The organism is Achromobacter sp. KK8 (assembly GCF_054188005.1).
Genome location: NZ_CM135178.1, coordinates 5,164,253 through 5,218,332, shown reverse-complemented (window position 1 = coordinate 5,218,332; position 54,080 = coordinate 5,164,253). Strand labels below are relative to the sequence as shown.

The 54,080-nt window shown below is 67.0% G+C and carries 56 protein-coding genes (2 of these 56 running past the window's edge); 20 read left to right on the top strand and 36 right to left on the bottom strand.

The features are described from left to right. The 13 genes from ACVN9Z_RS24140 to ACVN9Z_RS24080 all read right to left on the bottom strand — a co-directional run. Positions 1-250, bottom strand: partial view of a CMD domain protein gene (locus ACVN9Z_RS24140; RefSeq protein ID WP_458212734.1) — the 5' portion only. Its footprint begins 920 nt before the window's first position; only the first 250 of its 1,170 coding nucleotides appear in the window; the start codon lies at positions 248-250; its stop codon lies beyond the left edge, outside the window. 24 nt (positions 251-274) lie between these two features. After that, entirely contained in the window at positions 275-1,633 is a 1,359-nt protein-coding gene (locus ACVN9Z_RS24135) for an acyl-CoA thioester hydrolase/BAAT C-terminal domain-containing protein (RefSeq protein WP_458212733.1), read from the bottom strand. 10 nt (positions 1,634-1,643) lie between these two features. Further along, positions 1,644-3,215 (bottom strand): ABC transporter substrate-binding protein, encoded by a 1,572-nt coding sequence (locus ACVN9Z_RS24130; RefSeq protein ID WP_006387057.1) that lies wholly within the window; start codon positions 3,213-3,215, stop codon positions 1,644-1,646. Positions 3,216-3,246: 31 nt separating this feature from the next. Further along, a complete protein-coding gene (locus ACVN9Z_RS24125; protein ID WP_006387058.1) occupies positions 3,247-4,281 on the bottom strand; it encodes an ABC transporter ATP-binding protein in 1,035 nt (344 codons plus the stop codon). Continuing rightward, positions 4,278-5,300, bottom strand: a complete 1,023-nt coding sequence (locus ACVN9Z_RS24120; protein WP_241076487.1) for an ABC transporter ATP-binding protein — start codon at positions 5,298-5,300, stop codon at positions 4,278-4,280. The genes ACVN9Z_RS24125 and ACVN9Z_RS24120 overlap by 4 nt, the downstream gene beginning before the upstream one ends. Next, positions 5,297-6,199, bottom strand: coding sequence for an ABC transporter permease (locus ACVN9Z_RS24115; RefSeq protein WP_024069310.1), 903 nt, complete (start codon positions 6,197-6,199; stop codon positions 5,297-5,299). The genes ACVN9Z_RS24120 and ACVN9Z_RS24115 overlap by 4 nt, the downstream gene beginning before the upstream one ends. Before the next feature lie 29 nt (positions 6,200-6,228). After that, positions 6,229-7,203: an ABC transporter permease gene (locus tag ACVN9Z_RS24110; protein WP_458212732.1), complete on the bottom strand. Its 975-nt coding sequence runs from the start codon at positions 7,201-7,203 to the stop codon at positions 6,229-6,231. Next, positions 7,200-8,675, bottom strand: coding sequence for a flavin-containing monooxygenase (locus tag ACVN9Z_RS24105; protein WP_241077024.1), 1,476 nt, complete (start codon positions 8,673-8,675; stop codon positions 7,200-7,202). Before ACVN9Z_RS24105 ends, ACVN9Z_RS24110 begins: the two co-directional genes overlap by 4 nt. Further along, positions 8,672-9,637, bottom strand: coding sequence for a LysR family transcriptional regulator (locus ACVN9Z_RS24100; protein WP_006387063.1), 966 nt, complete (start codon positions 9,635-9,637; stop codon positions 8,672-8,674). Before ACVN9Z_RS24100 ends, ACVN9Z_RS24105 begins: the two co-directional genes overlap by 4 nt. A gap of 288 nt (positions 9,638-9,925) precedes the next feature. Then, the gene (locus ACVN9Z_RS24095; protein ID WP_045953203.1) at positions 9,926-10,279 is read right to left on the bottom strand and encodes a hypothetical protein; all 354 of its coding nucleotides are present in this window, start codon (positions 10,277-10,279) and stop codon (positions 9,926-9,928) included. A gap of 154 nt (positions 10,280-10,433) precedes the next feature. Continuing rightward, positions 10,434-11,159 (bottom strand): anti-sigma factor, encoded by a 726-nt coding sequence (locus ACVN9Z_RS24090; protein WP_020928174.1) that lies wholly within the window; start codon positions 11,157-11,159, stop codon positions 10,434-10,436. Continuing rightward, positions 11,156-11,725, bottom strand: coding sequence for a sigma-70 family RNA polymerase sigma factor (locus ACVN9Z_RS24085; protein ID WP_026382920.1), 570 nt, complete (start codon positions 11,723-11,725; stop codon positions 11,156-11,158). The genes ACVN9Z_RS24090 and ACVN9Z_RS24085 overlap by 4 nt, the downstream gene beginning before the upstream one ends. Before the next feature lie 90 nt (positions 11,726-11,815). Next, the gene (locus ACVN9Z_RS24080; protein WP_006387066.1) at positions 11,816-12,364 is read right to left on the bottom strand and encodes a DUF3455 domain-containing protein; all 549 of its coding nucleotides are present in this window, start codon (positions 12,362-12,364) and stop codon (positions 11,816-11,818) included. A gap of 180 nt (positions 12,365-12,544) precedes the next feature. On the opposite strand from ACVN9Z_RS24080, the gene ACVN9Z_RS24075 reads away from it, so the two are divergent. Then, a complete protein-coding gene (locus tag ACVN9Z_RS24075; RefSeq protein WP_458212731.1) occupies positions 12,545-13,243 on the top strand; it encodes a hypothetical protein in 699 nt (232 codons plus the stop codon). 15 nt (positions 13,244-13,258) lie between these two features. Here the strand turns inward: ACVN9Z_RS24075 and ACVN9Z_RS24070 are convergent, their stop codons facing one another. From ACVN9Z_RS24070 to ACVN9Z_RS24060, 3 genes are all read right to left on the bottom strand, one after another. Next, entirely contained in the window at positions 13,259-13,585 is a 327-nt protein-coding gene (locus ACVN9Z_RS24070; protein WP_026382917.1) for a hypothetical protein, read from the bottom strand. Between the two features lie 98 nt (positions 13,586-13,683). After that, positions 13,684-15,207, bottom strand: a complete 1,524-nt coding sequence (locus tag ACVN9Z_RS24065; protein ID WP_458212730.1) for an amidase — start codon at positions 15,205-15,207, stop codon at positions 13,684-13,686. Between the two features lie 14 nt (positions 15,208-15,221). Further along, positions 15,222-16,208 carry a Bug family tripartite tricarboxylate transporter substrate binding protein gene (locus ACVN9Z_RS24060; protein WP_024069245.1) on the bottom strand — a complete coding sequence of 329 codons (987 nt, stop codon included), beginning with the start codon at positions 16,206-16,208 and terminating at the stop codon, positions 15,222-15,224. Positions 16,209-16,345: 137 nt separating this feature from the next. On the opposite strand from ACVN9Z_RS24060, the gene ACVN9Z_RS24055 reads away from it, so the two are divergent. Beyond that, positions 16,346-17,281, top strand: coding sequence for a LysR family transcriptional regulator (locus ACVN9Z_RS24055; RefSeq protein WP_006387071.1), 936 nt, complete (start codon positions 16,346-16,348; stop codon positions 17,279-17,281). Here ACVN9Z_RS24055 and ACVN9Z_RS24050 read toward each other — a convergent pair. Continuing rightward, complete coding sequence (locus ACVN9Z_RS24050; protein WP_020928166.1) at positions 17,278-17,565, bottom strand: hypothetical protein; 288 nt, start codon at positions 17,563-17,565, stop codon at positions 17,278-17,280. The two genes, ACVN9Z_RS24055 and ACVN9Z_RS24050, sit on opposite strands and share 4 nt — an antisense overlap. Positions 17,566-17,644: 79 nt before the next feature. Next, on the bottom strand, positions 17,645-17,854 hold the full coding sequence (locus ACVN9Z_RS24045) for a DUF7661 family protein (protein ID WP_047991082.1): 210 nt from the start codon (positions 17,852-17,854) through the stop codon (positions 17,645-17,647). 84 nt (positions 17,855-17,938) lie between these two features. Between ACVN9Z_RS24045 and ACVN9Z_RS24040 the strand changes: the two genes are divergently transcribed. Continuing rightward, a complete protein-coding gene (locus tag ACVN9Z_RS24040; RefSeq protein WP_020928164.1) occupies positions 17,939-18,178 on the top strand; it encodes a hypothetical protein in 240 nt (79 codons plus the stop codon). A 260-nt stretch (positions 18,179-18,438) separates the two neighbouring features. Here the strand turns inward: ACVN9Z_RS24040 and ACVN9Z_RS24035 are convergent, their stop codons facing one another. Both ACVN9Z_RS24035 and ACVN9Z_RS24030 read right to left on the bottom strand, forming a co-directional pair. After that, positions 18,439-19,404: a 2-hydroxyacid dehydrogenase gene (locus ACVN9Z_RS24035; protein ID WP_058664690.1), complete on the bottom strand. Its 966-nt coding sequence runs from the start codon at positions 19,402-19,404 to the stop codon at positions 18,439-18,441. Between the two features lie 188 nt (positions 19,405-19,592). Next, positions 19,593-20,588, bottom strand: coding sequence for a tripartite tricarboxylate transporter substrate binding protein (locus ACVN9Z_RS24030; protein ID WP_047991079.1), 996 nt, complete (start codon positions 20,586-20,588; stop codon positions 19,593-19,595). Between the two features lie 173 nt (positions 20,589-20,761). Here ACVN9Z_RS24030 and ACVN9Z_RS24025 point away from each other — a divergent pair, with 173 nt between their 5' ends. Next, entirely contained in the window at positions 20,762-21,652 is an 891-nt protein-coding gene (locus ACVN9Z_RS24025; protein WP_458212729.1) for a LysR family transcriptional regulator, read from the top strand. Positions 21,653-21,734: 82 nt separating this feature from the next. Here the strand turns inward: ACVN9Z_RS24025 and ACVN9Z_RS24020 are convergent, their stop codons facing one another. From ACVN9Z_RS24020 to ACVN9Z_RS24005, 4 genes are all read right to left on the bottom strand, one after another. Further along, a complete protein-coding gene (locus ACVN9Z_RS24020) occupies positions 21,735-22,319 on the bottom strand; it encodes a hypothetical protein (protein ID WP_006387079.1) in 585 nt (194 codons plus the stop codon). Continuing rightward, positions 22,316-23,620, bottom strand: a complete 1,305-nt coding sequence (locus tag ACVN9Z_RS24015; RefSeq protein WP_458212728.1) for a YcxB family protein — start codon at positions 23,618-23,620, stop codon at positions 22,316-22,318. Before ACVN9Z_RS24015 ends, ACVN9Z_RS24020 begins: the two co-directional genes overlap by 4 nt. A gap of 141 nt (positions 23,621-23,761) precedes the next feature. Next, positions 23,762-24,151, bottom strand: a complete 390-nt coding sequence (locus tag ACVN9Z_RS24010; protein WP_437257571.1) for a DCC1-like thiol-disulfide oxidoreductase family protein — start codon at positions 24,149-24,151, stop codon at positions 23,762-23,764. Between the two features lie 249 nt (positions 24,152-24,400). Continuing rightward, complete coding sequence (locus tag ACVN9Z_RS24005; RefSeq protein ID WP_054502298.1) at positions 24,401-25,021, bottom strand: DUF2239 family protein; 621 nt, start codon at positions 25,019-25,021, stop codon at positions 24,401-24,403. Between the two features lie 208 nt (positions 25,022-25,229). Here ACVN9Z_RS24005 and guaB point away from each other — a divergent pair, with 208 nt between their 5' ends. Together guaB and guaA are read left to right on the top strand one after the other, a co-directional pair. Further along, the gene (gene guaB, locus ACVN9Z_RS24000) at positions 25,230-26,690 is read left to right on the top strand and encodes an IMP dehydrogenase (protein ID WP_006387084.1); all 1,461 of its coding nucleotides are present in this window, start codon (positions 25,230-25,232) and stop codon (positions 26,688-26,690) included. 120 nt (positions 26,691-26,810) lie between these two features. After that, the gene (gene guaA, locus ACVN9Z_RS23995; RefSeq protein ID WP_024069238.1) at positions 26,811-28,403 is read left to right on the top strand and encodes a glutamine-hydrolyzing GMP synthase; all 1,593 of its coding nucleotides are present in this window, start codon (positions 26,811-26,813) and stop codon (positions 28,401-28,403) included. Between the two features lie 89 nt (positions 28,404-28,492). Here guaA and ACVN9Z_RS23990 read toward each other — a convergent pair whose 3' ends face one another. From ACVN9Z_RS23990 to ACVN9Z_RS23980, 3 genes are read right to left on the bottom strand one after another with little or no spacing between them, the layout of a single operon-like run. Continuing rightward, a complete protein-coding gene (locus ACVN9Z_RS23990; RefSeq protein ID WP_458212727.1) occupies positions 28,493-30,622 on the bottom strand; it encodes a TonB-dependent receptor in 2,130 nt (709 codons plus the stop codon). After that, complete coding sequence (locus ACVN9Z_RS23985) at positions 30,619-31,866, bottom strand: MFS transporter (protein ID WP_458212726.1); 1,248 nt, start codon at positions 31,864-31,866, stop codon at positions 30,619-30,621. The genes ACVN9Z_RS23990 and ACVN9Z_RS23985 overlap by 4 nt, the downstream gene beginning before the upstream one ends. Beyond that, positions 31,863-33,785: an IucA/IucC family protein gene (locus ACVN9Z_RS23980; protein WP_458212725.1), complete on the bottom strand. Its 1,923-nt coding sequence runs from the start codon at positions 33,783-33,785 to the stop codon at positions 31,863-31,865. The genes ACVN9Z_RS23985 and ACVN9Z_RS23980 overlap by 4 nt, the downstream gene beginning before the upstream one ends. A gap of 319 nt (positions 33,786-34,104) precedes the next feature. Between ACVN9Z_RS23980 and ACVN9Z_RS23975 the strand changes: the two genes are divergently transcribed. After that, positions 34,105-34,713, top strand: coding sequence for a pentapeptide repeat-containing protein (locus ACVN9Z_RS23975; RefSeq protein ID WP_458212724.1), 609 nt, complete (start codon positions 34,105-34,107; stop codon positions 34,711-34,713). 100 nt (positions 34,714-34,813) lie between these two features. Here ACVN9Z_RS23975 and ACVN9Z_RS23970 read toward each other — a convergent pair whose 3' ends face one another. The 5 genes from ACVN9Z_RS23970 to msuE all read right to left on the bottom strand — a co-directional run bounded on the left by ACVN9Z_RS23970 (position 34,814) and on the right by msuE (position 39,225). Then, positions 34,814-35,530: a hypothetical protein gene (locus ACVN9Z_RS23970; RefSeq protein ID WP_458212723.1), complete on the bottom strand. Its 717-nt coding sequence runs from the start codon at positions 35,528-35,530 to the stop codon at positions 34,814-34,816. 51 nt (positions 35,531-35,581) lie between these two features. After that, positions 35,582-35,971: a hypothetical protein gene (locus ACVN9Z_RS23965; protein WP_458212722.1), complete on the bottom strand. Its 390-nt coding sequence runs from the start codon at positions 35,969-35,971 to the stop codon at positions 35,582-35,584. A 448-nt stretch (positions 35,972-36,419) separates the two neighbouring features. Next, a complete protein-coding gene (locus tag ACVN9Z_RS23960; RefSeq protein WP_054507354.1) occupies positions 36,420-37,448 on the bottom strand; it encodes a methionine synthase in 1,029 nt (342 codons plus the stop codon). A 39-nt stretch (positions 37,449-37,487) separates the two neighbouring features. Next, positions 37,488-38,471: a DUF1852 domain-containing protein gene (locus ACVN9Z_RS23955; RefSeq protein ID WP_006387099.1), complete on the bottom strand. Its 984-nt coding sequence runs from the start codon at positions 38,469-38,471 to the stop codon at positions 37,488-37,490. Between the two features lie 172 nt (positions 38,472-38,643). Beyond that, complete coding sequence (gene msuE / locus ACVN9Z_RS23950; RefSeq protein ID WP_006387100.1) at positions 38,644-39,225, bottom strand: FMN reductase; 582 nt, start codon at positions 39,223-39,225, stop codon at positions 38,644-38,646. 125 nt (positions 39,226-39,350) lie between these two features. Here msuE and ACVN9Z_RS23945 point away from each other — a divergent pair, with 125 nt between their 5' ends. Beyond that, on the top strand, positions 39,351-40,268 hold the full coding sequence (locus ACVN9Z_RS23945) for a LysR family transcriptional regulator (protein WP_026382901.1): 918 nt from the start codon (positions 39,351-39,353) through the stop codon (positions 40,266-40,268). A 56-nt stretch (positions 40,269-40,324) separates the two neighbouring features. Continuing rightward, entirely contained in the window at positions 40,325-41,221 is an 897-nt protein-coding gene (locus ACVN9Z_RS23940; RefSeq protein ID WP_458212721.1) for a methylenetetrahydrofolate reductase, read from the top strand. Positions 41,222-41,387: 166 nt separating this feature from the next. On the opposite strand, the gene ACVN9Z_RS23935 is transcribed toward ACVN9Z_RS23940, so the two are convergent. Beyond that, positions 41,388-42,350, bottom strand: coding sequence for a zinc-dependent alcohol dehydrogenase family protein (locus tag ACVN9Z_RS23935; RefSeq protein ID WP_054444002.1), 963 nt, complete (start codon positions 42,348-42,350; stop codon positions 41,388-41,390). Between the two features lie 160 nt (positions 42,351-42,510). Beyond that, positions 42,511-42,813 carry an ArsR/SmtB family transcription factor gene (locus ACVN9Z_RS23930; RefSeq protein ID WP_026382898.1) on the bottom strand — a complete coding sequence of 101 codons (303 nt, stop codon included), beginning with the start codon at positions 42,811-42,813 and terminating at the stop codon, positions 42,511-42,513. A gap of 146 nt (positions 42,814-42,959) precedes the next feature. Here ACVN9Z_RS23930 and ACVN9Z_RS23925 point away from each other — a divergent pair, with 146 nt between their 5' ends. The 6 genes from ACVN9Z_RS23925 (at position 42,960) to ACVN9Z_RS23900 (ending at position 47,478) form a co-directional block, all read left to right on the top strand. Then, the gene (locus tag ACVN9Z_RS23925; RefSeq protein WP_148319487.1) at positions 42,960-43,340 is read left to right on the top strand and encodes an ArsR/SmtB family transcription factor; all 381 of its coding nucleotides are present in this window, start codon (positions 42,960-42,962) and stop codon (positions 43,338-43,340) included. After that, on the top strand, positions 43,337-43,816 hold the full coding sequence (locus ACVN9Z_RS23920) for an SRPBCC family protein (protein WP_006387106.1): 480 nt from the start codon (positions 43,337-43,339) through the stop codon (positions 43,814-43,816). Before ACVN9Z_RS23925 ends, ACVN9Z_RS23920 begins: the two co-directional genes overlap by 4 nt. After that, positions 43,813-44,472: a glutathione S-transferase family protein gene (locus tag ACVN9Z_RS23915; protein WP_006387107.1), complete on the top strand. Its 660-nt coding sequence runs from the start codon at positions 43,813-43,815 to the stop codon at positions 44,470-44,472. The genes ACVN9Z_RS23920 and ACVN9Z_RS23915 overlap by 4 nt, the downstream gene beginning before the upstream one ends. Positions 44,473-44,582: 110 nt before the next feature. Then, a complete protein-coding gene (locus ACVN9Z_RS23910; RefSeq protein WP_458212720.1) occupies positions 44,583-45,176 on the top strand; it encodes a hypothetical protein in 594 nt (197 codons plus the stop codon). Between the two features lie 3 nt (positions 45,177-45,179). Further along, entirely contained in the window at positions 45,180-46,193 is a 1,014-nt protein-coding gene (locus ACVN9Z_RS23905) for a hypothetical protein (RefSeq protein ID WP_458212719.1), read from the top strand. Positions 46,194-46,269: 76 nt separating this feature from the next. Next, a complete protein-coding gene (locus ACVN9Z_RS23900) occupies positions 46,270-47,478 on the top strand; it encodes a hypothetical protein (RefSeq protein WP_458212718.1) in 1,209 nt (402 codons plus the stop codon). A 4-nt stretch (positions 47,479-47,482) separates the two neighbouring features. Here ACVN9Z_RS23900 and ACVN9Z_RS23895 read toward each other — a convergent pair whose 3' ends face one another. Further along, a complete protein-coding gene (locus ACVN9Z_RS23895; RefSeq protein ID WP_198918221.1) occupies positions 47,483-48,421 on the bottom strand; it encodes an AraC family transcriptional regulator in 939 nt (312 codons plus the stop codon). A 168-nt stretch (positions 48,422-48,589) separates the two neighbouring features. On the opposite strand from ACVN9Z_RS23895, the gene ACVN9Z_RS23890 reads away from it, so the two are divergent. Further along, positions 48,590-49,453: an SDR family oxidoreductase gene (locus ACVN9Z_RS23890; protein WP_327762724.1), complete on the top strand. Its 864-nt coding sequence runs from the start codon at positions 48,590-48,592 to the stop codon at positions 49,451-49,453. Between the two features lie 195 nt (positions 49,454-49,648). Here ACVN9Z_RS23890 and ACVN9Z_RS23885 read toward each other — a convergent pair whose 3' ends face one another. Further along, positions 49,649-50,482 (bottom strand): AraC family transcriptional regulator, encoded by an 834-nt coding sequence (locus ACVN9Z_RS23885; RefSeq protein ID WP_327762726.1) that lies wholly within the window; start codon positions 50,480-50,482, stop codon positions 49,649-49,651. 144 nt (positions 50,483-50,626) lie between these two features. On the opposite strand from ACVN9Z_RS23885, the gene ACVN9Z_RS23880 reads away from it, so the two are divergent. The 4 genes from ACVN9Z_RS23880 to ACVN9Z_RS23865 form a co-directional block, all read left to right on the top strand. Further along, entirely contained in the window at positions 50,627-51,331 is a 705-nt protein-coding gene (locus tag ACVN9Z_RS23880; RefSeq protein ID WP_172999476.1) for an O-methyltransferase, read from the top strand. Further along, a complete protein-coding gene (locus ACVN9Z_RS23875) occupies positions 51,328-52,062 on the top strand; it encodes a siderophore-interacting protein (RefSeq protein ID WP_053497882.1) in 735 nt (244 codons plus the stop codon). Before ACVN9Z_RS23880 ends, ACVN9Z_RS23875 begins: the two co-directional genes overlap by 4 nt. A gap of 165 nt (positions 52,063-52,227) precedes the next feature. Further along, positions 52,228-52,743, top strand: coding sequence for a PaaI family thioesterase (locus ACVN9Z_RS23870; protein ID WP_006387115.1), 516 nt, complete (start codon positions 52,228-52,230; stop codon positions 52,741-52,743). Positions 52,744-52,879: 136 nt separating this feature from the next. Continuing rightward, positions 52,880-54,080, top strand: partial view of an ATP-binding protein gene (locus ACVN9Z_RS23865; RefSeq protein ID WP_070541975.1) — the 5' portion only. 140 nt of this gene lie beyond the right edge of the window; the window shows 1,201 of its 1,341 coding nt (coding positions 1-1,201); it begins with the start codon at positions 52,880-52,882; the stop codon falls past the right edge of the window.

Sequence of the window (54,080 nt, the reverse complement as noted above, 5' to 3'; positions counted from 1 at the left end):
GTTGGCGGTAGTGCGCGGCCAGCGCCGGCGACGGCGTCAGGCGCGCGGCGTACAGCGCGACCAGCAGGCGCTCGGCCAGCGTCAGGCCGGGCAGGGCCGGGTCGAACAGGGCGTCGTAGCTGCCCTGGGTGGCGGCGGCGACCTTGTCGCGCTGGTGGCGCACGGCGTAGGTGGCGCTGTCGGCCTTCAGGCCGACGAGCTGGTCCACCAGGTCGCGGGCGGCGTCATAGACGATGGGTGCTTGTGCCATTGAGAAAGTCTCCTTGGATGTCGTTCAGCCGGCGTTGCCGGGCGTGGCGGCCGCGCCGGCTTCGGCGCGGTTCGCGGACGGCGCGGCCTGGCCGCGCGCCTTGACCGCGGCGTCCAGGAACTTCAGCACGCCTTCCCACGATTGCTCGTCGGCGCGCGCGTTGTCCTTGGGGTTGCCGCCGCTGGTGCTGATCTTGCCCGACACGGGGTGGGCGTAGACCAGTTGCGTGGTGGGCACGTAGGGGAACAGGATCGAGTGGCCGCCGTTCTCGTAGTCCAGCCATTGGACCGGATACGGATGCTTCACCTCGGCCAGCTTGTCGCGCACCATCTTCGAGTACAGGCTGGACGGCCATGAGCCGTCGTCGGTGGCCGACAGCAGCATCACCGGGCCCTGGATGTCCTCGACCTTGATGCGGGCGCGGGCCACGGCGTCGGGGTCCTGCAGCGCGGTGAGGATGGCCTTTTCGTGGCGATGCGGCGCGGGGCCTTCGTCGAACGGCGCCCAGGTGGCGGTGCGGTTGTTTTCCCAGACGTGCGGCAGGGGCTTGCCGCCCAGCAGCCAGGTCGGGCCTTCGCGGCCGATCTTGGGATCGCAGGCGTTCTGGCCGCTGTGGACCACGGCGCCGGGCACGTAGGCCACGACCGCCGATACTTCCGTGGGGAAGGTGGCGCCCAGCAGCAGCACCAGTTCGCCGCCGCGCGACTGGCCGCTGATGGCGACGAAGTCGTGCCTGGGCTGGACCTTCTTGCGCAGCCAGCGCAGGCCGGTCTGGAAGTACTCCAGCGGCGTGTTGGAGATGTAGTCCGACAGGCCCGGCGCCTTGAAGTAGGCCAGGGCGAAGGCGGCGTAGCCGCGCGACGCATACAGCGCGGCGCGCGGTTCGTTGATGCCGCCGCCCGAGCCGTTCAAGATCAGGACGGCGGGATGCGAGCCGGGCGTGGCGCCGGGCGGCAGGTAGAGCGTGCCGACCAGGCCTTCCTCGCGCACGTCCTGGCGGGTGACGCCTTCGGCCGCCAGGCGCTGGGTGAAGCGCGCCACGCTCTGGGCGCCGGCCACGCGCGCCACTACTTCGGTGACCAGCGGCTCGCTGACCGGGTGGTTGAAGTGCTCGCGGCTGGGCGAGTCCACGGGCGATTGCGACCACACCAGGCCCATGGGCGAGAGGCCGCTATAGTCGCCCGAGACGGGCGCGTCGCGCGTCAGGTCGACCACGCCGTCCTCGCCCGCGACGAAGGCGGCGTGGCTTTGCCACAGCACGCCGTTGCGGCGGGTGAGGGCGGTGATCTCCACCGTCTGGCCGGGCGCGACGTGCTCCACCCGGATCTGGCGGGGCACGTCGATGAGCGCGTCGGCGGGTTGGATGCTCAGGGTAGGAACCATGATGCGCGCCTTACTTGGCCGAGTCCTTGGTGACCATCATGGCGGCGGTGCGGTCGCTGGTCATGGGGGTGACCTTCAGGCCCTTCTTGGCGGCCCAGATGTTCTTGTAGTGGTACAGCGGGATGATGCCGACGTCGTCGGACACCAGCTTGACCGAGTCGCGCAGGATGGCTTCACGCTTGGCCACGTCGAATTCCGAGGTGGACTGGTCCAGCGCGGCGTCGACCTTGGGGTTGCTGTAGTGGCCCCAGTTGGAGGCGCCCAGGCCCTTCTTGGCATCGACGGTGGCCAGGATGTTGACCAGCGCGTAGCTGGCTTCGCCCGTGCCGTTGCCCCAGGCCAGCATGCTGACCGCGAATTCGTTCTTGTTGGCGCGGCCCGAGTACACGGCCCATGGCACCACTTCCACTTGCGTCTTGACGCCGATGCGGGTCCAGAACTGCGCCACCGCCTGGGCCGTTTCCGGGCCTTGCGGGTAGCGGTCGTTGGGCACGTGCATGGTCAGCTTGAAGCCGTCAGGGAAACCGGCTTCGGCCAGCAGCTTCTTGGCCTTTTCGACGTCGTTGGGGATGTCCTTGACGTCGGGGTTGTAGCCGAAGGTGCCCTTGGGCATCCACTGGTTGGCTTCGGTGGCGGCGCCCTGCAGGATGCGGTCGGCGATGGCCTTGCGGTTGATCGCCAGGTTCAGCGCCTGGCGCACGCGCACGTCCAGTAGCGGGTTCTTGTCCAGCGGCTTGCCGTTGTTGTCGGTGATGTACTGATTCGGCGCGGGGTTGAAGCTGGGCTGCAGGATCATGACGCGCAGGCCGTCGTACGGGTAGACCGAGATGTTGGCGGCCTTCTGCAGCTTGGCCAGGTCGGACACCGACACCTTGTCGATCACGTCGACGTCGCCGGCCAGCAGCGCGGCGGTGCGGGCGGCGGCGTTGTTGATGTAGCGGTAGTTGACCTTGTCCCAGGTGGCCTTCTCGCCCCAGTAGCCGTCGTTGCGTTCCATGATGACGCGGTCGCCGGGGGTGTAGGACACGAACTTGTAGGGGCCGGTGCCGACCATGGCCTTGCCCGAGTTATAGTCCTCGGTGGTGGACTTCTCGCCGACGTGCTTGCTGACCACGTGCACCGACGCCAGGTTCAGCGGCAGGTCGGGGTTGGGGGCCTTGGTCTTGACGATCAGGGTCAGCGGGTCCTTGGCGGTCATCGTGTCGATGGTGCGCAGGTAGCCGGCGTAGGTGGCGACGCTGCCGGGCACGGCGCGGGCGCGGGTGTACGAGTAGATCAGGTCGTCGGCGGTGAACGGCGTGCCGTCCTGCCACTTGACGCCTTCGCGCAGCTTGAATTCCCAGGTGGTGCTGTCCAGCGGCTTCCAGCTCACGGCCAGGCCGGGCTGAAGCTTGTTCCACTTGTTCTCGATCAGCAGGTCCCAGAAGTGCAGGGCCACCGAGCGGTCGCCGGCGTGGTTGTTCAGTTGCGGGTCGAGCGAGGACAGCGGATCGGCAAAGCCGATCGACAGGTTGTCGGCCGAGGCCGCGGCGGACGCGCCCAGGATGGCGGCGGTCAGGGTCGAGAGAATCAGGCGTTTCATGTTCGGGGTCCTTGGTGAGGGGGAACTTCTTTCAGGCCATGTCGTTCAGGTGACAGGCGCTCAGGTGGTTGATGGCGATTCCCTTCAGGGTGGGAACCTCGGTTTTGCAGCGCGCCATCGCATGCGGACAGCGCGGGTGGAAGTGGCAGCCGCCGGGCGGATTGAGCGGGCTGGGAATCTCTCCCTTGATGGCGGTGAAGGTCTTGTGGCGCGATTTCAGGTTGGGGATCTCGGCCAGCAGCGCCTGGGTGTACGGATGGTTGGGGCGGCGAAAGACCTCGTCCACCGGCGCCGTCTCGACCACGCGGCCCAGGTACATGATGACCACGCGGTCCGACAGGTGCTCGACCACGCCCAGGTCATGGCTGATGAACAGGTACGTCAGGTTGAGCTGTTCGCGCAGGTCCATGAACAGATTCAGGATCTGCGCCTGGATCGACACGTCCAGCGCGGCCACGGCCTCGTCGCACACCAGCATCGACGGCTGCACCGCCAGGGCGCGGGCGATGCCGATGCGCTGGCGCTGGCCGCCGCTGAACTGGTGCGGATAGCGCTGGCGCAGGGCCGGGTCGAGGCCGGCGCGTTGCAGTTGCGCGCTGACGTAGTCGTCGAAGTCGCCGTTGCCGACCAGGCCGTGGATGCGCGCCGCCTCGCCGACGATCTCGTCCACGCGCAGGCGCGGGTTCAGGCTCGCGTACGGGTCCTGGAAGATCATCTGCACCTTCAGGCGCGCGGCGTGGGCCTGGGCCGGCGTCATGTCGGCCGGGCGCTGGCCGTTGATCAGCACCTCGCCGCCGGACGGCGTCAGCAGGCCGGCCGCGATGCGGCCCAGGGTGGACTTGCCGCAGCCGGACTCGCCGACCAGGCCGACCACTTCGCCGGGGCGCACCAGCAGGTCCACACGATCGACGGCGCGGGTGATGGCGGGCGGCTTGGACAGGCCCAGGCGCTGCAAGGCGCGGCCGGCGGCGCCGACGGGGCGTTCGCCAAAGCGCTTGCTGACTTGGCGCAGGTCGATGAGCGGGGTGGCGCCGTCGCGGGTATCCGGAATCGTCGTCTGGCTCATGCCGTCACCTCGCCCCGTTGGCGCGACGGATGAAAGCAGCGCACCTGGTGGCCGGGCAGCACGTCGGAGATGGCGGGCTGCTGGCCGCATTGCGCCGTGGCGCGCGCGCAGCGCGCCGCGAAGGCACAGCCGGCGGGCAGGGTGAGCAGGTTGGGTGTCATGCCGGGAATCTGGCGCAGGCGTTGGCCGCGCTGGTTGTTGCTGGGCAGGCTGTCGATCAGGCCCACCGTGTAGGGATGCTGCGGACGGTCGAGCACGTCGTCGACCTTGCCGTGTTCGACAATGCGGCCGGCGTACATCACCGCCACGTCGTCGGCCAGGCCCGCCACCACCGACAGGTCGTGGGTGATCCAGATGAGGCTGGTGCCGTGCTGCTGCGCCAGCTTCTGCACTTCGGACAGGATCTGCGCCTGGATGGTGACGTCCAGCGCCGTGGTCGGCTCGTCGGCGATGATGAGGTCGGGCCGGTGCAGCATGGCGATGGCGATCGCCACGCGCTGGCGCATGCCGCCGGACAACTGGTGCGGATACGCCAGCAGCCGTTCTTCCGGGCTGGGAATGCCCATCATGCCGAGCGTGTCGCGGGCCAGCTCGCGTGCCTGCGCCTTGCTCATGCTGTTGTGGGCGCGCACCGTTTCGATCATCTGCACGTCGACCCGCAGCACCGGGTTCAACGTCATCATCGGATCCTGGAAGATCATGGCGATGCGGTTGCCCTGCAGCTTGCGCAGCTCGCGCGGGGCCAGCTGGGTAAGGTCGCGGCCCTGGAACAGCACCTGGCCGCCGACCACGCGGCCGGGGGCGTCCACCAGGCCCATGATCGAAAAGCCGGTGACGGATTTGCCCGAGCCGGACTCGCCGACCAGGCCCAGGATCTTGCCGCGTTCGAGCGTGAACGACACGTCGTCCACGGCGGGCAGGGTGCCGGCGCGAGTGAAGAAGTGGGTGCGCAGGTTGCGCACTTCCAGGGTCGGCGCGTTGGCGGCGGCCGGCGCCGCGACGGGACGGGCGGCGCTCATTTGTGGGTCCTCGGGTTCAGCACGTCGCGCAGGCGGTCGCCCACCAGGTTGATGGCGACGATGGTGATCAGCAGCGCGATGCCGGGGTAGAAACTGATCCAGTATTCGCCGGACAGCATGTATTGGAAGCCGTTGGAGATCAGCAGCCCCAGTGACGGCTCGGTCACGGGCACGCCCAGGCCCAGGAAGCTCAGCGTGGCTTCGAGCGTGATGGCGCGCGCGATCTGCAGGGTGCCGATGACGATCAGCGGCGGCAGGCAGTTGGGCAGGATGTGCTTGAGCATGATCCGCCAGTTGGGGATGTCCAGGCAGCGCGCCGCCTCGACGTATTCGCGGCGGCGCTCGACCAGGGCCTGGCCGCGCGCGGTGCGGGCGTAGTAGGCCCATTCCAGGATCACCAGCGTCAGCACCACGTTGCCCACGCCCTTGCCCAGGTAGGCCAGGATCATCATGGCCACCAGGATCGACGGGAACGACAGGATCAGGTCCACCAGCCGCATGATCAGCGCGTCGACCTTGCCGCCGGCATACGCCGCCAGCAGGCCCAGCAGCGTGCCGATAATGCCGGCAATCAGCGCCGAGCCCACGCCCACCATCAGGCTGATGCGCAGGCCGTACAGGATGCCCGACAGCAGGTCGCGGCCCTGGCCGTCGGTGCCGAGCCAATAGTGGAAGGTGTTCAGGCCGTTCATCGTGCCCGGCGCCAGGCGCGCGTCCAGCACGTCGATCTGCAGCAGGTCGTAGGGGTTCTGCGGCGAGATCCACGGCGCCAGGATGGCGGCCAGGATCAGCAGGGTGGCGATCACCAGCCCGAACACCGCCGTCTTGGACGACAGGAATTCCAGCAGGTTGCGGCGCCAGGGCGATTCGCGCTTCAGCGCGGGGGCGGCGGTTTGCATGGCATTTGCCTGGGGAGTGTTCGGAGCGCTCATGCCGAGGCCTCCAGCCGCACCCGCGGGTCCAGCACTTTGTACAGGATGTCGACGATCAGGTTGAGCGTCACGAACAGGCACACCACCACGATCAGGTAGGCCACGATCACCGGGCGGTCCAGCGCGTTCAGGCTGTCCAGGATCAGCTTGCCGGCGCCGGGCCAGGCGAAGATGCTTTCGGTGATGACGGCGAAGGCGATGGTCGAGCCCAGCTCCAGGCCCAGCACCGTCACCAGCGGGATCATGGTGTTGCGCAGCACGTGCACACAGACCACCCGGAACGGCGACAGGCCCTTGGCGCGGGCGAACTTGACGAAGTCCAGCGGTATCACGTCGCGCACGCCGGCGCGGGTCAGGCGGATCACCAGCGAGATCTTGAACAGCGACAGGTTCAGCGCCGGCAGGATCAGGTGGCGCCAGCCGTCGGCCGTCAGCCACGACCACTGGAAGCCCAGGAATTCCACCGTCTGGCCGCGGCCGCTGGCCGGCAGCCAGCCCAGCGACACGCTGAAGGTCATGATCAGCATCAGCGCGACCCAGAAGGTCGGCAGCGAAAAGCCGACGATGCTGCCCGCCATCACCAGCTTGGAGAAACGGCTGTCGGGATACAGCCCGGCCAACAGGCCCAGCGGCAGCCCGATGATCACCGCCAGCAGCAGCGCGGCGATGGCCAGTTCCAGGGTCGCCGGCAGGCGCTGGATCACCAGTTCCACGGCGGGGATGTTGTAGACGAAGCTGTTGCCCAGGTTGCTGTGCAGCGCCCCGTTCAGAAAGCCCAGGTACTGTTGCCACAAGGGCTTGTCCAGCCCCAGTTCGGCGATGATGCGGGCGCGGTCGACCTGGTCGACGTCCTGGCCGATCAGGATGTCGACGGGGTTGCCGATGGCGTGCAGCCCGACGAAGACGATCAACGTCATCAGGAACACGACCACCGCGGCTTGTGCCACGCGGCGGAGCAGCCAAGCGGTCATTGCGCGGTCTCCGCCTGCCGGGCCGCGCCGGGCGCCGGGGCCGGCGTCCATTCGTCGCCGAACACTTCCGGTTCCGAGAACGCTTCCATGTTGGCGTAGTGCGTGGCCACGTCCTCGCGGTAGAAGAGGCCCGCGATGCCTTGCGCCAGGCGCTTGGCGCCTTCGCTGATCGCGGGGATGTCGCCCGACACGGTGCCGTGCGTCAGCGCGGCCGGGTACGAGAAGCAGTGCACCCGGTCCAGGCCCGGACAGGCGCCGGGGGTCTTCTCCTGCAATTCGAAGGCCGCGCCCAGGTCGGGCGAATCATGCAGCTCCTGGTCTTCCTCGCCGGCGGGCGGGGTGTAGCGGTCGCCCCAGGCGCGCACGTGCGGCGCCAGCGCGGCGAATTCCGGCCGCACGGTCCAGTCGATGCGAAAGCCGGTCGAGAACACCAGAAAGTCCAGCGTGAAGACGCCCTTGGGCGTGGTGACGCGGATTTCGTCATTGACCAGCGCCAGGTCCTGCACGCCGCAGCCCAGGTTGAAGCGGGCGTTCGGGTGGCGCGACACGCGCAGCGTGCTGCCGCGCGGCGGCGGCACCTGGGCGGCGTTGATGTAGTGGCGGATCTTCCACTTCCACTCATCGGGCAGGTTCAGGTGGCCGTGGGTCAGGCCGGGGTTGCCGGCGCCCTTGCCCTTGTTGATGCGCGGAATGTCGTCGCGGCGGATCAGCAGGTCGACGCTGGCCGCGCCCGCTTCCAGCGCGGTGGCGGCGCTGTCCATGGCTGACGCGCCCGCGCCCACCACGCCGACGCGCTTGCCGGCCAGGGTGGCGTAGTCCAGCACGTCCGACGAATGCGCCCAGCGGTCGCGCGGCAGCTTGCGCGCGAAGTCCGGCACGTAGGCGCCGCCCAGGCCGTCGCGGCCGGTGGCCAGCACCACGCGGCGCGCCAGCACGGTTTGGCGGCCAGTGGGCGATTCGATGTCCAGTTGCACCAGCCGGTCGGCGCGCGGCAGCACGGCCAGCACGCGGTGCTGGTTGCGCACGTCCAGGTTCAGCACACGGCGGTACCAGCGCAGGTAGTCCATCCATTGCAGGCGCGGGATCTTGTCCAGCGCGTCCCAGGCCTCGGCGCCGAACTGCGCCTCGAACCAGGCGCGGAAGGTCAGCGCGGGCAGGCCCAGCGCCGGACCCGTCAGTTGCTTGGGCGAGCGCAGGGTTTCCATGCGCGCGGTGGTGGCCCACGGCCCTTCATAGCCTTCGGGCGACTGATCGAAGATCGGCGCGACGATGCCCAGGTGCGTCAGCGAGGCCGCCGCGGCCAGGCCGGCCATGCCGCCGCCGATGATGGCCACGTCCAGCACCGGCTGGCCGTCGACCAGGCGCGGCGTGACCCAGGGCTTGGCGGGGATTTCCAGCCAGGACAAATCCTGGCGCAGGCGCGCTTCCAGTGCGGCCAGGCCTTGCGGGGCGGGAGCGAGGGGTTGGTTCATGCGGGCGTATCCGTAAGAGGGGTTTCATCGCCGTAGATCGACTGCAGCAGCGCGCCGTGCTGGCAGGCGTCGTGCAGCACGAAGCCGGGCAGCAGTTGCGCGGCGGCCTGCGCCAGCGCATCGGCCATGGCCTGGCAGGCCGGCGTCAGCGGCTGCGACTGCGAAGTGATGACCCCGAAGAAAAAGGGGATGTCCAGGTCGATCGGGCGGATCGCCACGCCCGCCATCGGCGCGCCGTAGGCGGTAATGGGTTCCAGCACCGACACGCCCAGGCCCGCGCGCACGGCGGCCAGGGCGTTGACGGACGAATTGGTTTCGATGGCGCCAGCGGCATGGCCCAGCGCCGCGTCCAGCCGGCGGCGCAGGCGGTAGGGATTGGCCATGGTGATGACGCGGCGCCCCGCCAGCTCGGCCACCGGCACCACCTCATGGCGCGCGGCCGGATCGTTTTCGGGCAGCGCCACCACACAGGGCGCCTGGCCGATCCAGTGCACGGTCAACCCGCGATGCTCCAGCGGCAGGCTGGTCGCGCCCAGTTGCGCCGCGCCGCTCAGCACGGCGTGTACCACGCGCTCGGGCGAGGCGCTGCGTAGCTGGACGCGGGTATTGCCGGCCTGGGCCTCGATGCGCTTGAGCGCGTCCGGCACCAGCCCGGCGGCCAACGCCGAGGTGGCCGCCAACAGCAGCGGCTGGGCCTGGCCCCGGGCGATCTCCTCGGCCCGGTCGCGGATCTGCCGCAGGCTGGACAGGGCGCGCTCGACGTCGTCATAGAGCAGGAAACCCTGCTCTGTCGGCGTCACGCGCGGCCCGCTGCGGGCGAACAGGGCATAGCCGATCTCGGCTTCCAATTCCTGCAACAGGCGGCTGATGGCCGGTTGCGACCGGCCAAGCAAGCGCCCGGCAGCGGTGACGCTGCCGGTGGACATGACGGCCGCGAAGGCCTCGAGTTGACGAAGTTCCATTGTCTTGCTTTATGCCAAGGACGAATTCTTACGTATCGAGTATGCGCTGTACAAATAATTAAAGGGCATAAGCAAATTCCCTAATCGGGATTTCCTTATGCCCTTTCATTACTTCGCGTTATTTCAATGACTTGCGGGATTACCCTTGGGCCAGCCGTCGCAAGCGGGGGGACTTTTGGGGGATTTCTCGTTGGTGTCTCGCCCGCATACTGATCCGACATGCTGCCGGCGCCATGGATAAAGCCTTCGGGGAAACGGAGCTGGCACGCAGGGCTCGAACCGTTTTTCTCAGCGCTTGAACACGTCTGCTTTGCCCAACGGCGCATTGGCCTCTGTGGGGGCAGGCAGCAGCTCGAAGTTTCGACCAAAGGCATGAACGCCGCAGCTGTCGACGGTGCTCGCGGGGTCCCACTGTCCGTTCCTGGTCACAATGATCGCTTCACCCATGAGTGCGACTCGGAGGGCGAAGACCCAGAACGTGAATTCTGATTGCCTGATCATCCCGCATTGGACCTGGCCCATGGTGACGGACTGCGGCGGTGGTATCAGGCCAAGCGTCCATTTCAGGGCGATGCCAACGGGCCAGAGGCGCGCACGAACGCTTGTGGGTTTGAAGTACAGGAGCTTGACGCGGGTTGCCATGGCATACCCCTCTATCCGGTGTAACGCACGGTCAGCCTATCAAAGCGCATAGCCACTAAATACACAGGAAAAACCTGAAACTGCACCGCGGATTCGAGGGTCAAGCGCGGTCCGTTCCGCAAGAGGTCAGCCCGCCGGCACGATAGCGCCGGGGTTACATCACCTTGACCGCTCGGCCGATGAACTGGATCGGGCCGGTCGGTTTGCCGATGGGCGAGCCGGTGGCCGGCTCCAGCGTCAATTCAAACAATTGGTTGGGTTCCAGCGGGGGCAGCTTGTCCAGCGGGATGCGCACGGGTTCGCCCGGCTTGACCAGGCCCAGCGACACCGGGCCGGCCCAGCTGTCGGCCTTGGTCCAGAACTCCAGCGCGCGATCGGCCGGAACCTGCACCGCCGCGATCGGCACCAGTTGCACCTCGCGCTGGCCGGCCTGGGCCTGCACGACCCAGCCAGGCGTCTGCGACTGCGGGGCGACCAGTACCACCATGTATTGCACCGGGCCGGGCGTTTGCGCGGGACGCAAGGCCAGGGCGCTGCCCAGGACCAGCGCGGCGGCCACGCCGCTGGCGGCCGCGCCGCGCCAGAAGAACAGGCTGTCCCACCAGGCCGGACGCCGCGGCCGGCCGGCCTGGCGGGCAGCGTGTTGGCGATCCAGCGTTGTCTCGATGCGCGGCCACAGCCCGGGCGACGGCTCGACCGGCGCGACCAGATCCGTCAGCGGCAGCAGGCGCTCTTCCCAGCGGCCGACGGCGGCGCGTAGCGCGGCATCGTGCGGCAGCCGGGCCTCGACGTCGCGACGGCGCGCGCCGGACAAGGTGCCCAGCACGTATTCGCCCGCCAATTCGTCCAGGCCGTCGGGGGTGTCAGGCAGGGCGCTCATGCCAGGCATTCCTTCAGCGCTTTCAGGCTGCGCTTGATCCAGGCTTTGACGGTGCCCAGCGGCGCGCCCAGGCGCTGCGCGATTTCGCTGTGCGACAGGCCTTCGACGTAGGCATGCAGCACGCAGTTGCGGCGCACGGGTTCCAGTTGTTCCAGGCAGGGGCCGATACGGCCGGCGCTGTCGCGCCAGTCGAAGGCATCGCGCGTGTCATGCCAGGCGTCGATCGCGTCGCGAGCATCCAGCGCGGCGGCGGTATCGTCGTCCACCGCGGTTTCGTGGCGCTCGTCCCGCACGGCGTTCAGCGCCAGGTTGCGGGCCACGCGATAGAGCCAGCCGCGGGCCGAGCCGCGCGCGGCGTCGAAGCTGTCGGCCCGGTTCCAGATATTGACGAAGGCGTCGTGCACGATGTCCTCGGCCCGGGCGCGGTCGCGCACGATGCGCTGGGCCACGCCCAGCAACCGTGGCCCTTCTTGGCGATACAGGGCTTCCAGCGCCGAACGGCGCCCCGCGGCGCACTGCGCGAGGGCCGCTTCGTAATCGAAATCCGGAACAGGTCGGTTCGGCATGCAGGCGGGGGCAGTGGCAGTGGGCGTGGACCCGGGCGGCGGCGGATGCAGGGATGTTACCGGACTCTCGCCGCCGCGGCCCGCCGCGTGTCAGTCCGCCTTCCAGAAGAGGTAGTCGGCCTGGTACGACACCTGGCTGCGCTGGCCGGCCGTGGTGCACGGCGTCTGGGGCGCCACGCCACCCTTGAGCGCCGTGCGCTGGATGTAGGCGACGCCAGTCAGGGCGCCGGCGCCCACGGCGGGATTGGCCTTGACCAGTTGATAGGGCAGGTTGCCCGCGCCGGCCGGCGCCACGGCGACTTGCGTGCCGGTCAGCTTGGAGCCGTCCGCGGCCTCCCAGGTGGCGGGCGGGCCGTAGTAGGTGCCGACCTGCTTGCCCTGGCGGTCCTTCAGGACCGCCTTCGGGCCGGCGAACACCCATTCCAGCTGGTCCTTGGCGTCGGTCTTGGCGCGGCATTCATAGGTGATGTCGCCGGTCCCGACGGTTTCCCAGGCCACTTTGTGGCCGGCGGGTACCTGGACGGAGGCGGGCAGGGCGTCTTGCGATGCCGCCATGGCCGGGGCGGCTTGCAGCAGGCCGCAAGCGGCCAGCAGGGCGGCGGCGAAATGGCCGGTGGCGGGGGCGAGGCGAGTGGTCATGAGCGATCTCCTGCGGAAGAGGAATCTGCGGATACGGCGCACGGAATGTGCCCCGTTGCAGGTACTACACGCGGGAGCCGTTATTGGATGCAGGCCGAGGAGATTGTTTTCTTTTTTTGACCCGAATGGCATTGCCTGGCGGCGCTATATAGAATTGAGTCCGATTAACGCCGCTTGCCCATGCCAACACCTACACCAACACTGAACGCGGGGCGCGCCACGCCGCTGGCCGCCGGCCGGCGCGGCGCCACGAGTAACCGCGCGCGCCTGTTGCGCCCGCTGGCGGCGTTGCTGTGCCTGGGCTTGAGCGCTTGCATCAATGGCCGGCCGATGCAGCCCCCGCCGCCGCTCCACGCCCTGTGGGCCAAGCCCGGCGTCGATCAGCAAGGCGTGCGTGACGCGCTGCTCGACTGCGGCTTTCCCAGCGCCAGCCATGTCGATGGCACGACCATCACCAACAACGACTATGCGCGGGGTGAGCAGTGCATGCTCGGCAAGGGCTTCGCCTACCAGGAGCGCCACACCTACTGCGACACCCATCCCCATCTGGCGGCCTGCCCGGCAACCGACGGCGCCGCGGCGGCGTCACGGCAACGCCCGCCCGCCTATGAACAATGGACCCGGCCGGACGCCGACGCGCAGCGCGTGCAGCAAGCCATGCGGGCGTGCGGCTACGCCTCGGTGATCGAGCCGGGCGACGACATGCTGCTCAACGACATCGCCGCCGCGCAGCTGTGCATGCTCGATCAGGGCTTCCGGCTGACGCTGCCGGCCAACGCGCTGCTGTGCAGGAATCCGCCCATCCTGGCGGCCTGCCGCGGCCGCGTGATCGACACCGCCCATTGCTGCGCGCCGCCCCGGGCCGCCGGCCAGCGCTGACGCGGCGGCCCGGCGTCAGTCCGTGCCGGGAAACGCCTCCACCCACTTGACGGTCACATCGGGGAACGCGTCCACGAACTGGACCGTGAAGTCGGGAAAGGCATCGACGATCTTCCATTCGCCGCATCCGTCGGCGAAGGCGCTGACTTTCTTCACCCGGATATCGGCGAAGGCGTCGACCACCTTGACTTTGATGTCGGGAAAGGCGTTGACGATCTTGACCTTGCCGTGCAGCGGGATGCCTTTGTAGGCGCAGCGGCCCTTGTCGATATCACCGGCCTGGGCGGTGAAAGCGGCGCCCAGCATGGCGCAGGCGAGAAGGGCGTGAGGCAGGGCGCGCATGGACGGCATCTGTTCAGGGCCGGGCATGGCCGGCGGGCGAGGGGATTATGCCCGAGTCCTGCCGTTGCGCCGTGCGCGTCCGATGCGTGCGGCTGCGCCTACACCGCGGAGACGCTGGCCTCGGTTGTTCCCAGCGCACCGCCCGGCGGCGCCGTCACGATCGACGTCAACGCCGGCTCCGCCGCCTTCAACCCCGCCAGATCCGGCCGCGGCCGCCGCAGTTCCTCATTACCCGCAAACGCCGACTCCATCCCCTGCGCCGCCGCCAGCACCTCGCGATCGCCCCGGAACCGTCCCACGATCTGCAACCCGAACGGCATCCCCTGGTGATCCCGCCCGCAAGGCAGCGTCAGCGCCGGGTGCGTGGTCAGCGTGATCACATACGTCAGCGCCAGCCAGCGGTAATAGTTCTCCTGGCGCTTGCCGTTGATGGCCTCGGCATACAGCTGCGTCCACGGGAACGGCGACACAGGCGTGGTGGGCGACAGGATCAGGTCGTAGTCGTCGAAGGCGCGTTGGAAGCGCTTGATCAGCCGGGTCTGCTCGGCCTGCGCCCAGGCGCAATCCTTCAGGCTCATGGCCGCGCCCATCTCGAAATTGGCGCGAGTGTTGGGGCCCAGGCTGGCCGGGTCTTTCTCGTAGGCGTCGCGCATGCCCGCCACGAAGGCTTCGGCGCGCAGCACGTCGAAGCAGCGGTGGGCCTCGCCGAAGTCGATCTCGATGGGATCGCAGGCCGCGAACAGATGGCGCATGGCGGCGATCTTGGCGCGGAAGGTGGCGCGGATGCCATCGTCCACGTCGCACAGCCCGAAGTCTTCGGTATAGGCCACGCGCAGGCGGCCCAGGTCGGCGCTGCCCGGCGCCAGGAACTGCAGCGGATCGAGCGGATAGCTGAGCGGATCGCCGGCGTCGGGGCCGGCGCTGGCGGCCATCTGCAGGCAGGCGTCGGCCACCGTGCGGCCCATCGGGCCGACCACCGAGATCGGCGTCCAGCCCAGCGGCTTGCGCACGCTGGGCACCACGCCGGGCGATGGCCGGAAGCCGACCACGCCGCACTTGGCGGCCGGAATGCGCAGCGAGCCGCCGGTGTCCGAGCCAGTGCACAGCGGGAACAGGTCGCTGGCCAGCGCCGCGGCCGAGCCGCCCGAGGAGCCGCCGGCGTTCAGATTCGGATTGAAGGGATTGCCCGTCGCGCCCCACACCGTGTTGCGCGAATTGGCGCCCGCGCCCATCTCGGGCACGTTGGTCTTGGCGGCCACGATGGCGCCGGCGCGGCGCAGGCGCGCCACCAGCGTCACGTCGTCGGCCGGCACGTGATCGCGGTAGATCGGCGAACCATAGGTGGTGAGCAGGCCGGCGGCGGGTTCCAGGTCCTTCACGCCCAGCGGCAGGCCGTGCAGCAGGCCCAGCGTGTCGCCGGCCATCACCGCCTGCTCGGCCGCGCGCGCCTCGATGCGGGCGCGGTCGAAAGCCGTGGCGGTGACGGCGTTGATGTAGGGATTGACCGCCTCGATGCGGGCGATGCACGCCTCCAGCAGTTCCACCGGCGACAACTGCCGCGCGCCGATCAGGCGCCGCAGTTCCACCGCGGATAACGAGACGAGGGAATCGTCCAGGATCATGGGGGTGTTTCCTTTCAGTCGATCTTGATATCAGCGCGCCGGGCCAGGTCGCGCATCATCGGCAGTTCCTTCTGGATCAACGCTTCGCCCTCGGCGGCGCTGGAGAAGGCCGGCTCGAAGCCCTGGTTTTCCAGGCTCTTGCGCACGTCGGGCGATTCGACCGTGGCGCGCAAGGCGTTTTCGAGCCTGGCCTTCACGTCGGCGGGCAGGCCGCGCGGCGCGGTGAACATCAGCCAGGTGTCCATCGCCACCGACGGGTAGCCTTGCTCGGCGAAGGTCGGCACATCGGGCAGGAAGCTGGAGCGGGCGGGCGCGGACACGGCCAGCACGCGCACCTTGCCCAGCTTGCTTTGGGGCAGCGCGGCGGCCACGGTGTCTACCGAAAACGGGATCTGGCCGCCGATCAGGTCGGTCATGGCCGGCGCGCTGCCCTTGTAGGGCACGTGGACCATCCTGATGCCGGCGGCCGCCAGGAAGGCTTCGCCCACGAAGTGCGAGGTGGTGCCGGTGCCGAACGAGCCATAGGCCGGCGGCTCCTTGGCGCGCGCGTTGACGTAGGCCACCAGTTCCTTCACGTCCTTGACCGGCACCTGCGGGTTGGCCAGCAGCGCCAGGCCGGTGCGGCCGACGATGCCGAGCGGCTCGAAGCTCTTGACCGGGTCATACGGCAGCTTGCTCTGGATGGCGGGGTTGACCGTGAAGGTGGTGCCGGAACTGACCAGCAGGGTGTAGCCGTCGGGCGCGGCCTTGGCCACATAGCCGGCGCCGATCACGGTGCCGGCCCCCGCGCGGTTTTCCACCACCACGGTCTGGCCCAGTTCCTGGCCGAGCTTTTGCGCGATGACGCGGCCCAGCACATCCGTGGCGCCGCCGGGCGGGAAGGGCACGACCAGGGTGATGGGACGGGTCGGATAGCCGCCCTGGGCGCCGGCGGGGGCGGCAGTCGCGAGGGCGCCCGCCAGGGTGATACCAAGGGCAATCAAGGCAGTCTTCATGGTCATGCTCGACAAGGGAGTGGACGGAACGACGCGTGTGACGGATGCCATCTTGGCGGGGGCTCAACGTTGCAGCAATATGAATTGTTAGAATCCTGCGTTGCGTTTGGCGCAAAGCTAACCTCAACCAAGGGCAAACCCGGATGAACCCGCAGATCCTGCAGGAAATGGCCGTCCGCTACTTTCTGGAAGTGGCGCGCTGCGGCTCCGTCAGCGTCGCGGCGGAGCGGCTGGACGTGGCGCCGTCCGCGGTCAGCCGCCAGGTCGCCCGCCTGGAGCGCGAGCTGGGCACCTTGCTGTTCGAGCGCCGCGCGCGGGGCATGACGCTCAACGCGGCGGGGGAACTGCTGGCAGCCCATGCCAAGCGCGCGCAGCAGGACGTCGAGCGCGTCGCCGGCGACATCATGGGCCTGCGCGGGCTGCGCCAGGGGCTGGTGCGGGTGGTCTGCACCGAAGGTTTCATCCATGATTTTCTGCCCGCCGCCATCGCGGATTTCCGCCGGCAGTACGCCGGCATCCGCTTCACGCTGGACGTGTGCTCGCAGCGCGAGGTGCCGGTGCGGGTGCGCGACGGCACGGCCGACATCGGCGTCACGCTCAGCCTGACCTCGCATCGCGACGTGCGGGTAGAACTGCGCATGCCGGCGCCGGTGCGCGCGGTGGTGGCGGCCGGCCATCCGCTGGCAGGCCAGCCCGAGGTGTCGCTGGCGCAATTGATGGCCTATCCGCTGGCCTTGCCCGATGCCGATTCGACGCTGCGGCAACTGATCGACATCAGCTGCAGCCGCCAGCAGCTGTCATGCGAACCGATGTTCTCCAGCCGCAGCGTCGACGCGCTGGTGGCGTTCGCGGGCGCGGGCGGCGGCGTGGCGTTCTGCGGCGAACTGGCGATCCGCTATCGCCTGCGTGCCGGGCAGGTGGTGGCCTTGCCGCTGCGCGACCGCGAGATGAACGAACGCCACTTCGAGGTGCAGACGCTGGCCGGGCGCGTGCTGCCCGAAGCGGCCAAGGCCTTCATCGCCAGCCTGCGCGCGCAGTTGCAAGCGGATGGCGGCGTGGTGCCGGCGCCTGATAGTTAGGAAGGCGTCGCGCTCATGCCGGCCTGGCGCGCGGCCAGCCAGGCGCGGCCCTTGGGCGTCAACGTGGCCACCGGGGCGGCGGCGTCGCCGGCAGGCCGGCGGGCCAGGTCCACCAGGCCGTTGCTGGTGGCGTCTTCCCAGGCCGACAGGCGTGGACACGACGTGCGCCACGCCTCCATGATGTCCGCATAGGTGCGAGGATGCTCGGCAACCCAGATCAGGAACTGCGTCAGGTTGCCCAGTTGCGAGGCGCTGGCCTCGATGGCGGGGATGTCGTCGGACATGGCGGGCTCCGGGCGCGCTGGGCCGGTTTTCACGATAGGCCCACGATACGCCCGGACGCAAGGCGCCGCCAGGGCGGCTTCAGGACAACCGGGTCACCATGTCGCCCGGCCGCGCCAGCTCGTGGTACAGATCGTCCAGATAGGTGGACAGTTCGTCTTCGGGGAGGTCGGCCGGGATGACGATCCCGCCGGCGCGCACCCGCTTGCCCGCCACGGCCTGATACACGGCCCATTGGCCGGCCTCGCGAACGATGTCCAATTGCAGGCGGCGGTAGATGTCGAATCTCATGGCGGGTCCACACTTTGCGGCGGGCAGGGCGACGACGCGCAGTGCTCACGCTACCATGGCTTTCACCACAACAAGGGAGCGACGATGGAAATTCTGGACGGTTTTCAGATCACGCGCGGCGCGCTGCAAGTGCAGGATGGCTACGTACCGGTCATCGAGGCGCGCGGGCCGGGGCCCGACGGCCGCCCGTTGCATGGAGCTGTGCCGGTGACCGAATACGGCGTGTTTGACGATCAGGAGGAGGCCATCAACGCCGGCTGGACGATACGCGTGCGCGCGATCACGGCCGCAGGCGATGGGCTGTCGATACGGATCGACGAGTGAAGGGCCGCGGCGCGGCACCCTGGAAATTCTGGACAAAAAAATCCGGCCCGAAGGCCGGAAAAAATTACAACAACAAGCACAACAGCTCGCCGGCACGAGCCAGTGCGGTGAGAAATTTATCATGTATGAGATAAATAACAAGATGTAGTGTCCAGGTGGTGGACGCTAAGTGGCCGATTTATTCGAATTGGGCCATCCCGGTGCGTTCCCCGTAAATCGGGCGACGCCGCCGCCCGCGCGCTTGCGGGCGGCCCGCGCTCTCAAACCACCTGCGTCACCGTCTTGCCTTCGCGGAACCAGCCATCCAGATTGGCCAGCATCAGGTCCGCCATGGCCCGCCGGGTCTCATGCGTGCCGCTGGCGATGTGCGGCAGCATCACCACATTGTCCATCGCATTCAACGCCGCCGGCGTGGCCGGTTCGTGTTCGAACACGTCCAGGCCCGCGCCGGCGATGGCGCCGCTTTGCAGGGCCTGAACCAGTGCCGTCTCGTCCACCACCGTGCCGCGCGCGATGTTGATCAGCCAGCCTTGCGGGCCCAGCGCCTGCAACACCTCGGCATTGACCAGGTGGCGCGTGGCGCCGCCGCCGGGCACCGCCAGCACCAGGAAATCGCATTCGGCCGCCAGCGCCGTCAGCGTCGGGCAGTAGCGGTAATGCGCCGGCGCGTCCGCGCGCGGCTTGCGGTTGGTGTACAGGATCGGCATGTCGAACGCCTCGGCGCGCCGCGCGATCTGCAGGCCGATATTGCCCAGCCCGACAATGCCGCAGCGCTTGCCGCTCATGCGCGTGCCCAGCCCGAAACCTTCCTGCGGCCAGCGCCCGGCGCGCACGAAACGGTCGGCCTCGGCGATGCGGCGCGACGCCGCCAGCATCAGCGCCAGCGCGGTGTCCGCCACGCAGGCATCGAGCACGCCAGGCGTGTTGGTGACGCGCACGCCGCGCGCCTGCGCCGCCGCCAGATCGATGGTGTCGTAGCCCACGCCGAAGCTGAAAACGCCTTCCAGCGCCGGCAGCGCGTCGATCAGTTCGCGCGGCGCGCCGAAGCGGCCGCTGGTGGCGATGCCGCGGATCGCCGCGCCGTGATCGCGCAGCAGCGCCGCCTGATCGGGGCTTTGCCACCAGCGGTGCACGCGGTAGCGTGACTCCAGTTCGGCGGTCAGTTCGGGCAGCAAGGGGCCGACCATCAGCAGGTCGGCGAGGGGTGGGGAAGCAGTCGTGGTCATGTCGGGTGTCACGGTTGTTGCGACGACCCGCGGGTGCGCGGGTCGCAAGAAAAGGTCGGCGGTGGGACGACCGGCGATGAAAGCCGTCCCGGCCGTGTGGGTCGGGGACGAAGAAATGACGGGGGCGGGCAATGCGCCGCCCTTCGGGCCGCGTCACCGCGTCGTGTGCGGCCGCATTGCCCGCCCGGTTACTGCGTCTGGATATGCCGGGTCTTGATGATCTCCCCGTAGCGCGCGCGTTCGCTGGCCGCCAGCGCCTGCAATTGCTGCGGCGTCGATCCGTGCGCGACCGCGCCCTGCGACTCCAGCTTGGTCTTCATCGCCGGGTCCGCCGCCACCTCGCGGATCGCCGCCGACAGCTTGTCGATCACCGCCTGCGGCGTGCCCGCCGGCGCCAGCACCGCCGTCCATGAGCCGGTCTGCGCGTTCTGGACGCCGGCCTCGTCGATGGTCGGCACGTCGGGCAGGGCGGGCGAGCGCGTCGCGCCCGTCACCGCCAGCGCGCGCAGCTTGCCGGAATTGACGTACGGAATGGTCTCCAGCACCGATGCGAACAGCATGTCGACGCGGCCCGCCATCAGGTCGGTCATGGCCGGGCCGCCGCCCTTGTAGGGCACATGCATCAGATCGGTGCCGGTGGCCTGCTGGAATATCTCGCCCGACAGGTGCGGCGCGCCGCCGGTGCCGGAACTAGCGAAGGTGTGCTTGCCGGGCTGGGCGCGCGCCAGCGCCACCAGGTCCTTCACGTTCTTGGCGGGCAGGGTGGTGGGCACCACCAGCACGAACGGCAGGTCCGAGAACAGCGATACCGGCGCGAACGCGGTGGCCGGATCGGAATGCAGCTTGTAGATCCACGGATTGATCGCCAGCATGCCCGAATTGGCGAACAGCAGCGTGTAGCCGTCGGGGTTGGCGCGCGCCACCAGATCGGCGGCGATCTGCCCGCCGGCGCCGGGGCGGTTGTCCACCACCACCGACGCCGCCAGCTTGTCGCCCAGCGCCGCCGCCAGCAGGCGCGCCGAAATGTCGGTGCCGCCGCCCGGCGAGAACGGCACGATCAGGTTGATCGGGCGGTCCGGGAACGGCGCGGCCTGCGCCGCGGCGGGCAGGGCGCCACAGGCGGCCAGGGCCAGGGCTGCCGCCAGGAAGCGGCGGCGCGGGCGTGCGGAATTGCTTGTCTCCATGGGTCTTCTCTTTGTAGTGGGCGGCGCGGGCCGCGGAAAAACGTTGCTGCGATGGCACTCCTTTTGCGGGGCGGCGAATCAGGCTCCCGACGTTGCGGCCGAGTATAGGAACGGCGACTCATGCATGACTGTTCGAGCTATAAATAGCATTGATCAATTCAAGGATTGGATCGATGGAATTCCGCCAGCTCGAATGTTTCATCGCCGTGGCCGAGGAACTGCACTTCGGCCGCGCCGCCCAGCGCCTGTGCATGACGCAGCCGCCGCTGTCGCGCCAGATCCAGTTGCTGGAGCAGGACCTGGGCGTGACGCTGTTCGAGCGCAGCAGCCGCCAGGTCGAACTGAGCGCCGCCGGCCGCCGCTTCCTGCGCGACGCGCGCCACCTGCTGGAATACTCGGCCCGCGCCACCGCCAGCGCCCGCCGCACCGCCGGCGGCGACGCCGGCCACATCACGCTGGGCTTCACGGCGGTGGCGTCGTACCGGCTTATGCCGTCGTTGATCATGCGGGCGCGCAAGCGCCTGCCCGGCGTCGAGATCCAGTTGCGCGAAACCGTCAGCACCGACCTGTCGCGCCTGCTGCTGGCGCGCGAGCTGGACGCCATCCTGGCGCGCAGCGTGCCGCGGCAGGCGGGCATCGAAGCCCGCCTGATCGAGCGCGAACCGCTGGTGCTGGCGCTGCCGGCGGATTCACCGCTGTGCGAACAGGACGTGGTGCCGCTGCGGCTGCTGCAGGGCCAGCCCTTCGTGCTGTATTCGCCGCGCGACGGCAAATACTTCTATGACCGCATCGTCGGCGCATTCGGCCTGGCCGATGTGCAGCCCGACTACGTGCAGCGCGCCAGCCAGACGCATACCTTGCTGGCGCTGGTGCGGGCGGGGCTGGGCGTGGGCATCGTGCCCGATTCGGCGCGCGAGCTGCGCCTGGAGGGGGTGGAGTTCCGCTCGCTGGGCCAGCGCGACCTGTATGCCGACATGTACCTGGCCTGGCATGCGCAGCACGACAACCCTGCGTTGGAGGCCTTCCTGCGGCAGGTGGCGGAGGTGTTGCCCCCGGCACCCTGAAGGGGGCGACAGCCGGGCGCGCGCCTGGCATGTCGTCGTCGTTCAACGCGATGGGCAGGGAATTGCATGGCGTTCGCGCCGTTCAACGCGACATGGCGTTCGTATCCGACTTCAGGCTCTCGATGATCCGCAGTCCGTCCCGGTGGCGCTGTTCGCCGGTTTCGCACGACTTGCAGATCGCGCCGACGTACAGGCCGTCGACCACCGTCTCGGCGAACACGCCCGACCGGTACTGGTGCCGCGCATCGGTCTCGACCCGGTACCAATCCCGATCGCCGATGCGCACCCGCTCCAGCGGCTGGCGGATATCGGCGTCGGGACTGGTCGCGCGCAGCACCGCCCGCAGGCGGAAATAGCGCTTGAGCGGCGACGCATAAAGCGCTTGCAAGCGGGCGTCATCGTCGTCGCCTTCGAGCGGCTTGGCTTGCATCAGCAGGGTGCAGGTTTCCTGCGTCTGTTCGCAGGCCTCGCTTTCGCAGACCAGCTGCACGCGCCGCATGCCGCTGCGCGAGACCTCGCCTTGCGGCGAGCCGTCCACCACCCAGCCCTCTGGCAATTGCACCGACAGGCCATGCGGCAGATCGAGGGTTTCGGCGGACGCGGCGGGCGCCAGCGCGCCAAGCGCCGCGCACAGGGCCGCCAGACGGATCAAGGCCGGCCCGCTCATGGCGTATCCTCGCGCTGGCGATGATTGCCGCCCGCGCCGCCCGTGAGGATGCGTTCGAACAGCGCCAGCTGCTCCGCGTCCAGCGCGCGTCGGGGCAGGATCAGCGGTTCGCCCTCCCGCCGCATCAGGATCAGGTGTTCGCCTTGCCGCTCGACCCGGTCGAACCCGGCCGTCGCGAAGCTGTTGACCCAACCGTCCTGCCGGACTTCGAGCCGGTCGTCATACAGCCGCGCCTCGTGTTCCTCGGCCGGCATGCGCCGGTGCATCTGCCCGGCCAGCTTGTACGCGTGGCGGCGCCGGGACCAGGGATGCAGCAGGATGATGGCGACCAGGATGGCCCAGAACCCCAGCGTGATCTTCCAGAAACTGTCCGTGAACATCTCGCCGAACAGCGGCCAGGCATAGCGCAGCGGCACCCGCTCGGGGTCCAGCAGCCACAGCAGCACGAATATCAGTGGCACCAGCAGGGCGGTCAGCGCGAAGGCCAGCAGGAAACCGCGCCGGCGGCGGCGCCGCATGCCGGGACGTTCGATCTGCCACGAGATCGCGGCGGCCCGGTCTTCCTGGTTCAGCAGGAAGCGCGTCGTCAGCAGCGGCGGCGCGGCCTCGGGCGCCTGCCGCGCTTGCGGCGGGTGCTGCGTCGCGTTCGGAGCGCCGGCGTGGCAGGATGCGGCCCACGCCTTGATGCGCGCCACCTGCTCGTCGGATAGCGCCTGTCGCGGCAGGGCGTACACGTCCTCGATGTTGCGCAACTGGATGAACAGGTGTTCGGAGGTCTCGGCAATCCCCTGGATGCGCGAGCACGCCATGGCCGTCTTGCGTCCCGGCAGGGTGACGACAAGCCCGCCCGGCTGAAAGTGATAGAGCGGGTGGATTGTCTGGTCGAGTCCTTCGTCGCGGCACCTGCGCGCCAGGCGCCCGCGCACGATCGCCGGATGGCGGAAGTAGTAGATCAGCACCGGGATGGCCACGACCAGGATGGGCACGCCGTCCAGCCCGAACAGGTCGTGAAAGAAGCGCGAGAGGAACGGGCCGAAGCCCTGCTCGCCGCTATCCCGCCAGGAAGAGAACCCCAGCATTCCCAACAGCGCCAGCACCACCCACGCCAGGAAGTACAGCGCGCGCCGCCGGGCGGCCCCGAACATGTCCGCGTAGCTGAACAGCGCGGCCGCGATGCGGTCCTGCAGCGTGATCGGCGCGGTCAGCGAGAAGCCGTCGGCCGGCATCGCGCCGGGCGCTTCGTCCGGGGGCGCAACGGGCGGCGTCAGCGTGCCGTCGGCAGCGGTGCTCGGCTCGGGCATGGGGTCTCCGTCAGGGGGTGACCCGCAATTTAGCATTGCTGCTGGGTGACGAGACGGGGAAAGGCAGGGCGAAGCGGGGCGCGGCGAAGCGGGGCGTGGTGAGGCAGGGCGAGGCGCGCGACCGAGAGCGCGCCGCCGCCGTCAGGCCGGCATCTTCTTCTTGCCCAGCAGCGCCAGCGTCAGCGCGCGGCCGCGGGTCATGAAGGGATACAGCGCCGCCGACAGGCAGGGGCGACGGAAGATGGCGGCGTTGACCTGGTTGAACAGGTCGCTGTCCGAACTGAGCAGCGCCAGCCGGTTGATGCAATCGGCGCCCCAGTAGATGTGCCCGTCCAGCCGCAGCAGCATGCCTTCGTTCAGGTCATAGCCGCGGTCGCGGAAATGCGCCACCCGATCGGGATGCTGGCGCATGTCGAGCAATTCGACCGGGCCGACGGCCTTGCGCAACTGCACCATCCGCACGTAGTTGGTGCAGAACGGGCAGTCGCCGTCGTACAGCAGGAAGTTGCGGGGCGCGGTATCCGTATCCATGACGTACAGCTTACCAGCGGCGGGCGTCGCTTGCTTGGGGCGCCGGGATGCCGCCGACGCACGATTGGAAGCGGCGCATGGCGCGCGCGCCGCCCTGCGCCAGCGGCGCGCGCAGCGATGGGGCGCAGCGACGGCCCGCAGTCATGGTGGGGAGGTATGGGGCGCAGGTGTGTGGCGCAGGTATGTGCGTAGGGATAAGGCGCAGGAACAGGCCACCGGGACCGCGCCCAGCGATACGCGGCTTGCCGCTCAGGCCTGCTCATCCGCCCACGCCAGCGCCATGGCGTAATCGCGCACGTCCGCCGGCCATGCGGCCACCTGCCGCGTGAAACCCGCGCGATCATCGGCATACAGCGCCCGCGTGGCCTCCTCGAAGCCCGGCAGGTTGCCGCCCATGCTCGACATGAAGTGATACGCCGCTTCCTGCCGCTGGCGCTGCTGGTCGCGCGCCTCGTTGTCGCGGCGCGCCTGTTCCACCAGTTTGCGCAGCGCCACCGACGCGCCGCCCGGCTGCGCCGCCAGCCAGTCCCAGTGGCGCGGCAGCAGCGTCACCTCGCGCGGCACCACGCCCAGCTTGGGCCGTCCGCGCCCGCGCGGGGCGGCGTCGGCGTGGTCCGCTTCCTCGGCGGGCGCGGGGGCGGCATCGGCCGGCGCCTGATAGCGCGCGCGGATATCGGCGTCAGCGCCGCGCAGGTCCAGGTCGACCTGCTTGCCGGTATGGTCGTCGAACACCAGGATCGCGCCGTCGCCATGACGGTTGGCGTGACCGTCCTGGGCCTGCTTGACGGCCAGGGCGACCTCGGCGAGCGCGCCACGCGCCAGCAGGCGGTGGCCTTCGAAAGCGGTATGGGGAAGGAGAGGTTGGGTCATGGCGTACAGGGGTTTTATTTATCCGGATAAATTTAATGTCTGGCATTGTGCGGCTTGCCAAAGCGCTTGTCAATATAATCCGGGTAAAAATAGTGCAAGGTCCAACGCCTATTGAAAAAAGTCGCAAAAATCATGCACCGACCTAGGGTCAACACCTAGTCAAAACACGTCAGCGGCGTATAATCTTGCTTTGCGCCCGGAGTTACCCATGCGTCTCGTTCAAAAAGCGCTCACCTTCGACGATGTGTTGTTGGTGCCTGCGTATTCCGAGGTGTTGCCGCGCGACACCTCCCTGGCCACGCGCCTCACCCGCAACATCTCCCTGAACATCCCCCTTGTGTCCGCCGCCATGGACACGGTCACCGAATCCCGCCTGGCGATCGCCATGGCCCAGGAAGGTGGCATCGGGATCATCCACAAGAATCTGTCCGCCGACGCCCAGGCCCGTGAAGTCGCCCGCGTCAAGCGCCACGAATTCGGCATCGTGATCGATCCGGTCACCGTCACCCCCCAGATGAAAGTGCGCGACGCCATTGCGTTGCAGCGCCAGCATGGCATCTCGGGCCTGCCGGTGGTGGAAGGGCGCAAGCTGGTCGGCATCGTCACCAACCGCGACCTGCGCTTCGAAGAGAACCTGGACCAGCCCCTGCGCAACATCATGACGCCGCAGGAACGCCTGGTCACCATGAAGGAAGGCGCCACGCTCGATGAAGCGCAGGCCCTGATGCACAAGCATCGCCTGGAACGCGTGCTCATCGTCAACGACGGTTTCGAGCTGCGCGGCCTGGCCACCGTCAAGGACATCGTCAAGAACACCGAGCACCCGCTGGCCAGCAAGGACGCCCAGGGCCAGTTGCGCGTCGGCGCCGCGGTCGGCGTCGGTGGCAACACCGAAGAGCGCGTTGAAAAGCTGGTCGCCGCCGGCGTCGACGTGCTGATCGTCGACACCGCCCACGGCCACTCCAAGGGCGTGCTGGAAGGCGTGCGCTGGGTCAAGCAGAACTACCCCAAGGTCGAAGTCATCGGCGGCAACATCGCCACCGCCGCCGCCGCGCGCGCGCTGGTCGAGCACGGCGCCGACGGCGTCAAGGTCGGCATCGGCCCCGGCTCGATCTGCACCACCCGTATCGTGGCCGGTGTCGGCGTGCCGCAGATCCACGCGATCTCCGAAGTCGCCAAGGCGCTGGAAGGCACGGGCGTGCCGCTGATCGCCGACGGCGGCATCCGCTACTCGGGCGACGTCGCCAAGGCCCTGGCCGCCGGCGCGTTCTCCTGCATGATGGGCGGCATGTTCGCCGGCACCGAAGAAGCGCCGGGCGAAGTGGTGCTGTTCCAGGGCCGTTCGTACAAGTCGTACCGCGGCATGGGCAGCCTGGGCGCCATGACGGAAGGCTCGGCCGACCGCTACTTCCAGGACCCGGCCAACAACGCCGACAAGCTGGTCCCCGAAGGCATCGAAGGCCGCGTCCCCTACAAGGGCAGCGTGCTGGCCATCATCTACCAACTGGTCGGCGGCATCCGCGCCTCCATGGGCTACTGCGGCGCCGCCACCATCGACGACATGCGCACCAAGGCCGAATTCGTGGAAATCACCTCCGCCGGTGTCCGCGAATCCCACGTGCACGACGTACAGATCACCAAGGAAGCGCCCAACTACCGCGCCGACTGATCCCCGTACAGTCAACTACAATGTCATGCATCACGCACCGGCAGACCCGCAGAATCAGTCAGCGGGTCTGCCGGTGCGGTTTTATTTACAGCGATTTCATTCCTTACCGGTAGAGTCTCCATGCACCAGCGCATCCTCATTCTCGACTACGGTTCGCAAGTCACCCAACTGATCGCCCGCCGCGTGCGCGAAGCCGGCGTCTACTCCGAAGTGCACCCGGGCGACGTCGACGATGCCTTCATCCGCGACCAGATGGCGCAGGGCCTGAAGGGCATCATCCTGTCGGGCAGCCACGCATCGGCCTACGAAGAAGGCTCCATGCGCGTGCCGCACGCCGTGTTCGAGCTGGGCGTGCCCGTGCTGGGCATCTGTTATGGCATGCAGTCCATGGCGCAACAACTGGGCGGCGTGGTCAGCTTCTCCGACCACCGCGAATTCGGCTACGCCGAAGTCCGCGCCCACGGCCACACCAAGCTGCTGGAAGGCCTGGAAGACTTCACCACGGACGAAGGCCACGGCATGCTCAAGGTCTGGATGAGCCACGGTGACAAGGTCACCGAGCTGCCGCCGGGCTTCAAGCTGATGGCCTCCACGCCGTCCTGCCCCATCGCCGGCATGGCCGACGAAGAACGCCGCTTCTACGCCGTGCAGTTCCACCCTGAAGTCACGCACACCGTGCAAGGCAAGGCCATGCTGGCCCGCTTCGTCAACGAGATCTGCGAATGCCAGGGTGACTGGAACATGCCTGACTACGTCGCCGAAGCCGTCGCCCGCATCCGCGAGCAGGTTGGCGAAGACGAAGTCATCCTCGGCCTGTCCGGCGGCGTCGATTCGTCGGTGGCCGCGGCCCTGATCCACAAGGCCATCGGCGACCAACTGACCTGCGTCTTCGTCGACCACGGCCTGCTGCGCCTGGACGAAGGCAAGCAGGTCATGCAGACCTTCGCCGAGAACATGGGCGTCAAGATCATCCACGTCGACGCCACCGCCCAGTTCATGGGCAAGCTGTCCGGCGTGGCCGACCCCGAAGCCAAGCGCAAGATCATCGGCCGCGAATTCGTCGAAGTGTTCCAGGAACAGGCCGGCAAGCAGAAAAGCGCCAAGTGGCTGGCCCAGGGCACCATCTACCCCGACGTCATCGAATCGGCCGGCGCCAAGACCGGCAAGGCCACCTCGATCAAGTCGCACCACAACGTCGGCGGCCTGCCGGACACGTTGAACCTGCAACTGCTGGAACCCCTGCGCGAACTGTTCAAGGACGAAGTCCGCGAACTCGGCGTGGCCCTGGGCCTGCCGCCGCAGATGGTCTACCGCCATCCGTTCCCGGGCCCGGGCCTGGGCGTGCGCATCCTGGGCGAAGTCAAGCATGAATACGCCGAGCTGCTGCGTCGCGCGGATGCGATCTTCATCGAGGAACTGCGCAACACCAAGGACGAGGCCAGCGGCCTGACCTGGTATGAGCTGACCTCGCAGGCGTTCGCCGTGTTCCTGCCGGTGAAGTCGGTGGGGGTGATGGGGGATGGTCGGACGTATGAGTACGTTGTCGCGCTGCGGGCTGTGCAGACGTTTGACTTCATGACCGCGGATTGGGCGCCACTGCCGCATCCGTTGCTGGCTCGGGTTTCCTCGCGGATTATTAATGAGGTGCGGGGGATCAATCGGGTGGTGTATGACGTGTCGAGCAAGCCGCCTGCGACGATTGAGTGGGAGTGATGCTGTTTCGCTTCGCGAGCGGTGTATAAAAAAGGCGCTTCGGCGCCTTTTTTATTTACGGCGTGGGCCGACGCGGGCCTGTGAGCCTGTCAGTAGTCCAAGCTATAACTCACCGCCACAGTCCTCCCCTGCGCCCGCGGCCAAGGCGCCCGCGCATTCGCCTGCATGAACACCGAGTAATAATCCCGATTGGTCAGGTTATAAACCCCCACATCCACACGCCCCTTGGGCAACTCCACCGAAGCCAACAGATCCAGCAGCGTATACCCGACCGTCTCGCGCCCATTCTTATCCCGAGCCGCCGCGTCATACCCGCCCACGCGCACGCCCTGCAACCGCACGCTATACGTCCCGGGCGCATAACTGACATAAGCCGTGAACTTCGGCGGCGCGATCCGGGTCGCCGGCAGCGCGATCCAGCTTCCATTCTGCTTGGTCGCACCCTTGGTATACGCATAACTGCCGCCCACCTTCCAAGCGCGAGCGACATTGACGTCCAGGCTCGCTTCGACCCCGCTCACGCGCTCCTTCTGGTTGATCAGCCGCAGCACACGATCCTTCGCGTCGTAGAACTGCGTCACATCCGAGTTGTTCCGATAGGCCGTGAGGCTGGCCTGCACGGCATCCCACGCACCGCGCCAACCGATCTCATAGCTGTCGACCTTCAACGCCTGCGAGTTCAACTGCTGGATGTCGTAGTCGCTGCGCACGTCGCGCAGGAATCGCTGGATATCGGGCAGGGTGAAGCCCTGGCTGAAGTTGACGAACACGTCCTGGGCGTCGCTCAGGTGGCGGACCACCCCCAGGTTGTAGAGCGTGGCGTTGTACTTGAGTTTGCCGCCCGGCAGGATGTTGCCCACGCCGGTGGCCTGGATGTCGCCATAGGCGACGCTGTCCTTGACGTTGCTGTCGATCCACTGGCGACGAACGCCCGCGCGCAGGGTCCAATCCTGCATTTCCCAGGCGGATTGCAGGAAGAGGGCGCGGGTCTGGGTGGTCATGTCGGGGCCCAGTTCAAGCGTGCGGCCAGTGGGGGTGTAGACCAGTCCCTTCACGGTGTATTGCCTGCCATCCTGGGTCAACTGCTCGCGTTCGTAGTCGCCGCCGTAGGTCAGCGTTCCCTGGATGCCGCTGAAGCTGGGTAACTGGCTTTCCATGGCAAGGCGCAGTCCGTAGACCGTCGCGCGGCTGTCCGTGGCGGTGATGCCAGCTTTCTTTCTGGGGCGATCGGGATAGAAAAGCGCCTCGTTGTGGCGCCAGTAGCTTTCGGCTTGAAGCCGTTGGTCGAAGAAGGCGCGGTCGGTGTAGTTGAGGTTGATGGCGCGATTGAGCGTCTTGGGTTGATCGTCCAGGTCCAGGCCGGATACGGCGCGGGCTTCTCCGGCGACAGCCTGGAAACCGTAATCGGAACGCTGCTTGTCCTGGAACTCCTGCAGGCCCAGGGTCAAGCGGCGGTCTGGAGTGAAGTCGAAGCCGAAGCGCGCGGTCAGGTCATGGTTGCGGGTGTCCATTTCGCTGCCTTGGGAGGTGTCCTGCGGGATGCGCTGGCCCAGGGCATCGAATTGCCCGCCGCGTTTGACGAAATCTCCGGACAGGTACCAGTCGAATGCACCCTTGCGCCCGGTGGCGCTCTGGAACAGTTCGTAGGCCATGCCATCACCGTGGAAGTCCTTGTCGGCGGTGATGCCGACCCGGCTGCTGAAGGCCAGGTCCTGCCCATTGTTGCGCTTGGTGATGATGTTGATCATGCCGCCGGTGGCGCCGGCGCCATAGAGGCTGCTGGCACCGGAGACCACTTCCACGCGCTCGATGCTCTCGGGCGCGATGCTGTTGAGCTGGCGGTAGTTGTCGCGGCTGGCGTTTTGCGGCACGCCATCGATCAGGACCAGGACGTTGCGTCCGCGCAGGCTCTGGCCATAGTTGGTCATGGTGCCGCTGCTGGGAGCCAGGCCAGGCACCAGGGTCGCCAGGACGTCGGCGACCTTGCGGCCGGCGCCGGATTGGCGCTTTATTTCTTCGGCTTCGATGACCTGCACCGAGCCGGGGATGCTGGCAATGCTGGCTTCGCCGCGTGTGGCGGTGACCGTGACGGTGGGGAGGGTGGTGGCTTCCTCGGCATGGAGCGGGCCGATACCCAGGGTCCACATCGAGGCGGAGGCGAGCAGGAGCGGGAGTCGATTGACACGGACAGGCGCAATGCCGGCGATAGGGGATTTCATGGTGGGTCCTTGATTTGCGAGGAGGATGGCGTGGCGGGTGGGTCAGGGGGAGTGGGGAGGGGCTGCTGGCAACCGGGTAGTCGGCGCAGGAAGCGCACGCTCAACGCGGCGACGACATAGAGCGGCGCGACCAGCCAGAAGCCCCAATGCAGGCTGGCCCATGACATGGCGCCGGCACCCAAGGCGAACCCAGCCAGGGCACCGGCTTTGGCGGCGCTGTTGCCCAGGCCCAGGCCGATTGCGCGATAGGCGTTGGGGGCGGTATGTCCGATCAGGACGTAGGCAAGAGGCAGGAGCGCGCCTTGCCACAGGCCCCACAGCAGGCGTGTGGCGATGAACGTGATGGTGTCGTGGGCCAGCGCCATCAGGCAGAGCGTGAGCGCGCTGGCCCAGGAGGCGACTTCCAGGCATCGCCAGCTGCGTTGGACGGGCTGGGGTGTGCATAGGCGTGCCCACCATGGGGCGGACAGGGCCAGCGTCAAGGCGCTTGCGGCGTAGCTTGCGCCGCTGAGCCAAGCGGGCGCGTGCAGCACTTCGTTCAGATACAGCGCGAAGAAGGGTTGCGGCATCATCTTTGCTGTCTGGACCAGCGTGATCACCACCAGTGGGGCCAGCAACCAGTTGTGGGAGGTGGAGCGTCTGATGCTCCCGGTGCCCATTGGTGCGGCGGGTTCTGGCGTGTCCTTGGGCAGACTCAGGACGGGAACCACGCAGGCCAGGCAGATCAGCCCGGCGATGAGGCAGAGCCAGGCGAATCCGTAGAGGTCCATCAACAGGCCACCGGAGACGGGGCCCAGCATGGAGCCGATGGCGGTGGCCGATTGCAGGCGGGCGAGAACCTGTCCGCGATTCGCGCCAGACGACCCGGCGGTGGCATAGGCCTGCGCTGCGGCGATGAAGCCGGCCAAGGCACCCTGCAGCACCCGGATGCCGATCAGCAGCCAGACGTTCGTGGTGAGGGCCGCTAGCCATTGGCACGCGCCAAGCGCCAGCAGTGCCCGGATCAGCATGGGGCGGTGTCCGCGACGCGTGCCCAGCGCGCTCCAGAATGGCGTGGCGATAATGGCCGTTAATGCCGGCCCGATGTAGATCAGCGCCGCCAGCCAGGACAATTGATCTTGTCGATCTGGAGGCAACAAGGCCCGCAGGCGTAGCGGCCAGAATGGGCCGCTCATTTCCATCGCGCCCATCGCAAAGGCCTGGATCAGCACCAGCCGGGAGAGCTGTCGGCGATCGAAGTTCATGCATTGCCGATCCACGCGCGTAGCGGGTTGTCCATTTGGCCGGTGATGTCGTTCTGGGTCTGGGCCAAGCGCATGCGCAGGAAACTCTTGGCGGGCCAGGGGTTTTCGAGAAACGCGGCGCGTTCGGATTGCCAGCGGTCAGGGTCGGTCCGTGTACGGACATGATCGAAGCGTTCGGCGACCTGCCGGGCGAGCACGGACCAGAGCGCTTGCTCATCCAGTTCCGGCCAATGGCGCTGGCACAGCAGGGCCAGTTCGCCGAGATGGCACATGAAGCCGGCGTGCAGCAGCTTGGCGCGTACGAAGTCGGCGTCGTCAAAGAGCGTCAGCGCGGGATCGTGAATCTCCAGCGTGAGGCCCTGCCGGACCAGGCTGGGACGGTGGATGCGCAGATCGCCGAAATCGCGGATCAGCAGCCGGGATGGTCGGCCGGCGTCATCCATGACCATGAAGCTGTTCTGTTGATGGGCTTCGAAGGCGATGCCGTAGATCAGGTATAGATCGAGCAGGCCGGGTAGGGCCGTGGCGACATAGTCCTGGAAGAACCGCAGTGCGGCCTGATGGTCGCTTGCGCCTTGCCCGATCGCGACCCATTGGCGTAGCAAAGGTTCGTTGTTGTGGTCTTCGACGAACAGGCTGCCGACGGGTATCGCCATCTGGCCTGAATGCAATCGACTTGTCGGGTTGTCCCGATAGAGAACGCCTAGGTGGCGCGCGCGCTCGTCGTTGGCCGGTTCCAGCAAGACATGGATGCCGTGCCGCTCGGGCACGAAGTCCCAAGACTGAGCCAGTTGCGGTTCGCGTTGCCGAATGGTCGCGAGCAAACGGCTGATGCGTGGCCCCATCCTTGCTGACCGGGGCGTGAGCGTGCGTTGCACGCTGGTCAGGCGCAACGCGACGGGCAGCTTTACCATGGGCGTATGCCGCGGATCGGCGCCATCCGTCCAAAATGTACGGAAGGACATGCCCGGGCTGCCAGCGATCGCAGTGTCGTCTGGCAGGATCAACTGACCCTGTGCGATTTCGGCGGCGAATGCTTCCCGAAGGGTTGAGAGCTGAAAGGGATGCACCGGCAAGGGTAGGAAGTCTGCCGGCTCGCGTCCCAGCGCACGCAGCGCCGAATCCCAGGTACGCGCTTCGTGTGGAAAAGCCCCGCGCCACCAAGCCGGATAGGCAGGCTCCGACATCGACTCGGTATGCGCTACCCCTCGGTGTAGCGCGACAAGCGGAAGACGCACGTGCGCTTCGAATTCCGGGGCGCAGCCAATGACTTCCCGGGTGTCCATGCCGAGCTTGGCTTTGTAGCCGGGATGCCAAGGATGGCCGAGGGTTCCCCACTGTTCCAGCAGTTGCGTGGGATTGCGGGGCGCGTCCGGTGATCGCAACCATTGCAACAGGCTGTCGGTATGCGCGTCGCGAGTCTGCTTCAACAATCGCGCGTTCCAATTGTCATGAAACGCCAGGCACAGGCTGTCGTTGCGGAAGCTGTCGTCGAGTTCGCGTTTCAGTTGTTCGATCACCTCGACACCGGGGATGGGGGCCAGCAAGGGAACCAATTGTTCGATCAAGTCCGAGGGAAGTTCCAGTTCGCGTGCAGGATTCGGAGAACGGTGAAGCAGCACGGGACCAGCGAGGTACCAACTGGCCATGGGCCCCGGCCGCAGGCTCCCAAAGGTGAGGTAAGCGCCCTCGTCGCCGAGGGGCAGGATGCTTCGCCCATGCGCTTGCTGGATGCGCCCGGGCGCTATCAGCTTCTCTCGCAGCAACGCTTGCATCAGACGCTGAAACGCACGTTCACGAACCCGGGGGAGTACGGCAATCAGGTCGGCCTGATGGATGCCATTACGCTGAAACGCTTCGGTCTGAAGCGCCTGCGTCCATACGGAATGCAGGCGTCCGGTGCTGCTGGAAAGCTCCATACACGGCCTCATTGAAGTGCCACGTTGCCGCAGAAGGGAGAACTGTGTAGTCGGCTCGACAACGTCGGGATTTACCGTCGCGCGCCGTGTCGACGCGCTATTCGGTTGGAGCTCGATTTTTGTTGAGAATGGGAGTTATTTAAGATGCGCGTCGTCCGACTCTTGTCCCTGCTGCCTCTAAATCGGACGAAATCGGCCCGTGGTCAGCAGGTATGGCAACAGAGAGCTGGGAGCGATCAGTTGACCGCGCACGGAAGCCTGCCAACTACACTAGTGCCCCCGGCAAAAATTCAATCCATGACGCTCGAGAGTGCAGGGAATGCAGGCAAAAGACGCACGTGCCAGATGGCAGGCAGAGCAGTTGCAGTTGGCCGGAAGACGTCTTCTCGATGCGGCCAAGTCCATGAGGATGGGGGCGATGCCGGCATCGCCGTTCGGACTCACTGACGAGGGCTTTGAAGACTACCGAGGGATTACGCTCGCTGAAGCGGTTCGCTACTTGAGCATCGAAAGGGTCGATCTCTCCGATGCCGTGTTCAAAGACGGGGCCAGCATCAATGAGTCCGAGGCAACGCGTTGCAAGTTTGAGCGCATGGATATGCGTAACGTGTTCGTGCGAAGGAAATTCGATTCGTGCAGCTTTGTTGGCGCAAAGCTCAATGGGGCGCGGTTGGGCGGGGAGTTCATTGGCTGTGACTTCTCGCGTTCGAATCTATCCAGGTCCTTTGCGACAGACTGCAAGTTTGTCGATTGCAAGTTTGCCGGGGCAAATCTCTCAGGCATTCACTTCATCAGTTGCGTATTCGAAGGGTGTGACTTCACGGGAGTCAAGGCCCTGTCTGGATCCGTTGCCAGGAGCAGGTTCGTTGGCGGTGTTGCCCTCGCGCGGCTGCAAGGCTGTATCACGGATGGGGTCGTGATTCGTTAGGGCAATGCGCTTGCGGCGCTGGAGCTTCAAGGTGCGGCCATGCCGGATAACATCATCCGACAGGGTGATCGATCGCGTTTTTTAGCGCGGCTGGGTAGCCCTAGTCGTAATAGGGGGCGGTCGCGCGTGGTCTCCTGCGCGTCGGCGCGCCGGGAGCAGTCCGCAGACCTTTGATGATCCTCAGCGCCGACGATAATGCATAGTGTTGTTGTGAGAAGTCATATGAGCGGCCGCCTTCAACGGAAAGATTCAAACAATATCCACGCTGATGCACGTCAGGGACTTTGACGCTCATGGAAAATGAATCCCCAATTATCGCGGGATAACGAGAGAAGAACTCCCCGACTCGCGCACGAACCTTGGGGCCGATCCTGACTGCGGGATCAATCAACGATTCAACTTCGATTTGAAAGAATTCAACGCCGGCTTGCACGAGCGCATCCATGTGCGCAGCTCTGTCCAGCAGCGAAAGCTCATCCTTGAGCAGGAAAAGTCCGTTGGCAATCTTGCCCACATCCAGTCTCGACAGCGCATCCAGCTGCGCCAGGCTCAATTCGGTTTTTTCCGGGTCCACAACCGTGAACTCCAGATAGCGAGGCTTCAACTCTGCAATGATCTCCCTGCAAAACCCAATGTCATCGACGCCGCCCACCGGATGGACGGCATGCGCGCAATCGAGCACGCTACCGAGGCTCCTGCACTGATCCAGGTCCAGCGCGCTCGCGCAGGACGAGCGCGCCACGACAAAGCCTGCGACGTCGATGGAACCCAGTTTTTCAGCCTCGGAAATCGACCTTATTTGATTGACTTTTATCACTTCAACCCCTGCATGCCTTGAATGTATGCTTCCAGCTGCCGCTTTCGATGTTCAATCCCGCCAACCTATCAACGCCGCTTCCCGCTTGAGCGCAGCCATGAATGACGCAACATCGAGGCCTTTGAATTCATACTTGTTCAAGGACGCTTCAACATAGTCGAAGAAATGGCTGGCCACGAGGGATCTCTGTTGCGCCACATCCATGTCCTTCAGCAGGTCCTCTGAAAGACACATATCCAGGTAGAGAACGGACTCCGCCTTCGAAAAGCGCCGCGATGACTTCCTGCCGATCCCATCTGGCAGGCAGCGAAAAAAAAAGAAAATCTCGATCTCGACCGATGGGAATTGCGACGCCAGGGCCGGAAATATCGAATCAAGCTCGTTGGCAATCTTGTGGACACTGGTCGCGCCACTCGTGTCTGTAGACAGTCCGAATTTCATTACGCCCTCAAGTCCTGAACATCAGTCCGGATCAGAAATGGAGATATCCGGCGCTGACTGTATTCGCCTATCAACGAGGCGTCCTGCTATTTGAACTGGATTCCCTTGATAGCCAGCGTGGGTGAAAGCAGGCACGTGAACGCGGCCGCGGCAAGGTCCGGGCCTGACGAAAATACCATACTCACCACGCACGGCGTGCTGGCGCTTTGCCAGCGGCGAGTCATGGCCGGATGTGTGGGTACGGCGAGTCGTGAGCCGCGAGATACGGGCTCAAGTGAGGCAGATGCGGTTCAAGTCGCTCGCTGCGCCATGGAAGAGTTTTCCGTTCGCATCGAGCCTGTGCGTATTTTCGGGGGCCAGGCGTTTTAATAATTGTTATCCCCGGCCCCGCGCACAAAATCACGGGCAGGTGGGTGTGGAGAGGATCATCCCACACCCCGCTCCGATATCACCCCTGCAATTCCTTCCGGACGATCTCCGCGCCTTCGCTCAGCGCCAGCAGCTTGCCGTGCGCAATGGCGCGCGACAGCGGCGCCATGCCGCAGTTCGTGCAGGGATAGAGCTTGTCGGCGTCGACGAACTTGAGCGCCTTGCGCAGCGTGTTGGCCACTTCCTCCGGCGTTTCGATTTTGTCGCTGGCCACGTCGATCGCGCCCACCATCACCTTCTTGCCGCGGATCAGTTCGATCAGGTCGATGGGCACATGCGAGTTATGGCATTCCAGCGAAACGATGTCGATGCTGGATTGCTGCAGTTTGGGGAAGGATTCCTCGTACTGGCGCCACTCCGAGCCCAGCGTCTTCTTCCAGTCGGTGTTGGCCTTGATGCCGTAGCCGTAGCAGATGTGCACGGCGGTTTCGCACTTCAGGCCTTCGATGGCGCGTTCCAGGGTGGCGATGCCCCAGTCGTTCACCTCGTCGAAGAAGACGTTGAAGGCCGGCTCGTCGAACTGGATGATGTCGACGCCGGCGGCTTCGAGTTCCCTGGCTTCCTGGTTGAGGATCTTGGCGAATTCCCAGGCCAGCTTTTCGCGGCTCTTGTAGTGGGCGTCGTAGAGCGTGTCGATCATCGTCATGGGGCCGGGCAGGGCCCATTTGATGGGCTGCTTGGTCTGCTGGCGCAGGAACTTGGCGTCTTCGACGAAGACCGGCTTCTGGCGGCTCACGGCGCCGACGACGGTCGGCACGCTGGCGTCATAGCGGTCGCGGATCCGGACGGTTTCGCGCTTTTCGAAATCGACGCCGTCCAGGTGCTCGATGAAGGTGGTGACGAAGTGCTGGCGGGTCTGCTCGCCGTCGCTGACGATGTCGATGCCGGCGTGTTGTTGTTCGTGCAGGGCCAGGCGCAGGGCGTCCTGCTTGCCTTCGACCAGTTCCTGGTCCTGCAGCTTCCAGGGCGACCAGAGCTTTTCAGGCTGGGCCAGCCAGGAGGGTTTGGGCAGGCTGCCGGCGGTCGAAGTGGGCAGTAGTTTTTTCATGATCTTGCGGTCCCGTGTTGGATGTTTGGTGCGGGGGGATTAGTGCGCGTAGTTGGCGGCCCAGCTTTCGAGCACGTGCTTGTACGGCTTGATGAAGTGTTCTTCGGTGAACTTGCCTTGCTTGACGGCCAGCTGGCTGCGTTCTTCGCGGTCGTAGACGATCTGCGTCAGCGAGTAGTCCTGGTTTTTCAGGCTGGGTTGATAGAGCTTTCCGGCCGCGGAGTTGGCGTTGTAGATCTCGGGGCGGTAGATCTTCTGGAAGGTCTCCATCGTGCTGATGATGCTGATCAGCTCCAGATTGGTGTAGTGGCCCAGCAGGTCGCCCTGGAAGTAGAAGGCCAGGGGGGCGGCGCTGCCCGGGGGCATGAAGTAGCGCACGCGCAGGCCCATCTTCTCGAAGTACTCGTCGGTCGATGAGAGTTCGTTCTGTTGATACTCGACGCCCAGGATGGGGTGCTGGTTCTCGGTCCGGTGGTAGGTCTTGCTGCTGGACGCGCTGATGCAGATGACGGGCGGTTTGCTGAACCGTTCCTTGTAGGCGCTGGAATTGACGAAGTGCTTGAACAGCTTGCCGTGCAGATCGCCGAAATTGTCCGGCGTGCTGAAGGTGGGCTTGTCGTTGTTGTGCTCGGGCAGCAGCACGCTGAAGTCGTAGTCGCGCACGTACGAGGAGAAGTTGTTCCCCACGATGCCTTCGATGCGCTCGTTGTTGGCCTTGTCGACGATATTGGTCTTCAGGATCTCGATCAGCGGAAAGACGTCGCCACCGCTGGCGGCGCCGATGTGCATTTCGGCGGTGATGATCTCGAGTTCGACGGCGTAGCGGTCGCCTTTGGGGTTGTCCCAATGCGCCAGGTTGTTGAACCGCTTGTCGATCATCCGCAGCGTGTTGCGCAGGTTTTCCTGGCGGCTTTCGCCCCGGGCCAGGTTGGCGAAGTTGGTGGTGATGCGCGTGTTGTCCGAGGGACGATAGTTTTCATCAAAAGAAAGGCTCTTGATGCTGAAGGTGAAATCGTTGCTCATGGTGATGGGATGCGCTGATTCTGCGAAAAAAAAGTCTGCGGAAAACGAAAAGCCGGTTCGGGCGGCCGCAAGGCGGGGGAAACACAAGCCTTTGCGGGGCGCTCGAAGGGCGGATGTCGGGTTGGAACGGCGCTGGCGAACGAGCCGCCTGGCCAGCGTTCCGAGGCGTGCTTCAGGCTGCGATGGCTTCCACGGCGGCGACGGCGCCTGCGTGGCGCGACAACGCGATCAGGGGCAATGCCCGTTCGATCGCCAGCCTGGCCCGTTCGATCAAGGCTTCGTCCCGCAGCCGGTAGTCGGCGAAATCCTTGTCGGTCGCGTAGACGCCCAGCGGCAAGGTGCGGGCCTGGAAGAAGCTGAACAGCGGCCGCAGTTGGTGGTCGATCATCAGGGCATGGCGTTCGCTGCCGCCGGTGGCAGCCAGCAGGACGGGCTTGTCGATCAAGGCGTCCTGGTGGATGAAGTCGAAGAAATGCTTGAACAGCCCCGTGTAGGAGCCGCGAAAGACCGGGGTGGCCACTACCAGCACGTCCGCCTGTTCGACCGCGTCAAGGTCCCGCTCCACGGTGTCGGGCAGGTGGGTGCGCCAGGTGGCGCCGGCCAGGTGCGGGACGAGCTGGCCCAGTTCGACCAGGCGCTGTTCGCACGGGACGTCGTCGGCGATCAGGTCCATCAGGTGCTGCGCCAGGGCGGCGGATTTGGAGGGGCGTTGCAGTCCGCCGGAAACGGCTACTAGACGGAGTGGACGTGTCATTTTTGCTTCACTGGAATTGATTTATGCGGCGCCGCGCCCGCAGACGACGGAAGCGCATACTAGGGGCGGGAAGCGATGAAGTAAAATGGTTTTATTTCACGAATCCATGAGCGGAAATCATCTGAATGCTTGAGCGCATCCATCTCAGCATCGTCCAGCAGGTCGAAAAGCAGGGTTCATTGACGGCCGCCGCGGGCGTGCTGAGCCTGACCCAGTCCGCCTTGAGCCACAGCATGAAGAAGCTGGAGCAGCAGCTGGGCACCGACGTCTGGCTGCGCGAAGGCCGCAGCCTGCGCCTGACGCAGGCCGGCCAGTACCTGCTGGCGGTGGCGAACCGCGTGCTGCCGCAGCTGGACCTGGCCGAAGAGCGCCTGGGCCAGTTCGCGCAGGGCGAGCGCGGCGCGCTGCGCATCGGCATGGAATGCCATCCTTGCTACCAGTGGCTGCTCAAGGTGGTTTCCCCCTATCTGGCCGCGTGGCCCGACGTGGATGTGGACGTCAAGCAGAAGTTCCAGTTCGGCGGGATCGGCGCGCTGTTCGGCTACGAGATCGACCTGCTGGTCACGCCCGACCCGCTGTTCAAGCCGGGCCTGAAGTTCGAGCCGGTGTTCGACTACGAGCAGGTGCTGGTGGTGGCCAAGGGCCATCCGCTGGCGTCGGTGGCGCATGTGAAGCCCCAGCAGTTGACCCAGGAAGTGCTGATCAGTTACCCCGTGGATATCGAGCGGCTGGACATCTACAACCAGTTCCTGTTACCGGCCGGGGTCACGCCCAGGCGCCACAAGGCCATCGAGACCACCGACATCATGGTGCAGATGGTGGCCAGCGGCCGCGGCGTGGCCGCCTTGCCGCGCTGGCTGGTGGAGGAATACGCCGCCCGGATGGACGTGGTGCCGGTGCGGCTGGGCGCCCGCGGCATCGCCAAGCAGATCTTCCTGGGGGCGCGCGAGGCCGACACGGCCATCGATTACGTGCGCGCCTTCATCGAGCTGGCCCGCCAGCCGGCCGCCGCCGCCACCGTTGCGCAACAAGCCAACGGTTGAACCCTTTTTTGCCGTACACAGGCCGCGCGCCGAGCCGTTCGGCCTGCCTTTCATCGATGTCCTTGATTCCTCGCGGTACCCCTTTCTTTCCCGGCAACATCACCGACGACTGTTCGTTGGAAGTCAGCGTGAAGGACATTGCCGCGCTGACCGCGGCAGCGTCGCGGCTACCGCCCGGGTCGACCATTTCCATTCGCTACCTGCCGGGCCAGGACGATGACGCCCGGCTGGCCGCCGCGCGGGCCGTGCGCGGACTGGGCCTGGAACCCATGCCGCACCTGTCCGCGCGCCGCATTGCCTCGCTGGCCGACCTGGAGGCGTTCGTCTCGCGGGCGGTGGCCGAGGCCGGCGTTGAGCGCTGCTTCGTGATCGCGGGCGATCCGTCGACGCCGGCGGGGCCGTTTGCCGATAGCGCCGCGCTGATCGAAACGGGCGTTTTCGAGCGCGCGGGCATCAAGGTGGTCGGCGTGGGCGCGCATCCGGACGGCCATCCGGTCATGAGCGCGGCCCAGCGGTGGGAGGTGCTGGAACGCAAGTGCCGCGGCATCGGCGCGCGCGGCATGTCGCCCTTGATCGTCACGCAGTTTGGATTCGATGCCGACATCGTGCTGGCGTGGCTCGAAGCGCTGCGCGCGCGCGGCCTCGAACACCCCGTGCGCGTGGGCGTGCCGGGACCCGCCGGTATCGCGGTGCTGGCGCGCTATGCCGCCTTGTGCGGGGTCGGCGCCTGCGCATCGATGTGGGCCAAGTACGGTATCTCCCTGGGCAAGCTGTTTGGCGCCGCGGGGCCGGACGTTTTCGTGGATCGGCTGGCCGCCGGACTGACGGACGCGCATGGTAAGGTGAGCCTGCATTTCTTCCCGTTCGGAGGGATCGCGCAGTCCGTGAGCTGGCTGGAACGGTATCGCGCCAGCTCCGGACAACCGGGTTGCGCCACGGCGTCCCTGCCGTGACATTTGGCGGCCTTGCCCATTTCACCGCGTTTGGCCAGCCGCCCGGCAAGTTGTGCGCCGTGATTGTCAGCCTGGCGTCGCCGACGGCTGACCATGCGGGCAATCCGGCACTGTCTCGGGCGATGACTCGTCATAGGTAGCGTGAGTTCGCCTTGCCGCCGATGCGTCAATCGGCCACCGCGATCGCGATCTTTCCCCGCAGCCCGTTGTTCGCACTCTCCAACCGCGCATGCGCCGCCGGAATATCGGCAAGCGGATACACCGCGCCCACGTGCGGCCGCAGTTGCCCACGCGCCACCAACGCGCTCAACTCGTCCAGCTTCCCGCGGTTCTGCCGCGTGAAAACGAAGTGATAACTGGCGTTCTTGCCCCAGGCCTGGATCAGGTTCTGCGGCTGCGCGATATCCACGATGCTCACCACGCGGCCCAGTTGCGCCAGCACGTCGGGGCTACGCGCCAGCGTGTTGCCGCCGATGGTGTCGAACACCACGTCGACGCCGCGCCCGCCGGTCTCGCGCAGGATGGCCTCGACATAATCTTCCTTTTCGTAGTCGATGGCGACGTCCGCGCCCAGGCTGCGCGCGAAGTCGACATTGCTGTCGCGCACGGTCGTGAACACCCTGGCGCCGACGGCTTTCGCGAGCTGGATGGCGACGTGGCCGACGCCGCCGGCGCCGCCGTGCACCAGGATGCTCTCTCCCACACGCAAGCCGGCGCGCACGACCAGCGCTTCCCACGCGGTGCCGCCGACCAGCGTCAGGCTGGCCGCTTCCAGATGGCTCAGCGAGGCGGGCTTCCTGCCCACGATGCTTTCGGCGGCCACGTGGTATTCGGCGTAGCTGCCGGGGCCGTCGAAGATCTGCGGGGTGTACCAGACTTCATCGCCCGGCACGAAGGCGCTCACGCCGGGCCCGACGGCTTCGACCACGCCGGAGACGTCGTGGCCGGTGATGGCGGGCAGGGCGACCAGATCGGGGTAGTCGCCCCGGCGGACCTGGTAGTCCAGCGGGTTGATGGAAGTGGCGTGGACGCGGACCAGGACCTGGCCCGCTTGCGGCACGGGTTTGGGGACGTCGCGCAGTTCGAAGGATTGCGGGCCGCCAAAGGCGGTGAGGACGAGGGCTTTCATTGGATGGCTCCTTATTTCGGCAAAACGGGATATCGGGAATTGTCGATTTAAAAAAACAAAAAAATGCGAAGAACAGGGCAAGGCAAAAGGCGAGGCAAGCGCGCGGCAAGCTGGCGCCGAATAAGCACGGGCGGCCATGCCCGACCTCGGCCACCGCCAGCTACAGCTCTTTTCCGATGATCTCGGCCAGAGCGCGGATGGTGGCTTCATTGCGCTTGTAATACGTCCACGAGCCGATGCGCGTGGCTTCGACCAGGCCGGCGCGTTGCAGCGTGGCCAGGTAGTCGGACACGGTGGACTGGGACAGTCCGACGCCTTCCTGGATGCTGCTGACGCAGACGCCGACCGTATGCACGTCCCCTTCGTCCTGCGGCGGGAAGCTGTTCACGGGGTCCTTCAAACCCTTCAGGATTTCAAGGCGCGTGCGGTTCGAGAGGGCTTTGAAGACGTCGAGCAGGTCCATGGCGGGCATGATATCGGAAATTCCCGATATGTCAATATGACCGAGCGTGGCGTATGGGGACGCGCCGGGTGGGACGCGGACAGGCAGCGACCAAAATACTTAAGTGAATACTTGACTTTCCGCGTCGTCCTCTCTAACTTAAGCGAATGCTTGAGTATCAATCCCAACTCGACCTGGCCTTCCATGCGCTTGCCGACGCGACGCGGCGCGGCATGCTCGAGCGCCTGTCCCGCGGTCCGGCTTCGGTCAGCGAGCTGGCGGCGCCGTACGACTCGACGCTGGCAGCCATCCACCAACATGTCCGGGTGCTGGAAGCCAGCGGACTGATCGTCACGGAAAAGCGCGGACGCACGCGCGAATGCCGGATTTCGGCCGAGGCGGTCATGCGGGTGGAGCAGTGGCTGAGCGAGCGTCGCCAGCTTTGGGAAGACCGATTCGACCGCCTCGGCCAATTGCTCGAAGGCGAAGCCGGCAATCACCCGGGCGGGCTGAGCGCCGCGCCCGATCAGGGAGGGAAGACATCATGACTTTCACGCCGTTTTTCCATGGCACGTTCACGCTGCGGCGCACGTGGAACGCGCCGGCCCAGCGGGTCTTCGAGGCGTGGGCCGATCCGCGCGTCAAGGCGCAGTGGTTCACCGGCCCGCCGGATCGCTGGACGCTGTCGCGCCGCGAAATGGACTTTCGCGTGGGCGGCCGGGAGGTGCTGGAAGGGCGTTTCAACGAGAGCGGCATGGTGTCGTGCTTCGATGCGCGCTATCACGTGATCGAGCCCGCCAGCCGGCTGGTCTACGCCTATGACCTGTTCCATTCGGGCAGGCTGCATTCCGTGACGCTGTCGAGCCTGGAGATCGAGCCGGCCGGCAATGCCACGCGCGTGGCGTACACCGAGCAGATCGTGTTCACGGACGGCAACGACGGCGTCGAGTCGCGCCGCCATGGGACCGGGCTGCAGTTCGACATGATCGAGACGCTGCTTCAAGCGGGCGGAGCGCTGCCATGACGGTCGCGATCTACGGTCATCCGTTTTCGTCCTTCACCTGGAAGGCGCTGATCGCGGCGTATGAACGCGAGGTGGACTTCGAGTTCCGCATGATCGATCCGGATCATCCCGAGCACGCGGCCCGCATCGCGACGCTGGCGCCGACCGGGCAGTTTCCGGCCCTGGTGGATGGCGTCACGGAGGTGGTCCAGAGCAATGCCGTCATCGAGTATCTCGACCTGCACCACGGCAAGGGCGCGCCGCTCGTGCCCCTGGACCCGCGCGAGGCGCTGGCTGCGCGCATGATGGCGCAGGTGTTCGACGACTACGTGCACGTGCCGATGCAACGCATCGTCGGTAACGCCTTGCGCCCCGAAGACAGCCGCGATCCGTTCGGCGTGGAGCAAGCGCATGGCGTCATCGCGCGGTGTTATGCCTGGCTGGAGGCGCGATTGCAGGACGGGCCGTGGGCCGCCTGCGGCCGCTTCACGATTGCGGACTGCGCCGCGGCGCCGGCGCTGTTCTATGGCGATTGGGTGCATCCGATGGGCGGGCGGTTTCCCGCGCTGGCGGCGTATCGGGCCCGGCTGCTGGCGCGGCCGTCGATCGCCCGGGTGGTCGACGAGGCGCGTCCGTACCGCGGCTTCTTTCCGCTGGGGGCGCCGGACCGGGATTGAGCGGGGCGTGGGGCGTCGACGGCACGAGCCGAGGACACGGCAACTTGGAATAGACTACGTCGCTGACCCCGATTCGATGATCTTTCCTGGTCTGGAACAAGCTATCCAAGATGACCCATTCCGTGTCCCGCGCCATTGTCCTGACAGCAGGCCTGCTGCTGACCGCCAGCTGCCTCGCCCAGTCGCCGCAAGTGGGCGCCTGGCGCAAGGTTTCCGATTCCCAGCTCGACAAGCAATACCATTTTTCCATGCTGCCCAGCGCCGCGCCGGTGGCGAGCAAGTGGGCGGCTTTCGACGCCAAGGCCGGCAAGGTGGTGTGCTGCCTGGTGGTGCAAGGCGAAGCCGTGACGGAAGCCGAACTGGAGGGCACCTACGACATTCCCGGCCCGTGGATTACCGATCTGACCAACGGCTGGAACCTCGACGCGGCGCCGTACCGGCCGCGCGTGCAGCGGCTGCGCGCCGAGGGGGCGCTGGACACATACGAATTCGCGGACAGCGTGGATGCGCTGGGAGGCTTGCTGGTGCCGGCCGATGCCCGCGCGCCGGCGCGGGGTGCGCTGGAGGTCGGCGGCCAGCGCTACGCCGTATCGCGCAAGGATGCGTCGCTGGCCGACGATGACGGCGGCGTGGCCACCTACACGTTGCGTCCGGCCGCGGGCGGCAAGGCGTTGACGGTAGAAGTGCCTTTCGCGACGTATTGACGCATGGGCGATACCCTGCGGATCGAGCAAGCCCCGCTGACCGATGATGACCTTGCGCTGCTGCGCCGATGCAGCCGCGGCAAGGGGCTGGCCGCCGTATTCGGCCTGATCGTGTTCCTGCTGCTGGCCTGCACGGTGCTGACGATCTTCGGGCTGGCATTGTCCGACTGGCGCTCGCTGCGCGCTGGCGATGGCCTGATGCTGCTGCTGATCGGCGCCGGGGTGGGCGCGGCGGCTTTTTTCTTCGGACGCCGGCTGTTGCGACTGCCGCGCGCCTGGCGCAGCATCGATCGCGCGCTCCGGGGGCGCGTGCCCAAGCAGATCCTGTCGGGTCACCTCACGGGCTTCGGGCCGGCCGAGCGGCCGGGCGTCAGCTATGCGTTTGGCGAGCAGCGCGTGGAAGTGGCGGTGCCGTTCTGGAACGAGGGCGCCGGCGACACCCGCAGCGGCGCCCGGCCGCACGCCGCGGTGGCGCTGACGGACCTGCCGGTGCGCCTGCACGTGCTGACGCTGATGCCGGATGCGCCGGGGCTGCTGCTGCGGGTGGACTATCCCATGAGCGGCCAGGCCTGGACGTCCGTCGAGGAGATCAGCGACGCCGACCGAGCCAACGCGCGCCGCGAGGAACTGGGCGTGCGCAAGTTCTTTTTCGTGGCCGCGCTGGCGCCGCTGGCCGCGAGTTTCTTTTTCCTGCCCTTGATCCTGCTGGCGATGGTTTTCGTGCTGCTGGGATGGGTGCTTGGCATGCGCAGCCTGCGGCTCAAGCGCGCGCACTGCAAGCATGGCGTGCGCGGCGTGGTCGAGGAGGCGGTGACGTATCGCCAGCGCACGCCGAACTCGCCCACGGTGTCGCTGATCCCGAACTATCGTGTGGGCGGCGTGATGTATCGGGTCTATCATCTCGGGCCGGTCGCGGCGCCGGGCCAACGGGTTGAGTTCGAGTATGTCGACGCCGGCCTGCTGGGGCAGCGCGAGCTGTCCTTCCGCATCGAAGACCAGCCCCCGATGACGTTGTGACGGCGCGTTGCGCGAGCCGCGCGACGAGGCTGCGTCCGTAGCCCCCACCTTCGTTGACCACCAAGAGGAGTGCTGTGTGTCCCAACCGATCGATGTGTCCGGCCAACCCGCGGGTTCGGTGACGGGGGATGGCCGCTACCTGCTGGGCCTGACCGGGCCGGGCAGTCACGTGCTCGTCAGGGAGCCGGGGCGCGGCAACCTGATCATCGGGCCGGCCGGCATGGGCGCGAAGGCGGATCTGCATGTGGCGTCCGACGACGCGATCCACTGGCCGGCGTTCGAGCCGTTCGCCACGCCCGCCGGCTCGCCCTGGCCGCGCCATATCGATTACCACGGCAATGACAGCGGTTTTGTGGGCTGGTCGGCGCAACGCGCGATCGAGCAGTTCTCCTGGGCGCCGGCGTTTGCCGATGCGCGCCGGATCGACGCGCGCCCGGCCAGGATCCAGATGTTCCAGATCCGCCTGGCGGCGGTATCGGGCCACCTGGATATCGTGTTGCCCAGGGACACGCGCCTGGGCCTGCATGGCGATCTGGCGCGGATTACCGTGTCGGGCGCGCTGCCGGACCTGCTGTCGCTGCATCCCGCGTTGGGGCGGCGGCCCGGCCTGGCGCCGTATGCCTTGCCCGACCTGGGCGCGCTGCAGGGCGTGTCGACCCTGGCGCTGTATGGCGAGCCGGTGGCGCAGGCGATTTCGCTGCGGGGGATCGAGCGCTTTGCCGCGCTGGAGCATCTTTCGCTATGGGGCGCTTTCATCGATTGGGACGCGCTGGCCCGGCTGCCCGGCCTGAAGAGCCTGGAGATCCGCCATACTCCCGACCTGGAAGGCCTGCCGGCGCTGGCCACCTGGCCGTCGCTGGAACGGTTCATCGGCTTCAACATCGATGACGCCGGAGGCAAGCGGCTGAAGGCGCAGATGAAGGCGCGGGAGAAGCTGCGGCCGTGGGCCGGCTATAGCTCGGTCAGCAAGCTGCGCAAGCCGGATTGGTGGCAAAGCGAGTATGGCCGACCTTTTTCCGCCTGGCGCGGCCGCATGGCGAAAGCGGCCAATACCGCGTACGACGCCGCCCGCCAGGCGCTTGAAGGGGCGGCCACGGTCGATGCGGCGCGAGCCGCCATCGAGGTGTTCGCGCGCCATTTCAACGGCATGAAGGGCATCGAGACCGCCGAGCGCGAGGACATCGGCGAAGCCGTGTGGCAGTTCAGCCAGCTGGCGCGGGTGGTCGAGCTGGGCGTGACCGAAGCGCAGGCGCAGCGCTGGTTTGACGAGGCGCGGGATTACTGACCGCTCAGTGCGTCGCCGCCACGCCTTCCAGTTGCGCCGCGGGCAATAGCGCGAACATCGCCTTCATCTGGCGCGCTTCCTCGCCCGGGCTGCGGCCGAACAGGCGCTTGAATTCGCGGTTGAACTGCGACGCGCTTTCGTAGCCCACGCGCGTCGAGGCCGCGGCGGCGGTGAGGTTGTCGCGGATCATCAGCAGGCGCGCCTGGTGCAGCCGGATGGACTTGATGTACTGGATGGGCGATGTGCCGGCGATGGTCTTGAAGTGCGCGTGGAAGGCGGGCGCGCTCAGGCCGGCCTCGCGCGCCAGGGTCGCCACTTCCATGGGCTGGCTGTAGTCATCGTGGATGCGGCGCAGCGCGCGCGAGATGCGGCCGAAGTTGCCCTGGCTGGCCAGCGCGGCGCGGATTGCGCCGCCTTGTTCGCCCACCAGCACGCGAAAGCACAGCTCCCGCACGATTGCCGGCCCGAGCACCCTGGCTTCGAGCGGCGAGGCCAGCGCCCGCAGCAGTCGCAAGGTGGCATCGGCCAGCGTGGGATCGAGCGGGGTGGACGTGATGCCGGTGGGGGCGGGCGCGGCCGGCCCGTCGTGGCCGTCAAGCGACAGCACCAGCTCGGCCAGGGTGGTCGGATCGAGCCGCAACTGGATCGCCAGCAGGGGTTCCTCGGGCGTGGCGTCGGTCTCGGTGGAGAAGGGCAGCGGCACGGACAGCACCAGGTAATGCTGCGCGTCGTAACGATAGACCTTGTCGGCCAGGTAGCCGCGCTTGCTGCCCTGGCACACGATGACGATGCTGGGTTCGTACAGCACCGGCGTGCGGCCGAGCGGCTGGTTGGCGCGCATGAAGCGCACGCCGTCCAGGCGCGACAGGGAGTAGCCCTCGTGCGGGGCGAGCCGGTCGAGCAGGGCGGTCATCTGGTCATGGAGGGCTTGCGGTGCCGTCATTGCGCTATCGCTTGGGTAAGAGTCTTAGGCATCATTTTGCTCCTGAATCGTCAAAGAATATGGCGTTCGAGTAGGAATAGGCAATGATCCAATAGCGCTGTGCCTATCCGCTCCGCCCGCCCGCGCCTAGCATCTGTCCTGTCATCCGACCAAACCGGGAGTACAGGAATGCAAGACACTCAACGCAACACTCAGCGCAATCAAACGTGGTTCATCACCGGCGCCGCGCGCGGCATCGGGCTTTCCCTGGCGCGCCAATTGCTGGCGCGCGGCGACAACGTGGCGGCCACGTCGCGCACGCTGGCCAGCCTGCGCCAGGCGCTGGGCCAGGACAATCCGCGCCTGTTGGCGCTGGAGGTCGACCTGGTGTCCGAGGCCAGTGTCCAGGCCGCGATCGAGCGCACCATCGCCACGTTCGGCCGCATCGACTGCGTGGTCAACAACGCCGGCTATGGCCAGCAGGGCACGCTCGAGGCGCTGGACGACGACGAGGTGCGGCGCAATGTCGAAGTGAATCTGTTCGCGCCCTTGCACGTGCTGCGCCACGCGCTGCCGCAACTGCGCAGGCAGCGCGGCGGGCATGTCTTCAATATCGCGTCCATCGCCGGATTCCAGGGCGGCTATGCGGGCTGGGGCAGCTACGTGGCGACCAAGTTCGCGCTGGCCGGCCTGACCGAGACCCTGGCCGCCGAGGGCGCGGAGGTGGGCATCAAGGCCACGGTGGTGTACCCGGGACCGGTGCGCACGGACTTCCTGAACGACAACAGCCTGGCCATCGCCCGGCGCAGCATCGCCGACTACACCGCGGCCCAGGCATCGCTGGACCTGCATCGGGACGACATGAACGGCAGGCAGGCGGGCGACCCGGAACGGCTGGCCGCGCTGATCTTGCGGGTGGCCGGCATGGCCGAGCCGCCGTTGCATCTGTTCGTGGGCCGGATCGCCCATGATTTCGCGCAGCAGAAGCTGGCGCAGGTGCGCAGGGATATCGAGGCGTGGCGCGAGGCGGGCGAGGCGACGGACTTCGCGTGACCCGGCCTCAAGGGCGCGGCGGCGTCATCGCCGGCTTCATTTCGGGCCCGCGCCCGACGACAGGACTTCGTCGGCAATCTCCGACAGCGGCATATCCCCGAACGCCTGCAGCAAGGCCAGCTCCGCTGACCGATGGCGGCACGCCCAATCCGTTCGGCATGGTGCCGCGGGGAGGCGGGCTGCATTCCGTTCACTTCAGCCGGCCGGCCGCCGCTGCGCCATATACCTGGCCGGCGAGGTTCCCAGCGCCTTGCGGAACATCGTCACGAAGCCGCCGGCGCTTTCATAGCCGAGGTCGTCGGCCACCTGTTGCACCGACATGCCGGTGCTGAGCCATTTCACGGCCAGCATCAGGTGCAACTGCTGGCGCCAGCGGCCGAAGCTCATGCCCGTCTGCCGCATCAGCAGGCGCGCCAGCGTGCGTTCGCTCAGGCCGACGCGCCGGGCCCAGCCTCGCATGGTGCCGCGTTCGCGCGGTTCGGCCATGAGGGCGTCGACGATCTTGCGCAGGCGCCGGTCGGTGGGCATGGGCAGTTGCAGCGTGCCCAGCGGCGCGGCCGCCAGTTCGTCCAGCAGCAGGGTAACCAGATGCGCGGCGGGGCCGTCGTCCGGATACAGCAAGGGCAGGCTGGCCGAGCGGACCACCAGTTCGCGCAGCAGCGGGGTGGCGGTGACGGCGCAGCAGGCGCCGGGCAGCGCCGAGGCGGCGGCCGGTTCGATGAAGGCGACGTAGACCTCGATCGTGCCGGCCGCGGTGATCTTGTGCAGCAGGTCGCCTGGCACCCACAGGGCGCTATGCGGCGGCACGATCCACAGGCTGCCGGCGATCTCGCAGGTCAGCACGCCGCGCAGCAACAGCAGCAGCTGGCCCTTGCGGTGGCGGTGGAAGTCTTTTTCGATCCGGTCCAGGCCATGCTCGTCCAGGTCGGCCAGATCGATGCCGGCCGCGCCGACGGTCACGACCGGGCGCGGCACGAGGTCGGGGTCGAACCATTGGACGGGATCGACCAGGTTGGTCAGCACGGGCATGGCGGGGCGCCGGAGCCGAGGGCGCCGGCAGGTTGGCAGGATTATGGAATTTGATGGCGTAGTTTACCAATGCTGCCAGATACGAGGCTTCCTACCATGACGGTACGGCTGGCGCTGGGCCGCCGCACCCCAACAGGACGACTCATGAATGCACTCGATAGCGACCGCGTCGCGCAGACCCTGCAGCGCCTTTTCCAGGAGGCGGCCGAGGCCGACCGGGGCCTGATGGATCAGTTCGACGCGAATCCGGACGAGGACGCCGGGCAGATGTACGCGCAAGCCATCGCCAGTACGCTGGCCGATGAGCGGCGCGACCTGCGCGCCGTGTATCGCGGCTATGCCGGCAATTTCCTCAACGTTTCGGCGGCCTATGGTCGCTTTCTCTACCAATGCGCGCGCAGTCGCCGCGCCACGCGCATCGTCGAGTTCGGCACCTCGATGGGCGTGTCGACGATCCATCTGGCCGCGGCGCTGCGCGACATGGGCGGCGGACAATTGATCGGCACCGAACTGGAGCCGGCCAAGGCGGAGCGGGCGCGGGCCAACCTGCTGGCGGCGGGGCTGGCGGAAGGGGTCGAGATCCGCGTCGGCGATGCCCGCGAGACGCTGGCCGATGTCGGCGGCCCGATCGACCTGGTGTTGCTGGACGGCGCGATCAGCCTCTATCTGCCGGTGCTCAGGCTGCTCGAGCCGCGCTTGAAGCCGGGTACGCCGATCCTGGCCGAGAATGCGTGGGACCACGACAACGAGTACCTCGACTACGTGCGCGATCCGGCCAATGGATACGTGTCGCAACCGCTGGAGATCGACCCGGGCCGTGGCAACGAATTCACGGTGTATGCAGGATGACCGCCATGACCGATCCGAGGCCGGAGCCAGGCCGGGTCAGCCGCCTGCTGACCCGGCTATTCATGACGCGCGCGCGGGTGGCGCGGGCCGAGACGCCGGCGCCGGGCTTTCGCTTGATCACGCTGGAAAGCCCGGCGTTTCGTGAAGCGTCGTGGCGGCCGGGGCAGAAGGTGCAGATCGCGATGGGTTCGGCGTTCGTGGCCCGCACCTATTCGCCGATCGAATGGGATGCGGTGGCCGGGCGCACGCGGCTGCTGGTGTGCTGCCACGGCGGCGGACCGGGCAGCGCATGGGCGCGGCAGGTGACGCCGGGCGACGAATGCGACGTTTTCGGTCCGCGCGCCTCGCTCGATCCGGGCCGCGTGCAGGGACGTTGCGTGCTGCTTGGCGACGAGACTTCGCTTGGCCTGGCATACGCGATCAGCCGCCACTTTGCCGCCGACGCGCCGCATTGCCTGCTCGAAGTGGCGGCGCTGGCCGAGGCGCGGGCGGTGTCGAGACGGCTCGGGCTGGAGGCGGTCGAACTGTTCGAACGTTGCGGCGACGACGGGCAATTGGACGCGATCGCGCGCCGCCTGCCCGTGCTTGCCGGCGCCGACCGCGGCTACATCCTGACAGGCAGGGCGCCGTCGATCCAGCGGCTGCGCCGGACCTTGGCCGCGCAGGGCGTGCCGGGCGCGCGCATCATGGCCAAGGCCTATTGGGCGCCCGGCAAGCGCGGCTTGGACTGACTGGCGCGGCATGCCGGGCCCCGCTCCGGGCGGGGGAAGGCGGCTGGCTGACACGGCGCCGGCGCGGGCCGGCACGTGGACGGTGTCGATGTCACTAGCGTTCAAGACGCCCGCGTACGCATGGCCAATACTCGATCTCCCATCAGGATCGAAGAGGCTTTTTCCATGATCGAGGTCATCCACGCCCATCCGGCGTCGCTTTCGCACGGGCGCCCGGCGCCGGCCGAGGCGCAGCCGGCCTTGCATCCGGACCGGATGCGGCTGCTTGCCCGGCAGTTCGCCGACGAGCCGGCCTATCGCCACGTCGGCCTGTGCCTGGAGGATCTGGCGCGCGGGCGCTGCCAGGCATCGGCCAGGATCGTGCCCGCGCTGCTGCATCACCGCGGCGCGGTGCAGGGCGGCATCGTCGCCATGGTGGCGGATGCCACGGCGGGCTATGCGGCGCTGACGCTGATCGACGGCGGCGCCGGCCAGGAGGGCGACGATATGGCGACGCTGGAATTCAAGACTTCGTTCCTGCTGCCCGCCGCGGGCGATACGATCCGTTGCGTGGCGCAGGTGGTGTCGCACAGCAAGAGCATCGCGTTTTTCGACGCCCAGGTATACGTGGTGGAGCGCGGCGAAACCCGCCTGTGCGCCCAGGCCTCGCTGACCTTCAAGCGACTGCGCCCGCGCCGCTGACGCGCGATGCAGGGCGGGCGGGGGCGCCGTGGGCCCCGGCGCTTTTTCACTTGTTTTCACATATCTCGTACAAAGCGCGGCGGAATGCCGCCGGTTTTGTGCGTAAGCTGCCGGTGCCCGCTCCCCGTCCAACGCCATGCTCAAATTCATCCTGCGTCTCTTTGTCGTGGCCGTCATCAGCCTGACGGCGGCTTTCCAGGTCGTCGACAAGGGACTCGTCACGCTGTTTTCGCCCAGGCTGGACGATCTGGCGGAACGCTCGATACGCGGCCAGGTGCATGCCTTGCACAAAGAGCTGGATCCGGTGGCGCCGCAGGCGCGCGAAGCCTTCCTGCGCGAGGAACTGCTGCCGCATTATGGCGCCGACCTGCGCCTGTTGCCCTGGGAGGCGGTGCGCCCGGACGAGCGCGAACGCCAGCAGATGGAGCAGGCCGGCTTCATCATGCGCGATGAATACAACACCTACCTGATCCCGCTGCCGGGCGCGCCGCGGCAATGGCTGGAACTGCGCCTGCCGGGCGACGGCATGCTGGACAAGCTGATGACGTGGGGCGCCTGGACCATGCTGACCCTGATCATGGCGACGGCGTTCCTGTTGTTGTGGGCGCTGCCGGTCTGGCGCGACCTGGACACCTTGCGCAATGCCGCGCTCGGCATGGGCCAGGGCGATCTCGGCAGGCGGGTGCGCCTGTCGCGGGTCTCGGGCATCCGCCACGTCGGCGAGAGTTTCAACCACATGGCCGAGCGCATTTCGGCGCTGATCGACAACCAGCGCAGCCTGACCAACGCGGTCTCGCACGAGTTGCGCACGCCGCTGGCGCGGCTGTCGTTCGAGATCGACATCGTCGACCGCGGCAAGCTGCGTTCCCGCCACCGCCAGACTTTCCAGGACATGCGCGCCGACATCGCCGAGCTGGAAAGCATGGTGGGCGAACTGCTGATCTATGCGCGCCTGGAGCGGCCCAACGAAGAGGCCATCCAGCTGGACACGGTGGATGCGCGCGACTGGCTGGGCGAAGCGCTGGCCCAGATCGCGCACCAGGCCGAGGCGCGGCAGGTGCGTTGCAGCGTGCGCGATGGCCATCCGCCGCACGTGAGCCTGCACCCGCGCAACATGACGCGGGCGTTGTCGAACCTGGTGCAGAACGCCGTGCGCTATGCGCGCGAGCGGGTCGAGGTGGCGCTGTTGCCCACCTGTGACGGCGGATTCGAGTTGATCGTCGACGACGACGGCCCCGGCATCCCGCCCACGGACCGGGAGCGGGTATTCGAACCGTTCATCCGGCTGGACGAAAGCCGCGACCGGGGCACCGGCGGCGCCGGCTTGGGCCTGGCGA

Coding starts and splice junctions, on each gene's coding strand:
- ACVN9Z_RS24135 (WP_458212733.1), bottom strand. CDS start 1,633: ATGGTTCCTACCCTGAGCATCCAACCCGCCGACGCGCTCATCGACGTG.
- ACVN9Z_RS24130 (WP_006387057.1), bottom strand. CDS start 3,215: ATGAAACGCCTGATTCTCTCGACCCTGACCGCCGCCATCCTGGGCGCG.
- ACVN9Z_RS24125 (WP_006387058.1), bottom strand. CDS start 4,281: ATGAGCCAGACGACGATTCCGGATACCCGCGACGGCGCCACCCCGCTC.
- ACVN9Z_RS24120 (WP_241076487.1), bottom strand. CDS start 5,300: ATGAGCGCCGCCCGTCCCGTCGCGGCGCCGGCCGCCGCCAACGCGCCG.
- ACVN9Z_RS24115 (WP_024069310.1), bottom strand. CDS start 6,199: ATGCAAACCGCCGCCCCCGCGCTGAAGCGCGAATCGCCCTGGCGCCGC.
- ACVN9Z_RS24110 (WP_458212732.1), bottom strand. CDS start 7,203: ATGACCGCTTGGCTGCTCCGCCGCGTGGCACAAGCCGCGGTGGTCGTG.
- ACVN9Z_RS24105 (WP_241077024.1), bottom strand. CDS start 8,675: ATGAACCAACCCCTCGCTCCCGCCCCGCAAGGCCTGGCCGCACTGGAA.
- ACVN9Z_RS24100 (WP_006387063.1), bottom strand. CDS start 9,637: ATGGAACTTCGTCAACTCGAGGCCTTCGCGGCCGTCATGTCCACCGGC.
- ACVN9Z_RS24095 (WP_045953203.1), bottom strand. CDS start 10,279: ATGGCAACCCGCGTCAAGCTCCTGTACTTCAAACCCACAAGCGTTCGT.
- ACVN9Z_RS24090 (WP_020928174.1), bottom strand. CDS start 11,159: ATGAGCGCCCTGCCTGACACCCCCGACGGCCTGGACGAATTGGCGGGC.
- ACVN9Z_RS24085 (WP_026382920.1), bottom strand. CDS start 11,725: ATGCCGAACCGACCTGTTCCGGATTTCGATTACGAAGCGGCCCTCGCG.
- ACVN9Z_RS24080 (WP_006387066.1), bottom strand. CDS start 12,364: ATGACCACTCGCCTCGCCCCCGCCACCGGCCATTTCGCCGCCGCCCTG.
- ACVN9Z_RS24075 (WP_458212731.1), top strand. CDS start 12,545: ATGCCAACACCTACACCAACACTGAACGCGGGGCGCGCCACGCCGCTG.
- ACVN9Z_RS24070 (WP_026382917.1), bottom strand. CDS start 13,585: ATGCGCGCCCTGCCTCACGCCCTTCTCGCCTGCGCCATGCTGGGCGCC.
- ACVN9Z_RS24065 (WP_458212730.1), bottom strand. CDS start 15,207: ATGATCCTGGACGATTCCCTCGTCTCGTTATCCGCGGTGGAACTGCGG.
- ACVN9Z_RS24060 (WP_024069245.1), bottom strand. CDS start 16,208: ATGACCATGAAGACTGCCTTGATTGCCCTTGGTATCACCCTGGCGGGC.
- ACVN9Z_RS24055 (WP_006387071.1), top strand. CDS start 16,346: ATGAACCCGCAGATCCTGCAGGAAATGGCCGTCCGCTACTTTCTGGAA.
- ACVN9Z_RS24050 (WP_020928166.1), bottom strand. CDS start 17,565: ATGTCCGACGACATCCCCGCCATCGAGGCCAGCGCCTCGCAACTGGGC.
- ACVN9Z_RS24045 (WP_047991082.1), bottom strand. CDS start 17,854: ATGAGATTCGACATCTACCGCCGCCTGCAATTGGACATCGTTCGCGAG.
- ACVN9Z_RS24040 (WP_020928164.1), top strand. CDS start 17,939: ATGGAAATTCTGGACGGTTTTCAGATCACGCGCGGCGCGCTGCAAGTG.
- ACVN9Z_RS24035 (WP_058664690.1), bottom strand. CDS start 19,404: ATGACCACGACTGCTTCCCCACCCCTCGCCGACCTGCTGATGGTCGGC.
- ACVN9Z_RS24030 (WP_047991079.1), bottom strand. CDS start 20,588: ATGGAGACAAGCAATTCCGCACGCCCGCGCCGCCGCTTCCTGGCGGCA.
- ACVN9Z_RS24025 (WP_458212729.1), top strand. CDS start 20,762: ATGGAATTCCGCCAGCTCGAATGTTTCATCGCCGTGGCCGAGGAACTG.
- ACVN9Z_RS24020 (WP_006387079.1), bottom strand. CDS start 22,319: ATGAGCGGGCCGGCCTTGATCCGTCTGGCGGCCCTGTGCGCGGCGCTT.
- ACVN9Z_RS24015 (WP_458212728.1), bottom strand. CDS start 23,620: ATGCCCGAGCCGAGCACCGCTGCCGACGGCACGCTGACGCCGCCCGTT.
- ACVN9Z_RS24010 (WP_437257571.1), bottom strand. CDS start 24,151: ATGGATACGGATACCGCGCCCCGCAACTTCCTGCTGTACGACGGCGAC.
- ACVN9Z_RS24005 (WP_054502298.1), bottom strand. CDS start 25,021: ATGACCCAACCTCTCCTTCCCCATACCGCTTTCGAAGGCCACCGCCTG.
- guaB (WP_006387084.1), top strand. CDS start 25,230: ATGCGTCTCGTTCAAAAAGCGCTCACCTTCGACGATGTGTTGTTGGTG.
- guaA (WP_024069238.1), top strand. CDS start 26,811: ATGCACCAGCGCATCCTCATTCTCGACTACGGTTCGCAAGTCACCCAA.
- ACVN9Z_RS23990 (WP_458212727.1), bottom strand. CDS start 30,622: ATGAAATCCCCTATCGCCGGCATTGCGCCTGTCCGTGTCAATCGACTC.
- ACVN9Z_RS23985 (WP_458212726.1), bottom strand. CDS start 31,866: ATGAACTTCGATCGCCGACAGCTCTCCCGGCTGGTGCTGATCCAGGCC.
- ACVN9Z_RS23980 (WP_458212725.1), bottom strand. CDS start 33,785: ATGGAGCTTTCCAGCAGCACCGGACGCCTGCATTCCGTATGGACGCAG.
- ACVN9Z_RS23975 (WP_458212724.1), top strand. CDS start 34,105: ATGCAGGCAAAAGACGCACGTGCCAGATGGCAGGCAGAGCAGTTGCAG.
- ACVN9Z_RS23965 (WP_458212722.1), bottom strand. CDS start 35,971: ATGAAATTCGGACTGTCTACAGACACGAGTGGCGCGACCAGTGTCCAC.
- ACVN9Z_RS23960 (WP_054507354.1), bottom strand. CDS start 37,448: ATGAAAAAACTACTGCCCACTTCGACCGCCGGCAGCCTGCCCAAACCC.
- ACVN9Z_RS23955 (WP_006387099.1), bottom strand. CDS start 38,471: ATGAGCAACGATTTCACCTTCAGCATCAAGAGCCTTTCTTTTGATGAA.
- msuE (WP_006387100.1), bottom strand. CDS start 39,225: ATGACACGTCCACTCCGTCTAGTAGCCGTTTCCGGCGGACTGCAACGC.
- ACVN9Z_RS23945 (WP_026382901.1), top strand. CDS start 39,351: ATGCTTGAGCGCATCCATCTCAGCATCGTCCAGCAGGTCGAAAAGCAG.
- ACVN9Z_RS23940 (WP_458212721.1), top strand. CDS start 40,325: ATGTCCTTGATTCCTCGCGGTACCCCTTTCTTTCCCGGCAACATCACC.
- ACVN9Z_RS23935 (WP_054444002.1), bottom strand. CDS start 42,350: ATGAAAGCCCTCGTCCTCACCGCCTTTGGCGGCCCGCAATCCTTCGAA.
- ACVN9Z_RS23930 (WP_026382898.1), bottom strand. CDS start 42,813: ATGGACCTGCTCGACGTCTTCAAAGCCCTCTCGAACCGCACGCGCCTT.
- ACVN9Z_RS23925 (WP_148319487.1), top strand. CDS start 42,960: ATGCTTGAGTATCAATCCCAACTCGACCTGGCCTTCCATGCGCTTGCC.
- ACVN9Z_RS23920 (WP_006387106.1), top strand. CDS start 43,337: ATGACTTTCACGCCGTTTTTCCATGGCACGTTCACGCTGCGGCGCACG.
- ACVN9Z_RS23915 (WP_006387107.1), top strand. CDS start 43,813: ATGACGGTCGCGATCTACGGTCATCCGTTTTCGTCCTTCACCTGGAAG.
- ACVN9Z_RS23910 (WP_458212720.1), top strand. CDS start 44,583: ATGACCCATTCCGTGTCCCGCGCCATTGTCCTGACAGCAGGCCTGCTG.
- ACVN9Z_RS23905 (WP_458212719.1), top strand. CDS start 45,180: ATGGGCGATACCCTGCGGATCGAGCAAGCCCCGCTGACCGATGATGAC.
- ACVN9Z_RS23895 (WP_198918221.1), bottom strand. CDS start 48,421: ATGACGGCACCGCAAGCCCTCCATGACCAGATGACCGCCCTGCTCGAC.
- ACVN9Z_RS23890 (WP_327762724.1), top strand. CDS start 48,590: ATGCAAGACACTCAACGCAACACTCAGCGCAATCAAACGTGGTTCATC.
- ACVN9Z_RS23885 (WP_327762726.1), bottom strand. CDS start 50,482: ATGCCCGTGCTGACCAACCTGGTCGATCCCGTCCAATGGTTCGACCCC.
- ACVN9Z_RS23880 (WP_172999476.1), top strand. CDS start 50,627: ATGAATGCACTCGATAGCGACCGCGTCGCGCAGACCCTGCAGCGCCTT.
- ACVN9Z_RS23875 (WP_053497882.1), top strand. CDS start 51,328: ATGACCGCCATGACCGATCCGAGGCCGGAGCCAGGCCGGGTCAGCCGC.
- ACVN9Z_RS23870 (WP_006387115.1), top strand. CDS start 52,228: ATGATCGAGGTCATCCACGCCCATCCGGCGTCGCTTTCGCACGGGCGC.